This is a genomic window from Ruegeria sp. YKSD179, from assembly GCF_059612885.1.
This window is the reverse complement of the sequence record NZ_JBXWRL010000030.1, coordinates 1-54,940: the sequence shown is the minus strand read 5'-3', so window position 1 is coordinate 54,940 and position 54,940 is coordinate 1. Positions and strand designations below refer to the sequence as shown.

The 54,940-nt window shown below is 52.4% G+C and carries 56 protein-coding genes, 3 tRNA genes and 1 pseudogene (1 of these 60 cut by a window edge); 25 read left to right on the top strand and 35 right to left on the bottom strand.

All coding sequences use genetic code 11. The features are described from left to right. Positions 1-428, top strand: partial view of an RrF2 family transcriptional regulator gene (locus AC2FNE_RS14665; protein WP_496805672.1) — the 3' portion only. The gene continues 19 nt to the left of window position 1, outside the view; 428 of the gene's 447 nt are visible here — the last part of the coding sequence; its start codon lies off the left edge, out of view; it ends in the stop codon at positions 426-428. A 2-nt stretch (positions 429-430) separates the two neighbouring features. On the opposite strand, the gene AC2FNE_RS14660 is transcribed toward AC2FNE_RS14665, so the two are convergent. Together AC2FNE_RS14660 and AC2FNE_RS14655 are read right to left on the bottom strand one after the other, a co-directional pair. Further along, the gene (locus tag AC2FNE_RS14660) at positions 431-2,956 is read right to left on the bottom strand and encodes an ABC transporter permease (protein WP_496805671.1); all 2,526 of its coding nucleotides are present in this window, start codon (positions 2,954-2,956) and stop codon (positions 431-433) included. Next, positions 2,953-3,648, bottom strand: coding sequence for an ABC transporter ATP-binding protein (locus tag AC2FNE_RS14655; protein ID WP_170606110.1), 696 nt, complete (start codon positions 3,646-3,648; stop codon positions 2,953-2,955). The genes AC2FNE_RS14660 and AC2FNE_RS14655 overlap by 4 nt, the downstream gene beginning before the upstream one ends. 26 nt (positions 3,649-3,674) lie before the next feature. Here AC2FNE_RS14655 and AC2FNE_RS14650 point away from each other — a divergent pair, with 26 nt between their 5' ends. Together AC2FNE_RS14650 and AC2FNE_RS14645 are read left to right on the top strand one after the other, a co-directional pair. Next, positions 3,675-4,337: an arylesterase gene (locus tag AC2FNE_RS14650; protein WP_170606221.1), complete on the top strand. Its 663-nt coding sequence runs from the start codon at positions 3,675-3,677 to the stop codon at positions 4,335-4,337. A gap of 3 nt (positions 4,338-4,340) precedes the next feature. After that, positions 4,341-4,955 carry an SOS response-associated peptidase gene (locus AC2FNE_RS14645; RefSeq protein WP_496805670.1) on the top strand — a complete coding sequence of 205 codons (615 nt, stop codon included), beginning with the start codon at positions 4,341-4,343 and terminating at the stop codon, positions 4,953-4,955. Positions 4,956-4,960: 5 nt separating this feature from the next. Here the strand turns inward: AC2FNE_RS14645 and AC2FNE_RS14640 are convergent, their stop codons facing one another. The 4 genes from AC2FNE_RS14640 to ettA all read right to left on the bottom strand — a co-directional run bounded on the left by AC2FNE_RS14640 (position 4,961) and on the right by ettA (position 8,865). Continuing rightward, positions 4,961-5,518, bottom strand: a complete 558-nt coding sequence (locus AC2FNE_RS14640) for a L,D-transpeptidase (protein WP_170475158.1) — start codon at positions 5,516-5,518, stop codon at positions 4,961-4,963. Between the two features lie 177 nt (positions 5,519-5,695). Further along, positions 5,696-5,902, bottom strand: a complete 207-nt coding sequence (locus AC2FNE_RS14635; RefSeq protein WP_170475162.1) for a cold-shock protein — start codon at positions 5,900-5,902, stop codon at positions 5,696-5,698. An 814-nt stretch (positions 5,903-6,716) separates the two neighbouring features. Next, positions 6,717-7,007, bottom strand: a complete 291-nt coding sequence (locus AC2FNE_RS14630) for a glycosyltransferase family 25 protein (protein WP_496805669.1) — start codon at positions 7,005-7,007, stop codon at positions 6,717-6,719. Positions 7,008-7,197: 190 nt separating this feature from the next. Next, positions 7,198-8,865, bottom strand: coding sequence for an energy-dependent translational throttle protein EttA (gene ettA / locus AC2FNE_RS14625; protein ID WP_496805668.1), 1,668 nt, complete (start codon positions 8,863-8,865; stop codon positions 7,198-7,200). A gap of 337 nt (positions 8,866-9,202) precedes the next feature. Between ettA and AC2FNE_RS14620 the strand changes: the two genes are divergently transcribed. Both AC2FNE_RS14620 and dacB read left to right on the top strand, forming a co-directional pair. Beyond that, positions 9,203-9,820: a nicotinate-nucleotide adenylyltransferase gene (locus AC2FNE_RS14620; protein ID WP_170606223.1), complete on the top strand. Its 618-nt coding sequence runs from the start codon at positions 9,203-9,205 to the stop codon at positions 9,818-9,820. A gap of 66 nt (positions 9,821-9,886) precedes the next feature. Further along, entirely contained in the window at positions 9,887-11,365 is a 1,479-nt protein-coding gene (gene dacB, locus AC2FNE_RS14615; protein WP_170475173.1) for a D-alanyl-D-alanine carboxypeptidase/D-alanyl-D-alanine endopeptidase, read from the top strand. A gap of 35 nt (positions 11,366-11,400) precedes the next feature. Here the strand turns inward: dacB and AC2FNE_RS14610 are convergent, their stop codons facing one another. Continuing rightward, positions 11,401-11,823 (bottom strand): tellurite resistance TerB family protein, encoded by a 423-nt coding sequence (locus tag AC2FNE_RS14610; RefSeq protein ID WP_170475176.1) that lies wholly within the window; start codon positions 11,821-11,823, stop codon positions 11,401-11,403. 84 nt (positions 11,824-11,907) lie between these two features. Next, positions 11,908-13,659 carry an adenylate/guanylate cyclase domain-containing protein gene (locus AC2FNE_RS14605; RefSeq protein WP_496805667.1) on the bottom strand — a complete coding sequence of 584 codons (1,752 nt, stop codon included), beginning with the start codon at positions 13,657-13,659 and terminating at the stop codon, positions 11,908-11,910. A gap of 173 nt (positions 13,660-13,832) precedes the next feature. Between AC2FNE_RS14605 and AC2FNE_RS14600 the strand changes: the two genes are divergently transcribed. The 3 genes and pseudogenes from AC2FNE_RS14600 to AC2FNE_RS14590 all read left to right on the top strand — a co-directional run bounded on the left by AC2FNE_RS14600 (position 13,833) and on the right by AC2FNE_RS14590 (position 18,279). Beyond that, positions 13,833-15,407 carry a lysine--tRNA ligase gene (locus AC2FNE_RS14600; protein ID WP_170610869.1) on the top strand — a complete coding sequence of 525 codons (1,575 nt, stop codon included), beginning with the start codon at positions 13,833-13,835 and terminating at the stop codon, positions 15,405-15,407. 48 nt (positions 15,408-15,455) lie between these two features. After that, positions 15,456-15,857 (top strand): DUF4864 domain-containing protein, encoded by a 402-nt coding sequence (locus AC2FNE_RS14595; protein WP_170475185.1) that lies wholly within the window; start codon positions 15,456-15,458, stop codon positions 15,855-15,857. Positions 15,858-15,993: 136 nt separating this feature from the next. Next, a pseudogene (locus AC2FNE_RS14590) lies at positions 15,994-18,279 on the top strand (glycosyl hydrolase family 28-related protein). Between the two features lie 45 nt (positions 18,280-18,324). Here the strand turns inward: AC2FNE_RS14590 and AC2FNE_RS14585 are convergent. Then, positions 18,325-18,990 (bottom strand): hypothetical protein, encoded by a 666-nt coding sequence (locus AC2FNE_RS14585; protein WP_170606225.1) that lies wholly within the window; start codon positions 18,988-18,990, stop codon positions 18,325-18,327. 144 nt (positions 18,991-19,134) lie between these two features. Between AC2FNE_RS14585 and AC2FNE_RS14580 the strand changes: the two genes are divergently transcribed. Both AC2FNE_RS14580 and AC2FNE_RS14575 read left to right on the top strand, forming a co-directional pair. Beyond that, positions 19,135-19,452: an antibiotic biosynthesis monooxygenase family protein gene (locus AC2FNE_RS14580; protein WP_170475227.1), complete on the top strand. Its 318-nt coding sequence runs from the start codon at positions 19,135-19,137 to the stop codon at positions 19,450-19,452. A gap of 74 nt (positions 19,453-19,526) precedes the next feature. Continuing rightward, positions 19,527-19,934, top strand: a complete 408-nt coding sequence (locus AC2FNE_RS14575) for a universal stress protein (RefSeq protein ID WP_170606127.1) — start codon at positions 19,527-19,529, stop codon at positions 19,932-19,934. On the opposite strand, the gene AC2FNE_RS14570 is transcribed toward AC2FNE_RS14575, so the two are convergent. Continuing rightward, entirely contained in the window at positions 19,927-20,427 is a 501-nt protein-coding gene (locus AC2FNE_RS14570) for a HugZ family pyridoxamine 5'-phosphate oxidase (RefSeq protein WP_170606129.1), read from the bottom strand. The genes AC2FNE_RS14575 and AC2FNE_RS14570 overlap by 8 nt on opposite strands. Before the next feature lie 73 nt (positions 20,428-20,500). Here AC2FNE_RS14570 and AC2FNE_RS14565 point away from each other — a divergent pair, with 73 nt between their 5' ends. The 3 genes from AC2FNE_RS14565 (at position 20,501) to AC2FNE_RS14555 (ending at position 22,067) form a co-directional block, all read left to right on the top strand. Then, positions 20,501-21,163: an NADPH-dependent FMN reductase gene (locus AC2FNE_RS14565; RefSeq protein ID WP_254442605.1), complete on the top strand. Its 663-nt coding sequence runs from the start codon at positions 20,501-20,503 to the stop codon at positions 21,161-21,163. A 158-nt stretch (positions 21,164-21,321) separates the two neighbouring features. Then, on the top strand, positions 21,322-21,642 hold the full coding sequence (locus AC2FNE_RS14560) for an excalibur calcium-binding domain-containing protein (protein ID WP_496805666.1): 321 nt from the start codon (positions 21,322-21,324) through the stop codon (positions 21,640-21,642). 71 nt (positions 21,643-21,713) lie between these two features. Further along, on the top strand, positions 21,714-22,067 hold the full coding sequence (locus tag AC2FNE_RS14555; protein WP_170606132.1) for an MmcQ/YjbR family DNA-binding protein: 354 nt from the start codon (positions 21,714-21,716) through the stop codon (positions 22,065-22,067). A gap of 13 nt (positions 22,068-22,080) precedes the next feature. Here the strand turns inward: AC2FNE_RS14555 and AC2FNE_RS14550 are convergent, their stop codons facing one another. Together AC2FNE_RS14550 and AC2FNE_RS14545 are read right to left on the bottom strand one after the other, a co-directional pair. Continuing rightward, positions 22,081-22,872, bottom strand: a complete 792-nt coding sequence (locus AC2FNE_RS14550) for a formate/nitrite transporter family protein (protein WP_170606134.1) — start codon at positions 22,870-22,872, stop codon at positions 22,081-22,083. 60 nt (positions 22,873-22,932) lie between these two features. Beyond that, a complete protein-coding gene (locus AC2FNE_RS14545) occupies positions 22,933-23,640 on the bottom strand; it encodes an ORF6N domain-containing protein (RefSeq protein ID WP_170606136.1) in 708 nt (235 codons plus the stop codon). A gap of 225 nt (positions 23,641-23,865) precedes the next feature. On the opposite strand from AC2FNE_RS14545, the gene AC2FNE_RS14540 reads away from it, so the two are divergent. Beyond that, positions 23,866-24,156, top strand: a complete 291-nt coding sequence (locus AC2FNE_RS14540) for an antibiotic biosynthesis monooxygenase family protein (protein ID WP_170475239.1) — start codon at positions 23,866-23,868, stop codon at positions 24,154-24,156. A gap of 143 nt (positions 24,157-24,299) precedes the next feature. Here AC2FNE_RS14540 and AC2FNE_RS14535 read toward each other — a convergent pair whose 3' ends face one another. The 4 genes from AC2FNE_RS14535 to AC2FNE_RS14520 all read right to left on the bottom strand — a co-directional run bounded on the left by AC2FNE_RS14535 (position 24,300) and on the right by AC2FNE_RS14520 (position 28,449). After that, positions 24,300-24,728, bottom strand: coding sequence for a hypothetical protein (locus AC2FNE_RS14535; protein ID WP_496805665.1), 429 nt, complete (start codon positions 24,726-24,728; stop codon positions 24,300-24,302). A 332-nt stretch (positions 24,729-25,060) separates the two neighbouring features. Further along, on the bottom strand, positions 25,061-25,537 hold the full coding sequence (locus AC2FNE_RS14530; protein ID WP_496805664.1) for a Pycsar system effector family protein: 477 nt from the start codon (positions 25,535-25,537) through the stop codon (positions 25,061-25,063). Positions 25,538-25,710: 173 nt separating this feature from the next. Then, entirely contained in the window at positions 25,711-27,897 is a 2,187-nt protein-coding gene (gene uvrB / locus AC2FNE_RS14525; protein WP_170606141.1) for an excinuclease ABC subunit UvrB, read from the bottom strand. 231 nt (positions 27,898-28,128) lie between these two features. Continuing rightward, a complete protein-coding gene (locus tag AC2FNE_RS14520; protein ID WP_170606143.1) occupies positions 28,129-28,449 on the bottom strand; it encodes an SRPBCC family protein in 321 nt (106 codons plus the stop codon). A 176-nt stretch (positions 28,450-28,625) separates the two neighbouring features. Here AC2FNE_RS14520 and AC2FNE_RS14515 point away from each other — a divergent pair, with 176 nt between their 5' ends. From AC2FNE_RS14515 to AC2FNE_RS14505, 3 genes are all read left to right on the top strand, one after another. Continuing rightward, entirely contained in the window at positions 28,626-28,937 is a 312-nt protein-coding gene (locus AC2FNE_RS14515) for an ETC complex I subunit (RefSeq protein ID WP_170606145.1), read from the top strand. Further along, positions 28,938-29,414, top strand: coding sequence for a GNAT family N-acetyltransferase (locus AC2FNE_RS14510; protein WP_496805663.1), 477 nt, complete (start codon positions 28,938-28,940; stop codon positions 29,412-29,414). A gap of 21 nt (positions 29,415-29,435) precedes the next feature. Next, positions 29,436-29,512, top strand: a tRNA-Arg gene (locus AC2FNE_RS14505). 290 nt (positions 29,513-29,802) lie between these two features. Here the strand turns inward: AC2FNE_RS14505 and AC2FNE_RS14500 are convergent. Next, positions 29,803-31,455 (bottom strand): adenylate/guanylate cyclase domain-containing protein, encoded by a 1,653-nt coding sequence (locus AC2FNE_RS14500; RefSeq protein WP_496805662.1) that lies wholly within the window; start codon positions 31,453-31,455, stop codon positions 29,803-29,805. 329 nt (positions 31,456-31,784) lie between these two features. After that, the gene (gene gntH, locus AC2FNE_RS14495) at positions 31,785-33,089 is read right to left on the bottom strand and encodes a guanitoxin biosynthesis MBL fold metallo-hydrolase GntH (RefSeq protein ID WP_496805661.1); all 1,305 of its coding nucleotides are present in this window, start codon (positions 33,087-33,089) and stop codon (positions 31,785-31,787) included. 27 nt (positions 33,090-33,116) lie between these two features. Between gntH and AC2FNE_RS14490 the strand changes: the two genes are divergently transcribed. Beyond that, entirely contained in the window at positions 33,117-33,740 is a 624-nt protein-coding gene (locus AC2FNE_RS14490) for a TetR/AcrR family transcriptional regulator (RefSeq protein ID WP_496805660.1), read from the top strand. A 246-nt stretch (positions 33,741-33,986) separates the two neighbouring features. Here the strand turns inward: AC2FNE_RS14490 and AC2FNE_RS14485 are convergent, their stop codons facing one another. From AC2FNE_RS14485 to AC2FNE_RS14475, 3 genes are all read right to left on the bottom strand, one after another. After that, positions 33,987-34,628 (bottom strand): MSMEG_1061 family FMN-dependent PPOX-type flavoprotein, encoded by a 642-nt coding sequence (locus tag AC2FNE_RS14485; protein WP_496805659.1) that lies wholly within the window; start codon positions 34,626-34,628, stop codon positions 33,987-33,989. 764 nt (positions 34,629-35,392) lie between these two features. Beyond that, positions 35,393-36,295 (bottom strand): hypothetical protein, encoded by a 903-nt coding sequence (locus AC2FNE_RS14480; protein WP_496805658.1) that lies wholly within the window; start codon positions 36,293-36,295, stop codon positions 35,393-35,395. 278 nt (positions 36,296-36,573) lie between these two features. Continuing rightward, positions 36,574-36,649: transfer RNA gene (locus tag AC2FNE_RS14475), tRNA-Val, on the bottom strand. Between the two features lie 548 nt (positions 36,650-37,197). On the opposite strand from AC2FNE_RS14475, the gene AC2FNE_RS14470 reads away from it, so the two are divergent. Further along, a complete protein-coding gene (locus AC2FNE_RS14470) occupies positions 37,198-37,497 on the top strand; it encodes a hypothetical protein (RefSeq protein ID WP_496805657.1) in 300 nt (99 codons plus the stop codon). A 155-nt stretch (positions 37,498-37,652) separates the two neighbouring features. Here AC2FNE_RS14470 and AC2FNE_RS14465 read toward each other — a convergent pair whose 3' ends face one another. The 3 genes from AC2FNE_RS14465 to AC2FNE_RS14455 form a co-directional block, all read right to left on the bottom strand. Then, on the bottom strand, positions 37,653-38,231 hold the full coding sequence (locus AC2FNE_RS14465; protein ID WP_496805656.1) for a recombinase family protein: 579 nt from the start codon (positions 38,229-38,231) through the stop codon (positions 37,653-37,655). A 563-nt stretch (positions 38,232-38,794) separates the two neighbouring features. Beyond that, positions 38,795-38,870, bottom strand: a tRNA-Val gene (locus AC2FNE_RS14460). 83 nt (positions 38,871-38,953) lie between these two features. After that, positions 38,954-40,207, bottom strand: a complete 1,254-nt coding sequence (locus AC2FNE_RS14455) for an aminotransferase class V-fold PLP-dependent enzyme (RefSeq protein ID WP_170606179.1) — start codon at positions 40,205-40,207, stop codon at positions 38,954-38,956. 185 nt (positions 40,208-40,392) lie between these two features. Between AC2FNE_RS14455 and modA the strand changes: the two genes are divergently transcribed. From modA to modC, 3 genes are read left to right on the top strand one after another with little or no spacing between them, the layout of a single operon-like run. Continuing rightward, positions 40,393-41,166, top strand: a complete 774-nt coding sequence (gene modA / locus AC2FNE_RS14450; protein WP_496805655.1) for a molybdate ABC transporter substrate-binding protein — start codon at positions 40,393-40,395, stop codon at positions 41,164-41,166. A 2-nt stretch (positions 41,167-41,168) separates the two neighbouring features. Then, positions 41,169-41,861: a molybdate ABC transporter permease subunit gene (gene modB / locus AC2FNE_RS14445; RefSeq protein WP_496805654.1), complete on the top strand. Its 693-nt coding sequence runs from the start codon at positions 41,169-41,171 to the stop codon at positions 41,859-41,861. Next, entirely contained in the window at positions 41,858-42,955 is a 1,098-nt protein-coding gene (gene modC / locus AC2FNE_RS14440; protein ID WP_170606184.1) for a molybdenum ABC transporter ATP-binding protein, read from the top strand. Before modB ends, modC begins: the two co-directional genes overlap by 4 nt. Here the strand turns inward: modC and AC2FNE_RS14435 are convergent. Together AC2FNE_RS14435 and AC2FNE_RS14430 are read right to left on the bottom strand one after the other, a co-directional pair. Then, on the bottom strand, positions 42,952-43,863 hold the full coding sequence (locus tag AC2FNE_RS14435) for a Hint domain-containing protein (RefSeq protein WP_496774179.1): 912 nt from the start codon (positions 43,861-43,863) through the stop codon (positions 42,952-42,954). The two genes, modC and AC2FNE_RS14435, sit on opposite strands and share 4 nt — an antisense overlap. After that, positions 43,864-44,376, bottom strand: coding sequence for a toxin-activating lysine-acyltransferase (locus tag AC2FNE_RS14430; protein ID WP_496805653.1), 513 nt, complete (start codon positions 44,374-44,376; stop codon positions 43,864-43,866). It lies immediately after the preceding gene. A gap of 193 nt (positions 44,377-44,569) precedes the next feature. On the opposite strand from AC2FNE_RS14430, the gene AC2FNE_RS14425 reads away from it, so the two are divergent. Then, on the top strand, positions 44,570-44,980 hold the full coding sequence (locus AC2FNE_RS14425; RefSeq protein WP_170475268.1) for a hypothetical protein: 411 nt from the start codon (positions 44,570-44,572) through the stop codon (positions 44,978-44,980). Between the two features lie 3 nt (positions 44,981-44,983). Here AC2FNE_RS14425 and hemF read toward each other — a convergent pair whose 3' ends face one another. The 4 genes from hemF to clpS are packed head-to-tail and all read right to left on the bottom strand — an operon-like array spanning position 44,984 to position 48,070. Then, the gene (gene hemF / locus AC2FNE_RS14420) at positions 44,984-45,868 is read right to left on the bottom strand and encodes an oxygen-dependent coproporphyrinogen oxidase (protein ID WP_496805652.1); all 885 of its coding nucleotides are present in this window, start codon (positions 45,866-45,868) and stop codon (positions 44,984-44,986) included. A 5-nt stretch (positions 45,869-45,873) separates the two neighbouring features. Next, positions 45,874-46,674 (bottom strand): SDR family NAD(P)-dependent oxidoreductase, encoded by an 801-nt coding sequence (locus AC2FNE_RS14415; protein ID WP_496805651.1) that lies wholly within the window; start codon positions 46,672-46,674, stop codon positions 45,874-45,876. A gap of 37 nt (positions 46,675-46,711) precedes the next feature. Next, on the bottom strand, positions 46,712-47,677 hold the full coding sequence (locus tag AC2FNE_RS14410; protein ID WP_170606192.1) for a class I SAM-dependent methyltransferase: 966 nt from the start codon (positions 47,675-47,677) through the stop codon (positions 46,712-46,714). A 51-nt stretch (positions 47,678-47,728) separates the two neighbouring features. Next, complete coding sequence (clpS, locus tag AC2FNE_RS14405) at positions 47,729-48,070, bottom strand: ATP-dependent Clp protease adapter ClpS (protein WP_170606194.1); 342 nt, start codon at positions 48,068-48,070, stop codon at positions 47,729-47,731. 92 nt (positions 48,071-48,162) lie between these two features. On the opposite strand from clpS, the gene AC2FNE_RS14400 reads away from it, so the two are divergent. Together AC2FNE_RS14400 and AC2FNE_RS14395 are read left to right on the top strand one after the other, a co-directional pair. Next, entirely contained in the window at positions 48,163-48,864 is a 702-nt protein-coding gene (locus tag AC2FNE_RS14400; protein WP_170475278.1) for an HAD family hydrolase, read from the top strand. 278 nt (positions 48,865-49,142) lie between these two features. After that, complete coding sequence (locus tag AC2FNE_RS14395) at positions 49,143-50,513, top strand: D-alanyl-D-alanine carboxypeptidase family protein (protein WP_496805650.1); 1,371 nt, start codon at positions 49,143-49,145, stop codon at positions 50,511-50,513. A gap of 70 nt (positions 50,514-50,583) precedes the next feature. On the opposite strand, the gene AC2FNE_RS14390 is transcribed toward AC2FNE_RS14395, so the two are convergent. The 5 genes from AC2FNE_RS14390 to AC2FNE_RS14370 all read right to left on the bottom strand — a co-directional run. Then, positions 50,584-51,831: a hypothetical protein gene (locus AC2FNE_RS14390; protein WP_170606197.1), complete on the bottom strand. Its 1,248-nt coding sequence runs from the start codon at positions 51,829-51,831 to the stop codon at positions 50,584-50,586. 149 nt (positions 51,832-51,980) lie between these two features. Beyond that, positions 51,981-52,742, bottom strand: coding sequence for a LamB/YcsF family protein (locus AC2FNE_RS14385; protein WP_496805649.1), 762 nt, complete (start codon positions 52,740-52,742; stop codon positions 51,981-51,983). 12 nt (positions 52,743-52,754) lie between these two features. Beyond that, positions 52,755-53,753, bottom strand: coding sequence for a 5-oxoprolinase subunit C family protein (locus tag AC2FNE_RS14380; RefSeq protein WP_170606198.1), 999 nt, complete (start codon positions 53,751-53,753; stop codon positions 52,755-52,757). After that, on the bottom strand, positions 53,750-54,499 hold the full coding sequence (locus tag AC2FNE_RS14375) for a 5-oxoprolinase subunit B family protein (protein ID WP_496805648.1): 750 nt from the start codon (positions 54,497-54,499) through the stop codon (positions 53,750-53,752). Before AC2FNE_RS14375 ends, AC2FNE_RS14380 begins: the two co-directional genes overlap by 4 nt. Positions 54,500-54,751: 252 nt before the next feature. Next, positions 54,752-54,940 (bottom strand): hypothetical protein (locus tag AC2FNE_RS14370; RefSeq protein ID WP_496774174.1); only part of this gene is annotated, 189 nt, incomplete at its 5' end.

Here is a 54,940-nt window from a genome sequence, read left to right as displayed (position 1 = left end):
CCAATATCGCAGTGCGCTTGCTGATGTATTGCGCAGCCCATCAAGACAGGCTGGTCACGAAATCCGAGATTGCCGAAGTTTGCAACATCTCAGAAAACCACCTGGCGCAAGTCATCAATCAACTTAGCCAGTTAAAATACCTCAGCACGCAGCGAGGCCGAAATGGCGGAATGATGCTCGCGGTACCTGCTGATCAGATTCGCATAGGTTCGGTGTTTCGCGATGTCGAGGGCGCGTTGCCGATTGCAGAGTGCTTCGCCGATGCCAACAATACGTGTCCGCTGACAAAAGCCTGTAGATTGCGTGTGGCGCTGCAAGATGCGGCAGAGGTGTTTTATGCGTCGTTGGACGCGATCACACTGGACGCGCTGGTTTGTGACAATGATCCACTGCTAAAAATACTCCGGCCTGTCGCCTGCGCGCGCTGAGTTCAGTCGCTCGCCCGCAGCACGCGTGCCGGGCGTACGGAAAGAGGCCGCAATGCAAAGGCCAATCCCGCACCAAGCGTTACAAATATACCGGTGAAAATGATGGCAAGCGCTGATGGCCAGATGACCGCGAATTCGGTGTCAAAAATATACTTGGCTACTGCCCACCCACCTAATATGCCCGTGAATAGAGCAACCAACCCAGCTGCGGCACCCAGCAAGATCGACCGCAAAGCAAAGCTGGTAAGGATGCTTCTTCGGTCGGCACCCAGTGTCTTTAAAACTGCTGCCTCGTAACGACGAGCTGGTTCACCTGCGGCTGCGGCGCCTATCAAAACCAGAAAACCGGTCAGCAAAGAGATACCTGCACCGTATGAAGTAGCGGCTGCAAGACCAGCCAAAAGGCCGGATACCTGATCGATCGCATCCCGCACTCTAATCGCGGTGATGTTAGGATACTTGCCTGCCAAATCACGTAGAATTGAGGTCTCAGCCTGTTCTTCAGCATAGACTGTCGCGATGAAACTGTGCGGCGCACCTGCAAGTGCAGAAGGGTTCATCGACATAATGAAACCTATCCCGGCGTTCGAGAAGTCGACCTCACGAAACGATGTAAGTTCAGCGGTAATATCGCGGCCAAGGATGTTCACAGTCAATTCGTCGCCAAGGCGCAATCCCATCTCAAGCGCTTCTTCTGCGGCAAAGCTGACCTGCGGTGGCCCATTGTACCCATTAGGCCACCAAGTGCCCGACGTGATACGCGTGTTATCGGGCAAATCTTCGGAATAGGTTATTCCCCGGTCCCCCTCTAGAACCCAGTGACCTCCTGCGACCTCTTGCGCTGGCTTACCGTTGATTTGGGTTATGATACCGCGAAGCATGGGTGCGCTATCGATGCGGCTTACAGCAGGGTCTGATTCCAGACGTTCTGAAAAACCGGACATTTGATCTTTTTGGATGTCGACAAAAAAGTAAGAAGGCGCCACGTCCGGCAAATTGCCAGAAATGGCATTACGTAATGTGCCGTCAATCTGTCCTACCGCCGCCAAAACAGACAGGCCCAACCCGAGTGATAAAACGACTGACCCAGCCCCCTCTTTCTGCCCCGAGATCGCGGAAAGAGCCCATCGTAACGGAGCGTGACCGCGTGATCGACGGCCACCGACGCGTGCTAACCACCGAATTGCAAATGCTGCTATGGACAACAACAGCAAAGCTCCGGCAATTCCTCCTGCTGTCCAAAGCGTCAATCTGACAGAGTTGGTAAACCATGCTGCTGCGACAACCAGAATTGACAATGCAATGCCATTGGCCACCAGGTAAATGGGTCGTGGGATGGAGCGGGCTGTGCTTAGCGCATCCCGAAAAAGAGTCGCTGCGCGGACTTCTTCAGTTCGTGCCAATGGCCAAAGAGTGAAAAGAAACGCGGTTAATGCTCCGTAAAGCGCAGCCTCTAACAATGGGCCAGGATAGAGCGTGAAAACTGCTGGAACCGGTAAGCGATTTTCGATCAACGGCGCTAAAACCAAAGGTAGCATACTGCCCAAAACCAGACCCAATAGAATGCCGATTCCGGATAAAACCCCGATCTGGATCAGGTATGTTTGGAATATTGTTGCACGGTCAGCGCCAAGGGTGCGCAACGTCGCGATAGTTGCCGTTTTCCCTGCTAGATAGGCGCGCACCGCTGCTGAAACTCCGATACCCCCGACGGCCAATCCTGCCAGCCCGACTAACACCAAAAATGCACTGAGGCGGGCAACGAAGTCGGCAATACCAGGTGCACCATTGCGGGCGTCGGTCCAGCGCATTCCGGTTCCCTCAAACGCGTCGCCAGCTTGAACAGACAAAGCCGCAAGATCGCTGTCTTGCGGCAGATCCAATCGGTACTTAGTGGAAAACAGCGTTCCCGGTTCCAATAATCCCGAAGCCTGCAAGTCAGTCGTCCGCACCAACGTTCGAGGCCCCAAGGCAAATCCGTCGGCGGCTGCGTCGGGTTCATCAACAATGGCCGCCATCAAGATAAATTCCTGTGTTCCCAGAGCAAATAATTCCCCTGTGGACATGCCCAACCGATCGATAAGCGCCGGTGCCATTACTGCGCCTGGTAGGTCGTTATCACCCTCCAATGCCTCAAATAAAGGCATTGGAGGGTCTAACTGGACGGTGCCCAGTAGCGGATAGGCGGAATCTACGGCTTTAACTTGGGTCAGCCCCCGTTCCGTTTGGGGCTTGCGCGTAACAGCCATAGATCGGAAATCAACAACTTCGGAAACTGCCTGCGCCGTTTGATCCATCCACGCCCGTTCGTCTTTGGTCGCAAATCGATAAGTGAATTCCAATTGCGCCTCACCGCCTAGAAGCGTAGCGCCTTCCTGCGTTAGCCCTGATTGTATCGCCTGACGTACCGATCCGACTGCGGTAATTGCAGCGACCCCTAACGCCAAACACGCGAGGAATATCCGAAATCCTTGAAAACCTCCGCGCAGTTCGCGCCGGGACAGGCGCGCTGCCAAGGGCAAGCTCATTCCGCAGCCTCGCGTTTCATTTCCTCGGCAATTCGTCCATCGCGTAAGCGAACAACCCTGTCGCATTTCTGGGCGAGCGAATGGCTGTGTGTAACGAGAACCAAGGTCGCTCCGTGCCGATCGCGTAATCCGAACAACAATTCAATAATTGCAGATCCATTCCTTTCGTCCAAGTTCCCGGTCGGCTCATCGGCCAGCAATATCCGGGGCCGAGGAGCCGCGGCACGGGCCAGCGCAACACGTTGTTGCTCTCCGCCTGACATTTGCGCGGGATAGTGATCTCTCCGATGTGACAAGCCAACTGCTTGCAGTTCGGATTCAGCACGTGCGAAAGCGTCTTTGTGTCCGGCCAATTCCAGCGGAGTGGCAACATTTTCCAGTGCTGTCATCGTTGGTATCAAGTGAAAGTTTTGAAAGACCACGCCCATCGTGTCGCGGCGAAACCGCGCCAGAGCGTTTTCGTCCATGTTGGTCAGATCATTGTCCAGAGCCAGTATTGAACCACCCGTTGCTTGTTCCAGCCCGCCCATCAGCATCAAAAGGGACGATTTTCCCGAACCGGAAGGCCCAACCAAACCCAGAGTTTCCCCTTCGGTAACGATCAGGTTTATTTCATGCAGTATATCCACTCTGCCGGCATTGCCATCCAAGGATAATGAGGCATTTTGGAGCTCAAGAATTGGTTTTGTCATCGGTTGTTCCGAACAAAGGCGATAGGATGGGATATGGAGCGGTAGAAGTGATACGCAAGGCTTTGATGTCGGGACTTTTTGTCTGTTGCGGTTTTGCAGCCACAGCCGAACAGGTTGTTATTGCTGCGCTAGGAGATTCTTTAACACAAGGTTTTGGATTGCTCGAGCAGGATGGTTTTGTTCCTCAGTTACAGAGATGGTTGGTCGATCAAGGCGCAAATGTCCGGCTTATCAACGCAGGCGTTTCTGGTGACACAACGGCAGGCGGTGCGGCACGGGTTGGATGGACTTTGACGCCCGAGGTAGACGGCATGATCGTGGCGCTAGGAGGCAACGATCTGCTGCGGGGTATCGACCCCTCTGTCTCACGCGCAAATGTCGAGGCAATTTTGTCATCCGCTCAGGAAGCAGACGTCGAGGTTTTATTGATTGGCATGCAGGCACCCGGAAATTATGGCCCTGATTATAAACAGACTTTTGATGCTATTTTCCCGGATTTGGCGCAACAATATCAGGTGTTGTATGCAGACAGCTTTTTCGAAGGGTTACAGGCAGGCGGTGACTTACGCGCCGCAAACCAGTTCATGCAATCCGATGGCATTCACCCAAACTCAGAGGGTGTGGCTCGGATAGTTGAAGCTCTAGGCCCGATCGTTTTGGAACTCGTCGATGCAACAAAGCAGGATTGAGTAATGCCGGGGCGCCTTTTTCTGACAAGACCTGTTTCCGAGATCGCAGACGCATTGAGCACGCAGAATACGATGTCAACGCAACCGCCACGCCGGAATATACAGCCCGGTCAGGAAGTGATCGTCTTCAACGGGGACAACCTTGTTTTGATGCGATGGGGAATGATCCCGGTAGGTCGTGTAAACGCGCGTGGCCGCCCCGTAATGGAAACCATTATCAATGCTCGATCCGAAACAGTGTTTGATAAATCGGCATTTTCTGATGTCGGCCGCGCGGTTATTCCGGTGGACGGCTGGTACGAATGGACAGGAGAAAAGCGTCGCAAGACCGCTTGGCGTATTAGTTCAGTCGATGGCGCTCTACTTTTCTTTGCGGCAATTACAGACAGCTGGCAGGCTCCGGGTGGGCTTCGAGTGGATCAATGCGCTGCTGTGACTTGCGAACCCAATGAAGATCTGAAGCCAATCCACCATCGAATGGGCGTACTGCTGAAAACTGAAGAGGTGCAAGCTTGGCTGACAGGCACTGAAGATCAGGCAAAGTCTTTGGCGCGCCCGTGGCCAAACGGGCTGCTGCGTATTGAGCAGGCTAAAGATGTGGACTGGTCTGCTCCGTAACTGCGTCAGACCACAGTTACAACAGTTCCAATCGGTACGCGCGCATATAGGTCGATCACATGCTCATTGAGCATACGGATACACCCATTTGATGCCGCCCGCCCAATGGTCTGGGGTTGTGTCGTTCCGTGAATGCGGAAGTACGTATCGACCCCGTTCTGGAACAAGTACAAGGCGCGTGCGCCAAGCGGATTGTCGTTTCCGCCGGGTTGGACATAGTCGTTATCCTTGAACTTGGCATAAGTCACCGGTTCACGCTCGATCATCTCTTCGGTCGGACGCCAGGTTGGCCATTCTTTTTTGACATCGATCGTTGCTGTTCCGGTGAATTCCAAACCAGCCCTACCTACACCACAGCCATAACGGATTGCCTTGCGGGGTTCGGTGACGAAATACAAATAGAATGAGCGTGGCACGACCAGCAACTGACCGGGCTGAAACTCTTTCTTGATCCGAACGAATTGCGGGGTCGGATCATATTCAGTGGCTTTCTTGGCGTTGACCAGACTTGGCAACAAGCTGGCCGTAGCCGATGTGGCCAGAAAAGTACGACGGGTAAACATGGTGGGCCTCATTAATCTACCAAGAAATCATAACCGTAATTTCATCATGATAGACGATTTGGACAATCTTGAGGCAACGTCACCGAAATTTGATGTCACCCGAAGGTCACACAAAAAATGGACCTTCGTGCGAGTTTTGAAGATCAGGGCAAAGTTTTTCTTTGCCCTGTCAGAAGCTTATGCCAGCTCGATATTGTCAGCGCTTTCGCGTCCGTCACGACCCGAACTCAGCTCGTATGTGACTTTTTGGTTATCGGCCAGACCGGTCAGGCCCGAGCGTTCCACGGCCGAGATATGTACAAACACATCCTTGCCGCCCTCTTCAGGTGCGATGAAACCATAGCCTTTGGTGGCGTTGAACCATTTAACGGTGCCTGCGGGCATATCCGTTGTCTCCTGTTTTAATGCTGCCCACGGGTTGCGGCAGCCTGGCGTCGTCGGTCTGGATCGAATGACTGAACGCCGTAGAAGGAGACAGTGGGTCGAAATAGAAAAACGTTAGCCCTTTGCATATGGCACTGGGGTCTGGGTGTGGCAAGAGCAAATCAGAACACTCAATGAACGGATTGAGGGTTAAAAATTCTTCGTTTCTGCCGTGAACTCGGAGAAAAGTTTGCCTAAGGTTACAAAGTCAGAGTTCATTTTTCTCTACTTATCATATATTTCAAAAATCTGACCGAATACAGATTGAATTTGACAACTTTGTTTTTGAAAGCGCTAATTGCCTGCTTTCCGAAACAAAGTGTTAGTTCGTATTCTTCCTATAAAAGTTGACTAAGGGACGTAATGCATTCTTTAACGAGGAAAGAACGGGAGCCCGATCTGTCCAATGCAATGCATGCACATCCGTTCTGGAGGGCCGCTGCTCCGCAATCGATGGGACTGCCAGAATTGATTGAATATCAGGGTGGTCCTTCCTAAACCAATTGTACGCTCCGTCCACATGCATCGGGCCGCCAAGAGGATGACCAGCTTCTCTTTCAGCCATTGTTTCAAGATAAGGCACCAAGCCGTAGATTGCTTTTCTTGAAAGCCCAACAAAATGCGTTAGGCCTACTTCTTCGTTGGAGAAAGGGATTTAAATCTAGGGTTGGTCTTCCCAACAGTATCTCCACCATGAAGGTAGTCGAATTTTAATGAACTCAATTCATCCACAACCGCATTTGAATTGCTTAGAAAACTATCTGACCAATCAGCGTCATCTTCGAGAATAAGAATCGATCGATAATTCATTTTTTTTTGCATTCTTCAACAATTTGACGTGGCTCATGAAACATCCACGCGCTCCGACAGTGGGCCATTTGCCCTCCGATTCAGGCCTAACTGCCTCGAAAAGTATGACTTCTTTGTCTGAAAAACTCAGAGAGAGTTTGTTTAGTTGTTTCTCTATTTGTCTCTTTCTGTCCGTCCGGTATGGCAAATTTATTACGTAAATTCTTTCAAACAGCTCTAGAATTCTATCTCGGACAGCATCGTTACTATTCACCATGACAAACACCTTGAAATCCCGATGGAACGAAGAAGCCTTCGATAAACGTAAAATGTATTATGCTACGAATACAGAAGCAATTCTACTTGCTTTCTGATCACAGCTTCATTTCTTGGTGCACGGGTTGCCACAAAGAAAGATTTCTGGAAACTCCAAATTGAAAATTCAGCGCAACGAACGACCAGAATATCTAACGCGCAAATTTCTTATGCTTCAACCGCTTGGGCTCCAGCGCATCAGGCCCCAACCGCCGCTTCTTATCCTCTTCATAGTCCTCGAAGTTGCCCTCGAACCATTCCACGTGGGCATCTCCCTCAAAGGCCAGAATATGCGTACAAATCCGGTCGAGGAAGAAACGGTCGTGCGAGATGACAACGGCGCAACCAGCGAAATCGACCAGCGCGTCTTCCAGTGCGCGCAGGGTTTCAACGTCCAGATCGTTGGTCGGTTCGTCGAGAAGCAGGACGTTGCCGCCCTCTTTCAGCAGACGGGCCATGTGGACGCGATTGCGCTCACCGCCGGATAGCAGCGAAACTTTCTTCTGCTGGTCGCCGCCCTTGAAGTTGAAGGACGAGCAATAGGCGCGGGAATTGACCTGCGCATCGCCCAGTTGGATGATCTCGGCGCCGCCGGTGATTGCTTCCCACACGGTGTCGTTGTCTTTCAGGTCGTCGCGGGTCTGGTCGACATAGGATAGCTCGACCGTGTCGCCCAGTGTGATGGTGCCGCTGTCGGGCTGCTCCTGACCGGTCAGCATCTTGAAGAGCGTCGATTTACCAGCGCCGTTGGGGCCGATGACGCCGACTATGCCGCCGGGTGGCAGGGCGAAGTCGAGCCCTTCGATCAGTTGCTTGTCGCCCATATGTTTCGACAGGCCCTCGACCTCGATCACCTTACCGCCGAGGCGCTGGCCATTGGGGATGACGATCTGGGCGCGGGTCAGCTTTTCGCGCTCTGACTGTTCGGCCAGTTCGTTATAGGCGTTGATACGCGCCTTGGACTTTGCCTGACGGGCCTTTTGACCCTGACGCATCCATTCCAGTTCGCGCTGCAGGGTCTTTTGCTTGGACTTGTCCTCGCGGGCTTCCTGCTCCAGCCGTTTGGCCTTTTGCTCCAGCCAAGCAGAGTAGTTACCCTCGTACGGAATGCCGCGGCCCCGATCGAGTTCGAGAATCCATCCTGTGATATCATCCAGGAAGTAGCGGTCGTGGGTTACGATCAGGATGGTGCCCTTGTAGTCGATCAGGTGCTGTTGAAGCCATGCAATGGTCTCGGCATCCAAGTGGTTGGTTGGTTCGTCCAAGAGCAGCATGTCGGGCGCTTCGAGCAGCAGCTTACAGAGCGCCACGCGCCGTTTCTCACCCCCTGAAAGTTTGGCGATTTCAGCATCGTCTGGCGGGCAGCGCAGCGCCTCCATCGAAACGTCGATCTGGCTGTCGAGGTCCCACAGGTTCTCGGCGTCGATTGCATCCTGTAGGGTTGTCATCTCTTCCATCAGTTCGTCCGAATAGTTCTCGGCGATCTCCATGGCGATCTCGTTGAAACGATCGACCTTGGCCTTTTTTTCTGCCACACCCAGCATGACGTTTTCGCGGACGGTCAGCGATTCATCCAGTTGCGGTTCTTGCGGCAGGTAGCCAACTTTTGCACCCTCGGCGGCCCAAGCTTCACCGGTGAAATCCTTGTCGAGGCCTGCCATTATCTTCATCAATGTCGATTTACCCGCGCCGTTGACGCCGACGACACCGATTTTTACGCCGGGAAGAAAGCTTAGGTGAATGTTTTCAAAGCACTTTTTGCCACCGGGATAAGTCTTGGAAACACCCTGCATGTGGTAGACATATTGATAGGCGGCCATGTCGCGTCCTCTGGTTCGGGGAAATAGGTTGAAACGCTAGATATCCAAGCGTGAGGGGCGGGGCAACCAGATGATTTCGCGTTTCTTGCTTGTTGCAGTTGCTGAAGGGTTTGGCACATCCAATGGAAGTGCAAGCGGTTTGGAGCGTTAAAATGAAAAGCGGACCGCCACGCAATCCGATTGTTAAATGCGCACGGAAAAAATGGCCTTTGTGAACAGATTTGGAATGCGCATTTACTTTTTTTGAAATTGATCGACATACTCTGTTCTAAGCTGATGTCTCGGTGCAACCTGTTGATTGACAACGCCGCCAAGTTCTGAACAACAGCAGATGATGTTGCGAAGCGCCATTCCATATGCGCGACCGGGGCAGGTCGTTGGTTTGTTCGGTGGGTCCTTTGATCCGCCGCACTGCGGGCACGTCCATGTAACGCTGGAGGCAATGAAGGCTTTTGGATTGGATCGGGTTTGGTGGCTGGTGTCCCCCGGTAATCCGCTGAAAACACATGGGCCAGCGCCATTGGAACAAAGAATTAATGCGGCGCGATTGATCATGAATCATCCGCGTGTTGAGGTCTCAGATGTCGAGACATTGACGGGAACACGAGCCACGGCAGACACGCTGGCCTCGTTGCGTAGACTATACCCGGGAGTAAAGTTTGTTTGGCTTATGGGGGCTGACAATCTTGCACAGTTCCACGACTGGAAAAACTGGCGGCTGATCATGGATAGCGTCGCAGTGGGGGTGCTCGCTCGCCCGGGTGACAGGATTTCAGCGCGGATGTCTCGGGCGGCGAGAGTCTACAGCAAGTACCGGGTCGACGGACAGGCGCGGCATCTGCTGGGAAGGAGCGCAGCGCCGGCTTGGTGCTTTGTGAACGTTCCCATGATCGATGTCAGTTCGACCGAAATCCGTACGCGTGGCGATTGGGCAAGCGGAGTGTTGCCCGAATAGCCCCAATCGGAGCATAATCCGTTTCAATGGTTGTCTGACGGTAATCTCTGGGATTTTATTTGACCCATGGTTGATCGTTTTTCGCGTCGATTTTTTCTTGGCGGGGTTGGGGCATCCTTGATACCCGCAACAAGTTGGGCTGGTGCGCCCCTTGTGTCCTTGCGGCCGCAACTGCGCGGCAAGCAGTTCAACGGTGCGGAAAGGCTGGTACGGCAGGCGCAGCTCAAGGGCGAAGTAGTATTTGCAGTCGCCGACGTTGCAACAGGTGTTCAACTCGAAGAGCTTGGCGGCCAACAGGCTTTGCCGCCTGCCAGTGTAGCCAAGGCACTAACGGCTCTTTATGCACTAGATGTACTTGGGCCGGATTTTCGGTTTGAGACAAAGTTGATTGCAGATGGGCAGATAGAGAACGGCATCCTCAACGGTGATCTTATACTAGTCGGTGGGGGCGACCCCCTGCTAGATACCGATGCATTGGCTACTATGGCGGCCAACTTGCGCGAGGCGGGGATAACCGAGGTGCGTGGTGCATTCAAAGTTTTTGACGGTGCGCTACCATACGTTTTCAGTATAGACCCCGGACAACCGGACCACGTGGGTTACAGCCCGGCGATCAGCGGCATATCCCTTAATTTCAATCGCGTTCATTTCGAATGGAAACGTTCGGCAAACGGATATGGCGTTACCATGGACGCGCGAAGTGCACGGTACAACCCGGCCGTGGAAATGGCCACAATGCGGGTCGAAAACCGTAAATTGCCCATCTATTCATATACGCCCAGCCCACGGCAGGACCGCTGGACAGTTGCAAAGGGCGCGTTGGGCGATGGGGGTGCGCGTTGGTTGCCGGTTCGTAAGCCAGCGCTCTATGCAGGTGATGTTTTTAGGACCTTAGCGCGCGTAAATGGGATTGTATTAGGCCGCGTGCAGGTGACGCGTGAAGTAACGATCGGCGAAGAATTGGTGGTGCATCAAAGCGATCCTCTGGAAAGTATCCTTCGGGGCATGCTGAAATACTCGACCAATATAACGGCGGAAATGGTTGGACTTGCTGCGTCTGTCGCGCGTGGGGCCGAGCCTCAGAGTCTGGCCGAATCTGCGGCGGAGATGAATCGCTGGGCCGCGGAATCCTATGGTGTCTACAGGATAGCGATGGTAGATCATTCTGGTCTTGGCGATATGTCTCGTATGGCACCGGCAGATCTGGTTGCTGCTTTGGTGACCGCGCGTAAGACAGGGGTGTTGCGACCGTTGTTGAAACCGTTTGCTCTGACGGACAGTCAGGGCCGTGTCGTTAAAAACCACCCGATCAAGGTGGATGCGAAGACAGGAACACTAAATTTTGTCTCAGGCTTGGGCGGTTTCCTAACAACTGCCGAGGGATCCGAGCTTGCCTTTGCGATATTCACTGCAGACGTAAATCATCGAGCAACGATACCGCGCGAAAAACGCGAGCGCCCCGACGGAGCACGCAGCTGGAACCGGAGATCCCGCAAGTTGCAGCGCGCCCTGATCGAGAGATGGGGTGCGCTGTATGGCAGCTAACGTAGATGCCATTAAAGTGTGATGAGAAGTATTAATTAGACTGTGTGTCTTGCCCTTGCACCGCGTTCGATGGCCGCGGCGTGAAGCCTATCGATACTTAGCTCGTACCGGATTTCTTCTAATAACCTCAGCTCGGTTTCGGCCAGTGATCCGTCTGCAGCGGCTACGTCGCAAGCCAGCGCATATGCCGTTTCATTCAGCCTTTCGGGCAGGTTTTCCCGGATAAGGCCAAACATCGCATCCAAGCCGTCTTCTTGTTCAAATAAATCAAAGACGATCTGGCTCACGCGGCGCGTACGGTCGATATCGTAACCCGCAAAAACCGGCAACATGTTTACAGCGCCTTCGATTTTTACCAGTTCCGCAGTTCGGATTGTCTCGTCCGACGCTGAGATCGCAACCATAATCGCAACAAGGCAATCCTGCGGGGACATTGGGTGTGTAACTTGCTCGGTCATTGGATCATCCTGCTTGGGTGTAGCTGCGCGCGAACGATATGGGCGGGTGGAGGCGGGTTCAACACCTTGTTTAATGACTGAGGATCAATAAGGCACGCCCGCGTCTTTGAACTGAGCCTCGATCCGAGTGCGATCTGCGTCTTTTTCTATGAGTTTCAAGAAATTCCAGCCCGAAAGTCTGAAGTCCGGAAAGCCGGTCGTTAGCGTTTTGACAATAGCCTCCGCCTTCTCGAACTGCCCGGTGGCGTGGTAAGAGGCAGCTGCCCAGCAATATGCAGGTGGCCCCACTGGCCCGCCTCTTTCTACATTTCGCTCAAAAGCGGCAAGTGCAGCGTGGAACTGACCAGCCATGAATGCAGCATGACAGACAACATTCAGATAAGGTCCGTTCACGAAATTTGGGCTTAGTCTGAACGCGGTTTCTGCTGCTTTTTTCGACTCGTCATGATTGCCTCGCATGCCGTTGGTAACGGCATAGATCACGTGAGCGTCTGCATCGTTGGGAAGTAGACTGAGACCTTGCTTGGCTGAATCGATCGCCTCGTCAAAGCGCCTTTGGACCAATAGCGCGAGGTTGAGTGCAGTGTAGGACCAGCCAAAGGATTTATCGAGCGCGATCGCTTTGTAAGCCAATGCCTCGGCGCGGGCGCCGAGCGCATCAGGGTCGCCGTGGCCCCAAAGCGCACCAAAGCCAATTATCCAGGACAGTCCGGCGTACCCGCCGGAAAACTCAGGTGCCAATTCCACCGCCTTATTGAATAGCTCGCTTGCGGCGGCCATTTTCGCGGGAATCGGTGGAAAAGGCGTTGCCTTTGCTTGCACAAACAATTCGTACGCTTCGATATTGGTCGTGTGTACCGAACTCAGGTGCTCTGTCTCTGATTTTGTCAGATTTACAGAAAGTGCGGATACTACCTCGCCACAGACCATGTCCTGAAGCTCGAAAACCTCGGCGAGCAAGCCGTCATAGCGGTCCGCCCAGATATGTCCGCCCGATTTAGCATCGATTAACTGGACATTGATTCGCACGCGCTCACCAAGTTTTCGAACACTGCCTTCGACGACGTTGGCAACACCCAGACGGCGTCCGACCGTCGGAATGTCTACCGCTTGACCCTTGAAGGCAAAAGTCGAGTTCCTGGCGACCACGAAAAGGCCTGAAACCTTGGACAGATCGGTGATCAAATCCTCGGTCAGACCATCTGCAAAATGGTCCTGATCAGGATCGCTCGACATGTTGTCGAACGGCAAAACGGCGACAGATGGCAAGTCGGGCAGTTTTAGTTCAGGTTCTGATTGGACCGGTTCCGAGCCGTTATCCCAGTGCCATAAACGGGTGGGGTTGGTAATGTTCTTTAATTTCTGTTCACCTCCATCCAACCAATCTATATCCAGCTTACCTTGAACTTGTTGGTAGGCGGCGCCTGAAATTCCTACGCCGCCAGGCGCTACTAGGGGCTCAATTCTGGCAGCCACATTTACACCGTCTCCGAAGATATCATTTTCGTCCATCACGATGTCGCCGACATGAATTCCTATGCGTAACTCAATTTGGCTGTTCCCAGGAGCAACCGCGTTGTCAGATTTTAATAAAGACTGCAGTTCGATTGCAGCCTTTACGCTTGAGACGGCCGAGGTGAACTCGATAAGAAACCCGTCGCCCATCGTTTTGACCAGCCTGCCGTCATGCTGTTTTAGGAGTGGTTCGATAACCTCAGTCCTAAGACGGCGAATAGTGTCGATAGTACCAGTTTCATCTGCGGCCATCATTCGGGAATATCCGACAACGTCCGCAGCCATTATTGCAGCCAGTTTTCTTTGGTATCCAGTCGACATTCTGTAGACCCTATCGCTCGTGTAGCCGCCCACCTAATAAAAATTTCCGTTTTGGTAGAGTTTATACGGGAAATTCCCCCCAGTTCATTGACTCATGCTGCATCCGCACAATAGGAGGGGCCGGTCCGGTTGCTTGGTGTAACCGGCGTCGTTCCCCGATGGAGACCACTAAAATGTCTGAACTGCGTGAAACCGCGATGTCGTCCAAGGCCTGGCCTTTTGAAGAGGCGCGCAGGTTGCTAAAACGGTACGGGCAGGGCGCACCGGAAAAAGGTTATGTGCTTTTCGAAACTGGATATGGTCCATCTGGCCTGCCTCACATAGGTACGTTCGGTGAGGTGGCGCGGACCACTATGGTCAAACGCGCGTTTGAAGCCTTGTCGGACATTCCGACCAAACTGATCTGTTTCTCGGACGATTTGGACGGAATGCGCAAGGTGCCAACTAACGTGCCGAACCCCGAACAATTGAAGGATTACCTTCAATGCCCGCTGACGTCGGTTCCTGATCCATTTGGCGAATATCCGAGCTTTGGCGAGCACAACAATGCGATGTTACGTCGGTTTCTCGATACCTTTGGATTCGAATATGAATTCTATTCGGCTCGCGATTTCTATCGCTCGGGCCAATTTGACAAGGTCCTGAAAACTGCGGTCGAACGCTATGACGACATCATGGCCATTATGCTCAAAAGCTTGCGGGAAGAGCGGCAGCAGACTTACTCGATTTTCCTGCCGATTCATCCCGAAACCGGACGTGTGCTTTATGTCCCGATGAAAAAGGTCTGTGCAGAAACCTATACCGTTACATTCGATGATGAGGATGGCAAGGAATGGAACCTGCCTGTAACCGGAGGCAACGTCAAACTGCAGTGGAAACCCGATTTTGGTGCGCGATGGGCGGCTCTGGGCGTGGATTTTGAGATGTATGGCAAAGAGCATGCCACGAACGAAAAAATCTATGATGCGATTTGCCGGGCTCTTGGCGGACGAGCGCCGGAACATTTTTCATACGAACTTTTTCTGGATGAAAACGGGCAGAAGATTTCAAAGTCTTCCGGCAATGGTGTGTCTATTGACGAATGGCTTACATACGCGCCGACCGAAAGTTTGGCTTACTTTATGTATCAAAAGCCAAAGACGGCCAAACGCATGCATTTCGATGTTATTCCAAAGGCCTATGATGAGTACCATCAACAATTGCGCGCCTACCCGGGGCAGGACTTGAAGGCTCAGTTGAATAACCCGGTTTGGCATATCCATGGCGGTGATGTGCCAGAGTCGACACTGATCGTGCCGTTTGCGATGCTTTTGAACCTCGCTTCAGTTTCGGGTGCTGAAGACAAAGAAGCATTGTGGGGCTTTGTCCGTCGTTATGCGCCTGCGGCAACTGCCGAAACACATCCTGATCTGGATCTCGCGGCTGGATTTGCTGTTCGCTATTTCAACGATTTTGTCAAACCGACCCGAAAGCATCGCGCGCCCACTGATCAGGAACGTGAGGCGCTTCAGGCGTTGAAGTCGGCGTTGGAAGCGTATGACGGTCCGATCGAGGATGAAGCCCTGCAATCGGTGGTTTATTCTATCGGGCGCGATCGGTTCGATCCTATGCGTGGATGGTTCACGGCCCTTTACGAGGTGCTGTTGGGCGCTTCGCAGGGCCCTCGGTTTGGCGGGTTCATCGCACTTTACGGAGTGCCTGAAACCATTGCCTTGATCGACAGAGCGCTTGCCGGGGAGTTGGTCTGATTTGACCTCTTGAGGCGCGGGGCTACTCTTTGCGCAGGAGGTAGCCCCATGCGTCGATTATTTATTGCCTTGTTCATAAGTGCCGGTCTGGCCTCGGGTGCATTCGCGCAGAATGCCGAGATTGAGGCGAATATCACCGCACAAATCCAGGCGTTCAAGGCAGATGACTTTGACACCGCATTTACCTTTGCCAGCCCAAACATCCAGCGATTGTTTCGAAATTCCGATAATTTTGGAGCGATGGTTCGCAACGGCTATCCTATGGTTTGGCGTCCTGCAGATTTGCGTTTTCTCGAATTGCGAGAAGTATCCGGATCGCTGTGGCAGAAAGTAATGATCGTGGATGGCGACGGCCGCGTTCACATCCTCGATTACCAAATGATTGAGATGGAAAATGGCTGGAAAATAAACGGCGTTCAATTGCTTGGAGCGTCGGACCCAGCGGCATAAAGCAACACCTACGTACGGTGCGATGAGCGGCGGTTAATCCCCTTGAGTTACGCAGATTGTAGTGTTCGGGCTGGACCCGGACCCATCGATTATGCCCGCGGTGACATTCCGTGGAGAAACTGGGAAAGGGATTTTTATGAACAAGGCAGTCACCGAAGGCACCGAATTCATGCCACCCGCATTTGCAGATGGCTTGGGGGTTTGGTCAAGCGGCGACGGAACACCCGGTTCACCCACGTACGATGGATCGGGGAGCGGCGCTTTTGTACCCGCTGATGCAGACTTTGTAGGGTGTCTTGAGATATTCAAAACAGAGTCCACGCAGCGGTTGCGGTATATGGGCCAAACTCAGTTGCTGCCGGGGTGCTATTTGCAAATCAAGGCACGAGTGAAGGCAATTAGTGGTCCATTACCCACAGTCCGTGTTGCAGGATGGGCCGGTGGCGCAGGCGACGCACATGTGACCGGGCTGATCGAGCAGGGCGAGGTTATACAACTACACGAGTACGGCAGAGTATATGAAGTTTCGGCGATTGTCGGAAGCGGTAGACGGCAGGGCGTCGATATGCCTTGGGGGTCAGACGCGCTGTACGGCCATTTCGGGTTGGATATCAATGGAACGAACGGCGCTGTAATCCGAGTAGACGACATTGAGATCACTGATGTTTCCAACGTGTTCTTGCGGGACATGATCGGTTTGGTTGACGTTCGCGATTTCGGTGCAATTGGTGATGGCGTGACCGACGACTCTGCAGCCTTTGCAGCGGCTGATCAGGCAGCGGATGGTCGAAAAATATACGTTCCGCAAGGAACCTAGTTGCTGGAACAAAACACCACCTTGTCGGCTGACGTTGATTTTGATGGTACGGTGACAATGCCGGATGACAAGTTGTTGGTTCTGACAAAGAGTTATGACTTGCCGACCTACATATCCGCCTTCGGGGATGAAGAACTGGCATTTAAGAAAGCCTTCCAAGCCTTGCTTAATAATGCTGACCATGAATCCTTGGACCTAGGCGGAAGAAAGATCGCGGTTACCGAGCCGATTGACATGCAAGCAGCGGTACCGAACCGTACGACTTACGCGACCCGCCGCGTGGTGCGAAACGGACAATTTGATGTTAAAAGCAGTAGCGCTTGGGATACCGAGACTTTTACGTCGGTTGCAACTTACAACCCGACCGATCCGTACAAACTTTCAAACGTTGCAAACGTTGCGAATATCCCTGTCGGAGCTTTGGTCACCGGGAGCGGCGTGGGGCGCGAGATCTATGTTCGGTCAAAGAATGAAGGTGCTGGTGAAATTACTCTGAACGCCGCAATTTACGATTCGGTGGGAACTCAGACGTTTACCTTTACCGATTTCAAGTATCTGCTGGACTTCGGTGGTTTCAGTTCGTTGCAAAAATTCGGCATGGAAGGGATCGAGTTTCAGTGTAATAGCCGTTGCAGTGCAATCCGTCTTTCACCGGGTGGAAACACTTTTGTGCTTAAAGATTGCTTTGTCAGTCGCCCAAAGGATCGGGGGATCACTTCGATTGGCATCGGATGCCAGGGTATGCTGATCGATGGTTGTCAATTCCTGTCCAGCGAAGAAGACTTGGACGTAGCTGACCGTAGCTCGATTGCGGTGAACTCCAACGCCAACGACGTCAAACTGCGTCATAACCGGGCAAACCGTTTCCATCACTTTGCAGTATTAGGTGGGGATAACAATCTTGTGCTCGGCAACCACTTCTTTCAAGGCGACAGCGCATCAACCGGGGTGCGCAACGCAGGTTTGGTTCTGATTGGCGGCTACAATAGTTCATCAATTGCGGAAAATTATGTCGACAACTGTTTTATCCAGTGGACGAATGAGCGTGACGCATCGCCAAACTATAACTCAGGCTATTCATTCAGTGCGCTGAGTATCACGGATAACATATTCTACGCCAGCGATGTGGAGTCTTGGTTTAGTTTCATAGTTGTGCGTCCTTATGGCAGCGGGCAATATCTGAATGGTTTGGCCGTCACCGGAAACAAGTTTCGCACCAACGCTGGGTCAATTTCTCGGGTGGATCGGGTCGATACCACTTTTTCCGATTTGGACCCTGACAAGTATTCAGGCGTCAATTTCTCTAACAACACTTTTCATGCTGTTTCGACCCCCTGTGAAAACCCGCTTCGTTTACGGCACACCCAAAATTCCAGATCGTCTTCTTGGACGATAAGTTCTGGCGGTCAATTGCCATTCAGGGGCCGGGCCCGTGGATGTGATGCCATGGTAGCAATCGGGCCGCTACGAACACAGTTAGGTACCACGCGATACACCGCGCCTTACGTTGAACTTGAGCAAGGCTCCGATCAAAACGACATTAAGTTGCGCTGGCCAGAGTCTCTCAGCGGAGAAGTTTCGATAACAATACGGGCCGACACCTGACACTCGAACTGCGCGCCGTCCCGTTTCACTGGGGCGGCACGCTGTTTAGCGCGTATTCCACAAAGAGATTTTGAAACCTGTGCTATCTTGGTAAGAGTTCCGTTCGATCCCAATAATCCATTTGGTTTTTCCAGTTCTGGGGCGGTAGATTACCGAGGGTCTAGCGCTCCAAAAAATTGGTTGGTTTGAAGTGTACGATGTCTCAATCTGGAAAAGTGGATTGAAACGTCTTTTTGAGGACAAGCCTGCTGTGAAATCGAGCTTGTGGATCAAGGCCTCGTGCGTCCGAAATTCCAGAGCCGTATCAACGGCAACCCAACCATTACCAAATTTGGTTTTTATGTTTTTGCCATATGACAAAGTGGTCTTGTACAGCGCCCAGGATTGAAACTGGCGATGGTGAACACCAACCCCGATCTCACCTGCCAGACGTCCGGCGCTCCCGAAGTCGGCGATTGGAAATCGAGCAAAGATGAGGGCGTGGCCATACAGATATTGGTGTTCTTCGGCGTCCAAACCAATTGTCAGTTTAGGGAATGCACCCCACTCCGCGTAAAGCGAAGTCTTATAATGGAAAATGTTGTCTGCCTCTTTGAACCCGGTTACTGAGGCGGCTGAAAAAACTGAACCTTTTTCGCGTAGCCACGCACCGCCCCAAACCGGCGTGCCAAGCATGACTATCAGTAACGTCGTGAAGAAGGCCCCTCGCATTCGGTGAACATCCGAAGACATGGTTAACGATTAGTTAGCAATATGTTTGTTTTGGAAAATTTGGCTTAGAGGATGATAGCCGAAGGAAACGGATGGCGATTTCAAAAGCTGTGCTAGGCTTGGGTCAATCAAAGGAGGAGCCAGATGCCCAAGATTTCAAAAAACGCATCCAGTCAGACTGTGATCACCACTTTCGAAATGACGCCCGGAACTTGCCAGGACCTTTTAGAGGCGCTGACGGACGCGTATTCGGAATTTATTTCTAAACAGCAAGGATTCATCGCGGCTGGGCTGCATGTGAATGATGCCCAAACCAGGATCGCCAATTACTCACAATGGGAACGGCGCGAAGATTTTCTGGCAATGCTGCGAACGCCGGAAATGCGTGAACGAAACCGCCAAATAAATGAGCTTTGCAAAAGTTTTGAGCCTGTCATGTACGACGTCGCAGAAACATTCTGACCATCCTGATTTGAATCAATGTGTTACTGGCCATCTCGTGCCAGTTTGCTGATATAATCACGGAGGCGCGACCCATGTACCACAACATCCTTGTCCCAATTTCATTCGACACAGAACGTGACATTTCCGGGCCCATGAAACTGGCGCAAATACTGGCCACACCCAATGCGCAGGTAACACTGTTGCACGTAGTAGAACACATCCCCGACTACGCGATCTCATACATGCCGAATGAATATATTACCGAGGCGCGGAAGGCGATTCAAACTGAACTGGACGCACTTGCATCCAAATTACCCAACGCCCAAGGGGTGGTGATCGAGGGGCATTCAGGGCGAACAATTCTGGATTGGGCAGAAACCAATAAACCCGACCTTATTATTTTGGCTTCGCATCGACCAGGTATGCAGGATCTCCTTTTGGGCTCTACAGCGACGCACGTCGTGCGTCACGCAAAATGTGCGGTGCATGTAGTTAGATAATTTGGGAAGCTTGCAAATCATCAGAGGACAGGCGCCAGGCTTTTCCAAAGCCGCCATTCAGCATGCCGTCTTCCACCTGAAAGCGGACAAATCCGAAATCGGCGAAATCGACATACAGTCGTGCCTTAGGGCGTAAGGTCAGATAGTGCTTTCTGAGGCCGTCGTGTTCAGGCACATCTTTCGGGATCAGCGTGGCAATGCAATGCAGGGTCAACCGAGGATGAACTAAAGGATCACCTTTATCGCCTGGTGAGCCGATCAAAAGGGCGCAGGACGGATTGGCCCGCATTGCCTTTGTGTGATCTGATAATGTGGAGACAAGCGAAATAGGTCGTTTTTCTAAGTCTGTGGCAAGAGCGATCCGTGAGACCGACGGTAGCAACGTTCCGACCCGCAGCACCGCGAGAGAGGCATAACTAGCGGTTGCCAGTATGTCCCGTGCTATCCTGCGTGCCTCGTCATCGGGAGACAGAAAGGGGTCGGGATTTGTCATATGGACTCTTTCAAATAGCGTTGCATGAAGTATCCATCTAACCTGCGCACGGTGCTTGGTTTATATTATTAACATGGTGGGTGCAGCTTTGAATTTTCTTGTTTTCCTTGGATCTTCCCGGAAAAGTACCCCTCCGCGCCCCGCCAGGGTGGGTGAACGCGTGGCCAGAGCCTGTGTTTCGCGGCTTAGCCAGATCGATCATGATGTAACATTGATCGACCCTTTAGAGGTTCAGACGGATCACGTCTTCAAACCTCATTTCGCGTTCGCGGAAGGGCGGGCGCCTCAAAATCTCGAGTCGCTCTCGCAAAAGATTGATGCCGCCGATGGCTATGTAATGGTCAGTCCCGAGTACAACCATTCCATGTCCCCTGCGTTATCGGGCTTGCTCAACCATTTCGGCAGTTCACTATTCTCATACAAACCAAGCGTAATTGCCACCTATTCTGCGGGCCAGTGGGGTGGGGCGCGGGCGGCTGTGAATATGCGAACCTATCTCAGCGAATTGGGGTGCCTACCGGTTTCGGCAATGATCCACGTTCCCAAGGCGCACGAGATTTTTGAACCCGATGGAAGTTACAAGGTTGATGTTTCTGCAAAAGATTGGGACGGATATCTGGGCCGTGCTTTTGGCCAATTGGTTTGGTGGGCCGAAGCCTCGGCTCGGCAACGCGATCTGGGTAGTCACCCCGGAGCTTTCAAACGAGACCCATCTCAACGCAACGCGCCTGGGTAAATTCCTTACCTTGGCCTTCAGCGGGCCTCGGGGTTGCCACATCTTCGTTTCAACAAGAATCCATGACACTAGAAGACACACAAGACGAGCCAATGAATCCTCGTTCAGCCCGAAGGCATAGACGCGCCGAACAACAGCGCAGACGGGCTTTGTCGCCCATGAGAATCCTTTTGATGGTACTGGCGCTTCCGTTGACCACAGGGATAATTGCCGTCGGAACCTACATCCGGGTAAATAATGGGGATCGCGAAAACGCTCTGGTTCATCTTGTTGCATTGGTTGGGTGCGATGCCGTGCAGGCCATCGGTTTCAATACATTCAACGAAGGTGAGCCTGGCTATCACAAGCGCAACGATCCTGATGGCGACGGAATTGCTTGCGAATTCAACAAAGCGGAACCAGTGTTATCCACCGAGCCATCACGCACCGAGGCACCCAAACAACGCATGGTTGGCAACGCGAAATTTATTCGGCCTTAAAGACGGTCATCGTCGAGGCAGACAGGAACACTTGCTTGCCTCAAGGTTGTCGGACAGTCACAATCAGCCCTATGACCCGCGAAGAATTCAACGCTTTCTGTTCAGGCCTACAAGCCACTAACCATGTGGTGCAATGGGGAAATGCGGACGTATGGAAAGTTGGCGGTAAGGTATTCGCGATCTGCGGCTGGAATGATGGGAAGGACGCGTTCACTTTCAAAGCAACCGACCTGGCCTTTGAGGTGCTTAGAGACGAGCCCGGTATACGGCCCGCCCCTTATCTGGCGTCGCGGGGGATGAAATGGTTACAGGTTTATGAAACCTGCGGAATGAACGATAGCTTGCTGCGCGATCACATAGTGACGTCATACGATTTGGTTGTGGCCAAGCTGACCAAGAAGATGCGCGCGGAGTTACAGGTCTAGTATCAATAATTTTTCACTCTGATGAATTGCGTAGATAGGCAAAGCGATACGCCAGTGCGACACCGCCTGCACCGCCGACAATGTTACCGACGGTTACCCAAAATAAGTTGCCAAAAGCTGCTCGAAACCCGATTTCAGCACCGGACATAGCGCCCTGCGGTAGCAAGTACATATTGGCGACAGAGTGTTCGAGGCCTAACAAAACAAAGCAAGAAATCGGCCAGAGAATAGCCGTGACCTTACCGACCACTGACCTTGCCGCGAAACTTAGCCAGACGGCCAGACAGACGAGCGCGTTGCACAAAATTCCGCGTGTAAACGCCTGAGATGCAGTAAGATCAAGTTTACCGCTTGCAATCGCCGATGCTGTTGCTGCCATCGGACCATCCAGTAACCCGGTCAACGCGAATGCTTGCGCCAGCGCGATGGCGCCGATCAGGTTGCCCAAGTAGACTAGGCCCCAATTTCGCAGCAATGCCATTGTGGAAATCCTTCGATCCACCGCGGCAATGGTCATCAGGGCGTTGCCGGTGAACAGCTCGGCACCACCCACGACAACCAGAATTAAGCCCAACGAGAATACAACGCCGCCCAGAAACCGCGCAGGCCCAAACCCTGGATCTGCACCGGTCATGACTATGGTATAAGCCGCACCACCGAACCCGATGAATACTCCGGCGAGGATAGCCAACGTTAGAGTCTGGCCGATTGTCAGATGCGCCTTGGCGACCCCTGCCGTTTCGACCAGTTCGGCGATTTGGGCGGGTTTATAGGCATCTAAGCCAGTTGGATTAGAGTCTGTCATGTGAATATCATGAATGGAACTGGCGGGGCATGTATTGATCGGGATCAAGCCCGATCGGGTCTATCCTTTCATTGCGTGAAGCAACTCGATCAGTCTTTTTCTGTCGTCATCATCATTGTATTTCCCGGCAGCCAGACGCTCTGCAATGCGCAGTCTTAGGCGTTCCTGCTGTGTTTTGACTTCTTCTCCGGCGGTTTCGGCCAATGTCTTCATGATCGTTGCTACGGCTTGTTGGCGCTTGGTAGTGGGGTTGGCGATATAGTCGACAAGGCTTTGCTGACCGGAATCAAGGATGTTTTCGGCCAGGTCGCGCAGTTGTTCACCATTAGGCAGCAGCGGGGCCGGGGTATCCTCGGGCGGGAGAATTTCCTGCACGCTGCGCGAAGTCTCCGCCAGGGCATTGGCTCCGTCGACAAAGGCTTCGGTAATCATCCGTGTAATCTTGATCGCGCGTGGGTCTTTGAACAAAGCCGAAGCAATAGCTACGCCGTAATCGGAATAAACCCACGGGTTGACCCGCCGTCCACCGCGACCCTTGGGTTTTGAAATCACATTCCGTGATTGCAAATCGGCGACCTCGGCATCGGACAATTGAAAGCGGTAGCCTTCGAACAGGTCTTTGTTGCGTGAAACGGCTTGATTGAATGCCCTCACTGATTTCCCATAGAATTTCGCCAGATCCTCGGCCAACACCACGCGCGCACCGCGCACTCTGTGAATGGCTCTTTGGACTTCTTGTATGCTGGGCAGGTTCTTCGAGTTCGTCATGGCTGCCGTTTGGAATCACAATTTGTGATTTCAAACGTGAAGCAGCCTGCGCAGGGCTGCAACCATGAAGTGTGAAAAGCGCTGATGAGAAATCTCTTACGCTCGGTGGCGCCCAAGATCCGCTGGGTATCAGTTAGAGATTCAATGCCCTCGTGCTAGACTGAGCGTGGCAGAGCCATTCCGGCCACGCCATACGGCAATTTTGCCAGACGAGGGAGGAATACCATGTTTGCACGTATTACTCAGTTCAAGATGAAGCCCGGTACGCGTGAGGCGGCAACGGCCAAAATGAACGATTTGAAGTCTGAAATTATGGGCATGCCCGGCATGCATTGTTTTACAAACGTAATGAACGAAGACGGCTCGGGTTACGTTATTTCCGTTGTGGAAAGCGAAGAGACCTCGGACGCGAACGCACCCAAGGTAGCCCAACTTTGGGGCCAATTCGCCGAGTTTCTGGAAGGCCCGCCTTCACCAGTTGGGTACGATGTGATTGCGCATTGGGACAAAGGTTAAGTTATTGACCCGGGTAGGCTTCGCTTGCCCGGGTCTTTTGAACATTTCGCTGGGGCGGTCCACCACTGATCAAAGTTAGGGGCCACAACACAATTATCCCAAATTAAAACAGTAAGCTCTTTGTCGGTCTCATTTATCCAATGTTAGGACAAATGGGCCCAAGCACATTCGCGGAATATGCGAACTTGTGAAGCAGCTCCATCCAAAGGAAATTCAATTATCTGATTTTGCGTAAAGGCGTATGCACTCTGGTTGTATTCCAATCCGTCCAGTACATTGCCGAACCCTTTATCGGTCACGGTAAGGGCTGTGGCGTTTTCGGAAAGAACATGGCGCGAGGTCGCGATTTCGATGGGGGTTGGGCCTTCGAACCGCATCGCGAACCATGGCGCCTGCGCCCAATTTTCGGTCGTGCGGGTGATTGTAAGAGAGTAAAGAGGTTGAGCGGGATCGTAAGTCAAGAAAATCGTCGCTGAGTCCGTTTCATGCGAAAGGGTGCATATCTGACCAACGGTCGCCTCCCACGCAGAGGCTGGGGTGGCGAAGATCAAAAGAGAAAGAACGAAACGCATCTGATGTTACTTAGCCGCAGCAACGAAAGTGGCAAGGGCAGGCGGCGTCAGTCAACTTAGAATGGACCGTTGTTGTGCCCGGTGCCTGAGTGACGGTCCCGTCTGGTTTTCACGTGCGTTGCGCCAAATCCTTGGTCGGCTCTGCAAACCCAGTGAATGGTTCTTTTGACCTCATGAGTGCTGGTCAGGGAGTTCGGGATCGTCACAGAAACCGTTTGGGATCGCATTTTGTGATTTCAAAGGTGGAAGAGAGGGCGCTGGGCTGCAAGTTTAAAGTGTGGCGTGTTAGGAATGAGTTTTACTTCATTGCGTGAGCGTACTGGCCCGATCTGCTAATGCGCTACCGTTCCAATCTGAGAAAAAAGAAAAAAGCAAAATACCCAGAATGCAAAAGTAAATGAATGCCAAGTAACTTTTGCGGCTTTGTTAAGTTTGGTGAAGTTTTCTGAGATGCGAATGTCGTTTTCTTCTGCTTGAGAGATTACTACTTCCAAGAAATCATCATTGTCATCAACGTGCCCTTTCCACCCTTCCCATCGGTGCCCTCTAATATGGAAACGCCTCGGCATACAGGTACTTGCGGCGACAAAGCTTGCTACAATAAATCCACCACATGAAACGTATGAAAGAAACGGAGAAGGTGTTCTCGAAGCGAGCGTGGCGAGAATTGTCGCCATTGCAGCAAGAGTACCCGCTAACGCCATGGCGCGCTGATCTGCATTCGAGGCCAAGTTGTTAATGTCCTCAAGTTGCAATTCCGTTTGCCTAAGTGCCTCTGTGGCAATATTCAATTTATTGTTGTGTTCCAAAATAGAATTCTCACAGGTACGAAATGGCAAAAAAACCAGCCCCACCTCCAACACGTAGCCGTTCGGGAGCAATGAACAAAGGTACAAGCCGGCCGCAACCTACGCCGAAACCTAAGCCAACTCCACCCAAAAAGCCGAAGAAGTAATCTCCCTTCCACGTGTGAAGCGGAGGACTAACGCTTCCTCCGTTTCACATTCCCACCCCTCTGCCCCGGCCTGCCAGCCGTTGACCGTCCACGCGATTTCACGGCATCTTCCGAGGCTTTCTCGACCGCCCATTGGCGCGCCATGGGGTCGTCGGCGACGGCCAGATCGACTGCCTCCAGACGTTTGATTTCATCCCGGATGTTGGCGGCCTCTTCGAATTCCAGGTTCTCGGCGGCTTTGCGCATCTGCTCGCGCAACCCGTCCAGATGCGCCTCAAGGTTGGCGCCGTGCATCGGCTTGTCGATGGTGGCGGTGACGCGGTTCATGTCGACGTCGCCTTCGTAGAGACCAGCCAGAACGTCCTCGACATTCTTCTTCACCGTCTCAGGCGTGATGCCGTGTTCCTTGTTATAGGCGACTTGCTTAGCGCGGCGGCGGTTGGTTTCGTTCAACGCACGTTCCATGCTGCCGGTGATCTTGTCGGCATACATGATCACCCGGCCATCGGCGTTCCGAGCGGCCCGGCCGATGGTCTGGATTAGCGAGGTTTCGGATCGCAAAAAGCCCTCTTTATCCGCGTCCAGAATAGCGACGAGCCCGCATTCGGGGATGTCGAGTCCCTCGCGCAGCAGGTTGATGCCGACCAGCACGTCGAACGCCCCCAGCCGCAGGTCGCGCAGGATTTCGATGCGTTCCAGTGTATCGATGTCGGAATGCATGTAACGAACCCTGATGCCCTGCTCGTGCAGGTATTCGGTCAGGTCCTCGGCCATCCGTTTGGTCAGCGTGGTGACCAACGTGCGATAGCCATTGGCAGCTACTTTTCGCACCTCATCCAGCAGGTCGTCCACCTGCATCGACACGGGGCGGATTTCCACTTCGGGATCCAGCAGACCGGTGGGGCGGATCACCTGTTCGGTGAAAACGCCACCGGACTGGTCCAATTCCCACGCTGCAGGAGTGGCCGATACAAAGACCGATTGCGGGCGCATTGCGTCCCACTCTTCGAATTTCAGAGGCCGATTGTCCATGCATGATGGCAGGCGAAATCCATGTTCTGCCAGAGTGAACTTGCGCCGATAGTCACCCCGGTACATGCCGCCGATCTGAGGGACCGAGACGTGGGATTCGTCGGCGAATACGATTGCGTTGTCGGGTATGAATTCGAACAAGGTAGGGGGCGGTTCGCCCGGTGCGCGGCCGGTGAGATAGCGTGAGTAATTCTCGATCCCGTTACAAACGCCGGTGGCTTCGAGCATTTCCAAATCAAAGTTGGTGCGCTGTTCCAGACGTTGGGCTTCCAGCAGTTTGCCTTCACCAACTAGTTGGTCCAGCCTTATTCGCAGTTCTTTTTTGATCCCGATAATCGCCTGCTGCATTGTGGGTTTTGGTGTCACATAGTGTGAGTTCGCATAAACCCGAATGTGCTCCATCGTGTCGGTCTTTTCGCCTGTTAGTGGGTCGAATTCAGTGATCTGTTCCAGTTCTTCCCCAAAGAATGACAGTTTCCACGCGCGGTCTTCCAAGTGAGCAGGCCATATCTCAAGTGAATCCCCGCGCACCCGGAACGAGCCGCGCTGAAAGGCCTGATCATTACGGCGATATTGCTGGGCGACCAAATCGGCCATTACCTGCCGCTGGTCGTAATCTTTTCCCACCTTTAAATCCTGGGTCATGGCCCCATAAGTTTCGACCGATCCAATACCGTAAATACAACTGACCGACGCTACGATGATTACATCGTCTCTCTCAAGCAGTGCCCGAGTGGCGGAATGGCGCATCCGGTCGATCTGCTCATTGATCTGCGATTCCTTTTCAATGTAGGTGTCGCTACGCGGCACATAGGCTTCGGGCTGGTAGTAATCATAGTAGGACACAAAGTACTCGACCGAGTTTTCGGGGAAAAAGCCTTTGAACTCTCCATATAGTTGCGCCGCAAGCGTTTTGTTCGGGGCCAAAATGATGGCTGGGCGCTGTGTTTCCTCGATCACCTTTGCCATCGTGAATGTTTTACCTGTACCCGTCGCACCCAACAGTACCTGATCACGTTCCCCATTGGTGACGCCGCCAGCCAGCTCTTCTATCGCGCCTGGCTGATCCCCTGCAGGTGCAAATTCGGTGTGCATGACGAACTGTTTGCCGCCCTCAAGCTTTAAACGTGCACGAACCTCTTCGGCTGTCAGCTGGGTTTTGTCGGATTGGGCATATGGCATTGGCAGGCTCCGGGGTTAGCCCCTTACATTTGTTCTTATTTTGTCCAACTGCAAGACCTGATCCGGCTCTGAAACTGTACTTTCAATCATATGCATGCTGAAGGTCCGAAAGCTGGTCTGACCGGACCTTTACTGAAAGGGCATTCAAGTTGTCTTCCAGAGTTCGACCCATGTTTATTTTCAACACCGATTGCCTATTTCCCGTCCCGACTTCACGCTGTATTCCATGCTTCAGATCACCTTTGACTGTGTTGCCGAAATTGGCTCGATGGCCATCGAAGGATGTGCATCAGTCAAGGGCATTGCGGACATTTCGGAAAGTCTTTCGCGATAACCTATGTTAGGCTGCCAATCCGTTGCTCCGTGTACCAAAGAGGTTTCGGCCTCGAAATGGCAATGACGTTTTAATCCAACGCCGACTGGATCATTAGTCAAGGCATCCACGGACTTCACCTTTGGCGCGAATTCGTCGATATGCATGAACCGGCTCGAAGTGGCCCAGATCGCCTGGCGCCGGGCTCTGGTTTCCAAACTTCTTTCGAGGTGGATCATCTTAGTTTCTTCATCTTGGCGTGACGCGGTTCATAACAATCTCTAGTGACAGAATTTGACATTAGGTCGCCGGTTGGGTGCTGCTACTGCGAGATAAAGTTGCGACATTTGTCATCTTGTCCCTGCGAACTCGCTGACGCATAAACGTGCTCAGCCAGTGAGTATGGAGAGGCGGCATGCGCGCGCGAATTTTTCAACCTTCTCGGAACGCCATGACTTCGGGCATGGCAAAAACTCGGAAATGGGTGCTGGAATACGCACCTGCATCTTCGCGCGAGGTTGATCCGCTTATGGGTTGGACTTCTTCCTCGGATACGCAATCTCAGGTGCGTTTGAAATTCGACACCAAGGAAGAGGCGCTCGATTACGCAAAGGACAACGGAATTGACGCGACAGTTAGCGAACCTCATGGGCGTAAACCAAACCTTCGTCCCCGGGGATACGGCGAGAATTTCGCCACCGACCGCCGTAGCCCTTGGACCCATTAAGTGATCGAGATCCGGCCGGCTGATCCGGGTGCGGACGAGATGCGCCCTATCATTGAGGCGCATCTTGCACATAGCTGGGATGCAACGCCTCAGACCTCGAACCATACATTTGATGCTGTCGCGTTGAGTGCGCCTGGTATCCGATTCTTTGGGCTTTATGAAACAGGTAAAGCCCTTGGCTGCGGTGCGCTGAAATCCCTACCCGACGGAACCGCCGAAGTGAAATCCGTGCATATAATAGCAGACGCTCGCGGTCGTGGGTTGGCGCGAGTGATGATGAAATATCTGGCTGATCTTGCCGGATCGGAAGGGATATCTGCTTTGGTCCTTGAGACCGGAGCGGCGCATTTGCCTGAATACACTGCCGCTCGAAAGCTTTATGAAGCGTTAGGATATTCCTATTGCGGGCCGATATTTGGCTATAAAGAAGACCTCAACAGCGCCTTCATGCGCTTGGCCCTTGAACCTGGTTCATAAAAGCCGCAAGAAGGCCGCAGCGGTCCCGTAGCTCAACTGGATAGAGCAGCTGACTTCTAATCAGCAGGTTCGGGGTTCGAGTCCTCGCGGGATCGCCATTCACAACATACTGATACACAGGCATAACCTTCTGTTTTAATAGAAATATCAATCTTTGCTAGCTGATTACCCTGCTCAACTCACTGTCCGCAGTTGAACGGGTCTGATCGGAGGCGGTTATGCAATTCGTGATGCAAACGTTGATGAATGGCGGATGCGATGTTATTTGGGAAGGGGCTGGGAGAGCCGTCCAAAAACCGTCATTCGCCGCGCAGTCGGGTGTCTTTTGGTGCACTAATATTGGACCCCGGCCAGAGCGCCGGAGGTATAAACGGGCAGAACTCTCACGTCACGCGTCCAAGACGAGCAATGCATCCGAAATCCGGTCTGCGGCAGATTGATCGCGCAAGGGGAGCCGGGCCAGTGAGGTCGGATCGAAATCTGCTTCGATCTGCTTAAGATGCATTAGTCTTTGGCGTGCAGCTTCTGTGTCGCCAGAAACAGAAAGTGCCGCAGCTAGCAGCGCTAGATTCGCCGGCAAATTTGGCTCTGCGTGGTCGGCCTGCATTAACTGTTGGACTGCACGCGGATGATCTCCAGCTACCAGCGCGACATAGCCGGCGTCTCGATAGTAGAGATGCCGGTAGGGATAGGCAGGGTCGCACGCAAGCGCGATTTGCGACAACTTGGTTGCGTCATCAATTGAGCCTTCGGCCAGCTTAATTAAGGCCATAGTATTAATCGCGTGATAGTAGTCGGGGTTCAGCGTCAGAGCCTCTTCCAAATCAATGCGCGCGGCTTGCAAGTCGTGGTTCCCAAAAAGCGATAGCGTCCCGCGTACGGTCCGGATCAGGTGGTCATTTGGCCTAATTTTCGTTGCGGTATCGATCAGTCCTCGCGCTTTTACGACTTGCTGAAGGCCCATGTCTCGCCAGCCAAGGATTCGGGACATGCTGACTATATTCCAGCATAGCATTGTCATTGCCATCCAGTTGTCTGGATCAAGGCGCAGAACACTTTGCAGCAAGGATCGCGAAAGCTCCCAAGATTCCTTGGTAAATGTGAAGTTGCAGCCCATCGCAAAGTTGAGTAGTTCCTCAACGCTCATGTCTTCTGGAGATTTGTGCTTGAACTTTTCCGCCAGTAGGGCTGGAAGTCGAATTCGGATTGATCCGGCCACGCGCTGACACAAGCGATCCTGGATGTCGAAAGCGTCTGAGCCTCCTTCATCAATTCGATCGGTCCAAACACACGTGCCCGTGGCGCATTCCACGAGTTCAATCAGCACGCGCCAACGATCGCCCAAAACCCGAATGGAACCACCAAGTTTAAAGTCTGCGTCGCTTTTGACGGCAACGAGTTCCAATCCGGTTTGACGGCCGAATGCGTGGCTCAAGTCCGCGCGCAACGCAGACGCCATTTCAACCGCCGCAGCATTTCCTCCTTCTAGGTTGCTCAAGTGGAGCTTGGGTTTGCCATTCATGCCGACTGGTGTCCCGGTCAAAGCGGAGAGCGGTCCTGGCCAGCTCCAAACCTCAACTGGCATTTGAATGTTTTTCAGGTCTACTACACCGTTTGGGTGGAACTCTGCATCCACCCCACGGTGCATAAGGCGTTGAGCATCTGCAGAAATGGCGATGCCGCCGCTATCTGCGACCGTCTCAAGACGTGCCGCCACGTTTACCCCAGAGCCGAAGATGTCGCCGTCAATGTGGGTTATGTCGCCCACGTTTACCCCGATCCGAAGTGACAGATCCGAACCTTGCATGTCCGATTGGATTGCCAGGGCGCAGTTTACGGCGTCGGCGGCAGACGCAAACTCAGCCAACCAGCCATCGCCCATTCTTTTTACCACCTGTCCACGCCTGCCTGTGATTTGCTTCTCGACAATCTCGGACTGGATTTTCAGCACGGCGTTGAGCGTTTGAACCTCGTCGAGCTCCATTCGGCGGCTGAACCCAACTATGTCTGCCGCGAGCACTGCTGCAAGTCGTCGTTCCATGCATTGGACTATAACGGTTCAAAGCAAACTTGGCAGCCAACGTATACGGTATATGACCAAGTTGGGCTCAAATTGGTCATTCGCTGCGTCTCGGCGCATATAGCCCATCTGAAGGTCCGCTCCGGGCTCAAAGCAGTCTTTCGATGCACTAGGCATGAGCGACCGCTTTGCGGACAAAGCAATCGGCCGTAGTCAACGCTGAGATTCCCGCTGACTGCGCATTGCCGACATTGGGCGACTTTCCGTGAGGTCCGCTTTTGCAAGAAATGCCGGCTGTCAAAGGTGCCAACCTGTCCCGGGGGCAACTCCAGTTTTGCAGTTGGCGAAGACTATTCGTCACCCGGATATGGAAAACTCTTGCCCAAGGCTTCTTCCGCTTCTTTGTAAACCCCGCGAAGCGCGTCATCGACACCGTCCCATTTGCCGCCAATGATAAAGTCAGAATAGATCATGTCTTCTACAGGAACGCCCGAATTCTCGCTGAATCTTTCCCGGTCGGCGTCACCACCCGGAGGTTCCGCCTCTCCAGCGAGCGGTGGCGACCAAGTCGTCTCATTTACAACAGCCATGCGAACCCTGATTTCCTTTTCTGTGATGTTCCAAACCATAAAATCTTCGGCGAGACTTAGTGGCCCGTCATAGGTTGTCCGAATACGGTCGTTCACTTCGGCGGTTGTGTCGAAGTCCTTAAAGAAGTGGTAGGCGACTGCCATGCGCGGCTGAATTTCAGCCATGACTTTTCCGAAGGCTTCGGGGGCAGTATGGATTTGGGTGCCAACCAACAGGGCGCTTTCCGGGGTGAAACCCATTTTCGAAACCATTGTCGGAACCGCGACCATGCACTCATGAATAGCAAGATCGGCATCCCTCGCGTATTCGTTGAACCAATTGTTCGGGTATGTATCACCACCAAAGACAAACTTCAGCCCGTTCCATTCAAGGCTGAAGCTGACAGGTCCGTCCAGCGAATGAATGGCGGGCCAGGAACGTATGGTAACCCCATTTTCCTCGTAAACAACGGCATTCTCACCCCGATAATCAAACTCGTTGATCTGAAGATCGTAGCCCCTGAAATCGACGAGGCCGACTCGACCAGCAAGATCCCAGCGGTACGCACCTTTCAAGCTCTCAATGGCGGCTGCCGTCCCGAGATCTTTGCTAGGCCCGCTTGGTCCCCAGACACGCAGCGGTTTCTGCCGCCCCATCAACGCACCACCGATCCAGAGTTCTGACAAAGCACCAAAGTGGTCGGCATGAAGATGCGAGATGAACACCTTGTCGATGAAGTCGTAGGGGATTTGTAAAGATGAGATACGCTCAGCAGACCCTGCCCCTGCATCGAATATGAATTTGTCGCCGTTGCCCAACTCGACAAGAAAACATGCCGCCGCTTGTGCCGCGCGTGTCGTTGGCATTCCAGTTCCGCATGCAATAACCCGCATTTCGTTGGCTTCAAGCTTTTCGGTATTTGGGTAGTAAGTCTCACGTACAGCGAACGGTTCTGTCGGCGAAATCTCTTGCGCAGCGGCAGGAAGAGATTGTCCGATGGCGAGCACACTTATCGCCATTGTTGCAATCGCTTGGGCGATATCTGGCCAGCAGAGCCGTTTTAGCACACAATTAGATGGTAACATCCGTTATTCCTCCGTGGGGCAGTGACATTGAAAAAAACACTACATCAAACTGTACCAGCTGGTCTAGTTAGAAGCTCGGAAACTCTGGGCCGGAGCGGCGGGCATCCAACAGGGCGGGTTTCAAAGCGTCAGTGGCTCGACACCGCGCTAGAAGTTTTAGTGTCGGAAGGGGTTGATGCAGTTCGCATCAACGACCTTGCAAGAAAGTTGAAGGTCTCGAAAAGTGGGTTCTACTGGCATTTTCGCGACCGCGCCGAATTGCTCGACACGATGAAACAATATTGGGTTAATGAGTTCAATCAGCAGATTATTTCGGAAGTGCTGTCTCAAACGGGATCGATCAAAGAGCGATTGGAGTTCGTTGTTCGGGTTATCCGAAAAAGGGGTAGCGGAAAACTGGATCTGGCCTTTACAGCTTGGGCGCAGACAGATCCAGACGTCCAGACTCTAATTGACGGAGTGCGGGACATGCGCATTGCCTTCATAAGTGAAGTGCTTGCGGACAGTGGATTCGACGAGCAAGAAATCCAATCCCGTGCTCGGGTATTCGTCGTCTACTTCTCTTGGTCGGAGGTGATTTTCCCAACAGCTTCGGATGGACTCGAAGGTGAGGATCTGAATCGGATCTTGGATGTGATTTGCGGCTCTTAGATCCGTAGCATACGCATCGTGATATCCCAATTTGGAAAGCAGCGTGCCTGCAAGCCGACGTCCGGCAAATTGGCTTGGATGTCCTTTAGGTCGTTAAACTACCCGTTCATGCAGTCCGCAGCATCGGTCAAAATGGCTCGAAGCAGCCGTTCGCTGCGCATTGCGTGAACGGCTGCTACGCGAACAAAGCTGCCGTTCTCAATTGATCCCGACAAATAACTTCAATTGCAACGTGGAGTGCGGCCGCTAGTAGAGATTTAGTTCACTATCTTCTCGGCACCCATCGTCGATTTCTTTGACGGTCTCCGGCATCCCACCATGAACTTTCAGCATCTCGGCAAGGGTGGGTACATCCGACGTGTCTGGCCAGGCATCTGGTTGCCATACCTTGCCTCTGATGAATGCCTTTGGACAATGACATAGCACCCTTTCGACCTGGACCAGCAGGATAAGATCCGATGGCCGTCCGTTGACCGCAAGTTGTTGGCCCAATTTGGCGTCCCGGACAACCGCACCCCTGCCGCTGACACGCAACGTGTCCCGGTGTCCGGGAATTATGAACAGAACGCCGACATTGGGATTTCCAAGGACATTCTCGAATGTGTCCATCCGATTGTTCCCGGGGCGATCGGGGATAGCGATGAGTTTCCGGTCAATGACATTTACAAACCCCGGCGGGTCGCCGCGAGGAGTCATATCCATAACTCCGTCGTGACGCGAAGTAGACAGGATCGCCAATGAGGAAGCCGCGATGAAGCGTCCGGAAAGTTCATCAATATGGTCGATCACTTTGTTATCGACCCAATGATCGAAAGGCTTTTCCTGTCCTCGTAACTCAAGCCGTGATTGCAAATGATCGTCAACACTGCATCCGAAAACACTATCCATAGGGCCAAACTCCGTTCACCTACGGCAACGATACCATATGGTGCTTTGTCCGAAAGGGGCCGCAGGAACGTATGTCTGCTCTGGGCTCGATGCGGTCATCTGAGCGATTTTGTCAGATGACCGCTTTGTCTCGGATTGCGGACATTACAGCGTTGGTTCGCGTTGCATTACCTAATTAAGCAGATTACGCCACAATTGCACTAAACGTGGACGAAACGTTGATGTATTCAATGAAGTTTCGCAAAAATAATCAAAAATAAAGAGGTTATGAAACTCGCATAGCTGACTTCTAATCAGCAGGTTGAGAGTTCGAGTCCTTCCGGGATCGCCATTTGAATTGAAAACGGCAGTTCCTCACACTGGGCAAGGAGACTACCGCCGAATTTTTCGATACAATTAACAAAGTTTCCGCTATGGTTATCAGGTGAAAAACCCACCGTCTCACAAATGATTGAGAGTGTCAGGTGGTGTTAGGGGCTGGATAAGGGGGTCTTGACCAGCCCCTTTCTTGTTTCGGTAACCTTCCGGAACAAGCTGTCCATAAAACGCGATGTATCCGAACCAATGCGATAAGGCATTGGGTGTACACGGAAAATCCAAAGAAATTGTCAGACGCATTTCAATAACGCTGTCAGGTTGTCAATCGAGACCAATGCAATTGGTGGAATCTGGGGATTCTTGTTGAAGGCTGCGAGTTCCAAACTATGAACCACCCGAAGCGATGTGAATAACGCCCTGCGCTTTTGGTCGTTATCAGTTGCTATTCAGAGATTACCAGTGGCGCCGCGCTCTTCACGGATGCCAAACTCGGCTAGAGCTTGTTGCGTGTCTCGCTGCGTCATCTTGAACTCGTTGATGTATCGGGTTTTGTAGCGTAGTCGACCTTTTGCTTCCTCTAGGTTTTCGCCATGCCCAATGACGTACATCATGGCGTGAAAGGGGACGTAGTTTAGCTGCATTAAATCGTTACGGTTGGAGAGGCCAATTAACCTGTGGCTTAATTCAGGTAAAACCGGCACATCCAATTTTGTCTGGCCGAATTGGCACCTCCACGCCACGCAGGACCCGCAAGTGGAATCGAAAGACTTCAGCTTTGAAAGCCTGGGTGGGAAATTAGCAAATCCACGACCGGTCAACTTGCGAAACACGTTGTCCAGCCGCCGCGGTACAAGCGCAAAACCAAACGGTCCTTCCTGTTTTCGAATTGCGTCCTTGTCCGCGCGGTGCAAAGGAGCAGTCTCTCCGGTAGTGGTATTGTACATAAAACCCTTGTCGATCAGGTATCCCGACGGGTCGCGGGTTTCGACCATGTAATCTACAAGCTTTGGATGTGTCAGATCATCAGCATCTAGACAGAATAAATATGCATCACCACTTAGAATTTGGGAGCAGAACTCAGTGATGGAGCGCCGTTTCTCACCCTTGTCAATTCCTGGAGCTGGCTTTGTAAACCGCAGAAAAATTACCTGATCGTCAAAATCAATGCCATCTGGTTGTGTCTGACCGCAAACAACGGCCATCCAGTTTGGGTTGGTTTGTCTGCGCAAGGTTTCAATTGTTTGCCCCAGGTTTTCACAAACTTGGGACCAGTCACGCGCCCTGTGACGTGCAATAAGTGGGATCGAAAAAACCACAGTTGGATTGACGGCGACCGGGTCACAAGTCATGGTCTTTCGCCACGTTTCGATGCTCTCTCTATTAATTTTCGGTTGTTGTGCAGCGAAGGACATTATGCAGTATTTTCTTTCTCATCACTCTGGAGGTGTCTTGCTCGATATTTTGACATATGGGTTGATTATGGCGCTGGTACTTGGAAAGAGCGTTTTAAGCTATCGAATTATTTTTCCAGCAAGTTCGCAGCACCCAAAGAGAACGCGAAAGGGAAATGACGGCGTCTACTTGCGATCGCTAAAATTTCAGGATCAAACGCTTGCACTAGGTAAAATGGTGGGTGATGAGAGACTCGAACTCCCGACATCTTCGGTGTAAACGAAGCGCTCTACCAACTGAGCTAATCACCCGTGATGTTACACATGTTTCCTCAACGCAGCTACTTCGGTTTCTGCAGGTGAACCATCATGGTTCGAGTACGACACTTACTGTAACGGAATCAGAGGTCAAGTCGTTACATGTACGGGTGATAAAGATCACAAGCCGGGATGAAGTAAAACTTCTACTAAAATAATCGGGTTAGGGCAGAGTGCCGATTCTGCTTTGCTGGCTTGTAGGCGATAATGAAAGGCCAGTTGATTTTCACTTTTAGAGAAAGACCAAACCAAGGTCGATCCGTAGAGCTTGCGGAGTGATATTAGAGCAGCGCTGAAGGTATTTCGTGCTCCCTGTCAGGTGGTTATGTGGCTTCGGCTTTGATTTCCGGCGTTAGCGGTGGTCCTCTCCAAAGGTAAGGAAAAATGATGAAAGAGAACAATCTATTTTAGTGGACAGGCTATCTAATGGGGGGGGTGAATTCGGAAACATTTGCAAATGTGGCATTTTTTTGGCAAAATTGTGGCGCAGAGGTCAAATTACGGGCCTTTGCTGTAGTTGTTTACTAGTGGAGATAGAAAGAATGGGAAAAGCTAAGATTACATTGCTGAGCGCATTTGCTTTTGCGATTATTGGAACTGCAAGTTACGCTGTTGACGAGCCTCCGACTTGCGTGAGCGACTGTGAACCGCCGTCAAGCGAAGGCGGCAACCCCGGCAACGCTAAGCCTGTGGGCAACAGTCCTTGGGACGGCATTACTGGCAACAGCGCCAACAATGGTGGGGGACCCCCTGCTTCTACGATGGATGGTCAAAGACCGGATACTCCATATGACCAGCCTGGTGGTAATGGCACCGGTCCTAGCGGCGCAAACGACAGATGATTGCTTCAAGCACCTATTTGCGGCGATTTTAGAATTGAAACCATATACAACTGATGTCGTTGGCCTGTGTTGAAAGACACGGGCCAATACTTTTTTTTAGCAACGTTTCTCGTGCGGTTTTATTCTGGTGTACTAGCTCGAGATTATCCACTATTTCAGCGGTTGCATTCCACTCCTGCTGGCTGGTGAGCTTCGTTAACGATCCGATAGACTGATCTCTGAGAAATACTCAAGCGCTGGGCGATCTCGTGCTTCTTGTAGCCCTGCTCCAGTAGCTGAAGAACCTCTGTGGTCATCATACGTGCCGTTGGTTTCCTGCCTTTGTATTTACCCTCAGCTTTAGCTTTGGCAATTCCTTCTCGTTGCCGCTCCAACATCATCTCTCGCTCGAACTGAGCGATGGACCCAAGGACATTCAGCATGAGCTTCCCTGTAGCTGTGGATGTATCAAGGGCCATATCGAGTACTCTCAGTGCGATGCCTCTCTCTGTGAGCTCGTCAACAATCTCTCCGAGATGTCTGACTGAACGAGCAAGGCGGTCAAGCTTGGTGACGATGAGAACATCTCCCTCTCTGCAGAAGCTAAGAGCTTCACTGAGCGCCTCTCTACGAGCAACAGAGGAGACTTGTTCGAAGTAGATTTTCTCACATCCAACTTCTGTGAGTGTCTCCTGTTGAACTTCAAGCCCTGCTTGTTGTTCCATCGTAGAAGTTCTTGCGTATCCAATAATCATGCTGGTGGTTCCTTTAGGTTCTAAGAAGTTGAGGCAATTCCCTGCCAAAAGCCGAAACCGACTTCATTGCCACCAGTTCCGCCACCCTAAGCACAAGGACACACGACCTTGGTCTATTGGCAGCATTATTGTCTGCAAACGAAGGGGTGGGGGGTTTTAGAAACCGACTTCAAAAAGGAGGGGATTATTGTTCTTATTATTGCATCTGAGAAACGGTTCCTTGGTTGAACAGAGGAAGCTTCTGCTGAAGAGATACCCTCACCCGCGCATAGAATAACTCTCAGACAGGGAACGTTACACCCACGGGTTCGTGCTGAAGCTTGATCCCAGGGTAGACTATTTATGAAAGGCTACTCTCTAATGATTAAGAAGATGCTTGTTGGTCTTGCATTTGCATTTCCAGCACACACCGCAATGGCCGACTACGTAGCCTTTGCCTCTGAGGAACAATCCTCTGGGTAGTCCAACACGCTTCTTTAGATTCGATACCCGTACACTCATCGTCGAATAGTCTCCAAGTTCTCGTTACAAGACCCTGAGCAAACCATTGAAAAGGTTGGGAATGGTGGGTGATGAGAGACTCGAACTCCCGACATCTTCGGTGTAAACGAAGCGCTCTACCAACTGAGCTAATCACCCGTGATGGGGGATTTAGCTAACGCGGCACGCAGACGCAAGAGGGTTAGCAGAAATTCTTTCGCCAATAGTGCAGGTGTCTGCGCTCAGGCGCGCAAGTCTTTTAAGGCGGCAAGTAGTTGCGCGACTTCGTGTTCAGTATTGTAGTGACAAAGCGAGATACGGATACAGTCATTTAATCCCAGTGGGTCAAGTACATTTCCGCTATAATGATCAGCTTTACGGGTGTGGGTACGAATTCCCTGAGTGTTCAACTTTGTAACGACATCTGCGGATGGCATGTCTTGAACAACTACGGACACCAACCCTTCGCGAGCCGGGTTGTCCGTCCCGGCCAAAATTTTGATGTGATCCATATCTCGCAATCCAGGAAGGTTACCTATGCCGTTGATCATTGCCCCAGTCAGATGAGTTTCGTAAGCGCGGATAGCCTGCCCGGCAGCCACAATCCTGTCTCGACGGTCCGATGCGTCTGATACCTGTGAACCAACCCATTCAAAGTATTCGACAACATCTGACATTGTTGCGTAGGCCCCAGTGTCGCGTGTACCGAATTCCCATCCCTCGGCCGGTGCGTCTATCAGTTGATCATGGGGTAAAGCAGTCAACCGATCCGATATCCAGGCCACACCGTATCCGTGGCGCGAAAAAACCTTATAAGGCGAAATTGCATAGCCATCGACATTGTAGCTGTCCAGATCCATCTGGCCATGCGCTGCATGTTGAATTCCATCCACGATGATGAAGCATTCAGGGGCAACCTCGCGTATTGCATGCGCAATGGCCGCCACGTCCATGCCCATCCCCGTGACTGGCGAGGCATGCAGGACCGTCGCAACAACCACATCCGGTGTCATCAACATTCTATAGTCTTTTGCAGTGACAAGCCCGGTTGCGTCATCGTGGGGCACGTTGACATAGTTCAACCCGGCTATCTCGGCCCAACGACGCGCAGCGCTGCGACTGGCGGGGTGTTCTATGGAACTTCCGATGACTTTGCAGCCCGGCTGAGCATTGACACATGCGGTACGGATCATTCTGAACAGCAGTTCGGTTCCGCTTTCGCCCACAAAAAACTGGCCACCAGAGGCGTTCATGAAAACTGACAAATCGGCTTTGGCTTTGTTAATGATGTTGACCAATGCATGGCTGGCCACGTTGTCTCGCCCTTGATTATCGGGGATTGCAGCAAATTTTGCGGAGGTTTCGACCACTGACTTCAGCGTCAGCGCTCCTCCTGCGTTTTCAAAGAAGATGCGCGGCCCTTGAAACGGGCAAGCGTCGACATGAGCGAATCTGGCCCGGATCGCATCGATCAATTCGGGTTTCTGTTGCAACATGAGATGTTTCCTATCTTTCCTAGCTGCAGGTCAGCCTGAATTTGGTGAAGGATCAATCCAATTCGCGACAGAAAACGGTCAATATCACACTTGCACCTGAATTGGTTGTAAAGAAAGGGGTCTTGCCTGTCATGCATAGCCTCCGATATGCCCACATTGACTGCAACCAATTGAGTCAGAGGCACATGATGACCCGGGTTTTCCGTTGCCTTATTGCGGTACTTGCATTTTTTGTAGCGTCGGCAGCCCCTATCCGGGCTGGCGCCGAGGGAGTTCTGGTGTTTGCAGCGGCTAGCCTGAAGACTGCACTGGACGCCATTGTCGCGCGATATCAGGAAGAATTCAGCCAGGACGTCACTGTTTCGTATGCGGCGTCCTCTGTTTTAGCACGGCAAATTCAACTGGGCGCCCCTGCCGAGTTGTATATCTCAGCCAACCAAGACTGGATGGATGTGTTGGAACATGAAGGGTTGTTGGATTCAGCTTCGCGAATTGACTTGCTGGCCAATAATCTTGTTTTGATTGGTCTAAAAGGCGGCGATCCAATAGAAATAGAACCCACGCTGGACCTGCAATCACAATTGGACGGAGGGTATCTGGCCATGGCGCTTGTAGATGCGGTTCCGGCGGGAATTTACGGCAAAAGTGCGTTGCAGAGTCTGGGTATTTGGGACACCGTAGAGGGGCAGATTGCTCAGGCTGACAACGTGCGTGCGGCTTTGGCGTTGGTGGCAACAGGAGCATCGCCATTGGGGATCGTATACAATTCCGACGCAACGGCAGAAAATAGGGTAGATGTGCTTGGAACTTTCCCCCAGGATACGCACTCTCCGATCATATATCCGGCGGCTCTGATGCAAGCGGCGAGCGCAGACGCGCAGAATTTTTTTGAGTATCTGCAATCCGAAGCATCACAAGCGGAATTCCAGAGACAGGGCTTTACCCTGTCGGGGCAGTAATCATGGGATGGCTCGGACCTGCGGAGCTTGAAGCATTGCGCCTTTCTTTGCGTGTCTCTTTCTGGGCTACGGTGGTGTCCTTACCGTTAGGTATATTTGTGGCTTATGCTTTGGCGCGCTGGCGTTTTCCCGGGCGCCAGATTGTGAACGGGCTCGTGCATCTACCGTTGATCCTACCACCTGTCGTGACCGGTTATCTTTTGCTTTTGACTTTCGGAGTGCAAGGCCCCATTGGTCGTTTATTGGCTGAGGTCGGAATTGTCGTTGCCTTCCGCTGGACTGGCGCAGCATTAGCTGCTGGGATCATGGCCTTTCCGCTTATGGTCCGTGCGATCCGTCTTTCGATCGAGGCGGTGGATCCACGGCTTGAACAAGCGGGTTCCACCCTTGGCGCATCTAGGTTTTTTGTCTTTTTAACAGTCACTTTACCGATGATCCTGCCCGGAGTTATTGCCGGAGCAATTTTGGCATTTGCCAAGGCGATGGGGGAATTTGGGGCCACAATTACATTCGTTTCCAACATCCCGGGGCAAACTCAAACATTGCCATCGGCGGTTTACGCTTTTTTACAAGTGCCGGGGGGCGAGGCCGCAGCCACTAGGCTGGTCATTATCTCGATCGCTGTTGCCATGACTGCATTGTTGCTGTCGGAATATGTCGGTCGCCGTGCCGCGCAACGGGTGGCAGGATCATGAGCCTTTCTGTTCGCCTCCAACACCAATTGCCTGGCATAGCTTTGGACCTGAACTTTAACGCGCCTTCAGGTGTAACCGTTTTGTTCGGGCGGTCGGGATCGGGCAAAACAACGGTTGTTAATGCAGTGGCCGGGCTATTGCGACCCCGGGCTGGGCAGGTCACAATTGATAATCGAATTCTTTTCGACGCGGAAAGAGACATCTGGTTGCCGCCGCACCGTCGTCGTCTGGGATACATCTTTCAGGAAGGGCGGCTGTTCCCTCATCTGAATGTACGTCAAAATCTATTATATGGCCGCTGGTTTGCACCTCGGGGTGCACGTCGTGAAAACCCCGACCGCGTGATTGAGATGCTGGGGATTGGGCATCTTCTGGACCGCCGCCCAGCGAAGTTGTCTGGTGGCGAGAAACAGCGCGTTGCCATCGGTCGTGCGCTGCTTGCAGCGCCGCGTCTGATCCTTGCGGATGAACCTTTGGCGGCGCTGGATGACGCACGAAAGGCCGAAATACTTCCCTATTTCGAACGGTTACGAGATGAGGTATCGGTGCCCATCCTTTACGTAACCCATTCAGCCGCCGAAGTCGCGCGGCTGGCAACGTTTGTGGTAGCTTTGCAAGAAGGCAAAGTTGTTCGCCAAGGACCCGCGTCCGAGGTTCTTTCTGACCCGTCTATCGCACCCGCTGGTATCCGCGCGGTAGGTGCGGTGCTGCAGGTCCGTGTGGCCCGTCACCATGACGACGGATTGTCCGAATTAGATGCCGGCGGGGCACGTCTGTTCTTGCCCCGCATTCCTCATCAGATCGGAGAGGAGTTGCGCATACGCATCCCGGCGCAAGAAGTCATACTGTCTGATCGAAAACCCGAAGGACTATCGGCGCTGAACATTCTGGATGGTCAAGTCGAAGCGGTGCGATCCGGCGAAGGACCCGGTGCGATTGTATCCCTCAAGACTCAGGCCGGAGTAGTGCTGGCGCGCGTAACCCGTCGATCCGTTGATGTGTTGGGGTTGCAGCCCGGCAGCCATTGCTATGCCGTAATAAAAACCGTTGCCTTGGCCCCACAGGACGTTGGCGGACCAGCAGGATCAATTTAGGCCAGAGCCAACGCTTCGTGCTCTCGTAAAATCAATCGTGCGGCATGACCAAAGCCCATTTGGTTTTGCGTCGGGCGGTCAGAAAAAATGTCTGCCAATTCCTGCAAAGCGTCAGACGACAGGGTGTGTAAGGTTTCTTCGCCAAGAAACAGACTTTCGGCCTTGGCCCCTTCTGCCGTCAAAATTTCATGATGATCCATTAGAATATGCAGGTAGGTGACGGGTTCATCAGACATGTCAATTACAATGCCCGGCCATGCGCATAGATGTTTGGCGGCGACAAGTACCTCGGGCGCGCCGAACAAGATCTCGATTTTTGGGCCGCCGATCAGTATTCGGTGCTGCTGTGAAACTAGCAGATCCCTTCTGGGCAGACCGCCACCAAGACTGCCTGCAGAGATTCGAACGGGCCGCATTGCTGGGTTGCGCCTCAATCGCTCAGGGGGCAGCAAACTACTTTCTATCCAGCGGATTGGCTGAAGCCCTCGATCCGCTGTCATAACCCTGTCGCCGACAGACAGGCTCTCTATTGCAGCGATGCCATGTTCTGTTTCGATCAAAGTTCCTGCGGTGAAACAGACCCCTTCAATAGTAACGGTAATGATTTCTGGTGCCGAAGTGAAAGGAGTTGTGCCAATTACCGAGACGGTTGTTGCTGTAACTTGGACTGCGAAAGTATCGATTAGAACCTCGCCGCCATCCAGATTGTCAAAGATTGTGGGATCAACAGTATAGGTCCACTCCCCAGTATCCGGATCGACAGAAGCCGTGCCGAAAGTTGCTGGCGTTGAAATCTCCCAATCTTCATCGATGATAGTCAGCGGGCTAACTGCGTCCAAATCTCCCGTCGCCACATTTGGTGGGTCGTCCGTCACAAATCCAGTGGTGTCACCCGTTACTGAAACCATCTATGTGCCTTCCTTGCTGAGGACTTGGGCGAATTCTTTCTTGCGGTAAAATTTCATATGAACTTCACCTGCGCTATCACGAGTCCATTCCACGATTCTATTGCGGGTCATGTCGCTATCCATTCTGTTGGTGCGAACTCTTGGATGAGGAATTTCCTTTTTTAACCTTTCGACGATTTGATTGGTTTGGCCAAATGGAGCCACCAAGTCGATGATCCAAAAAGATGAGCCACAAGTGAAGTCGGCCTCTTTCAATGCTTCTTCTTTGACGGCATAGCGATATTCGGCTTCAGGATTGAGACCCGCAAACGTCACAAAACCACGCGGAAAACCATTTTGCCGGAAGATGTGATATTGCCCCAGACGAAATGGCGTTTCAAACGCGTAGAGCACTTGGCCAAGTTTGCGCCCACTATGTATTTTGGTGAGGGAGGCCAGATAGAATAGGGCACCTAGATCTGCGTATTTTTCCGGAGGTAGATCAAACCAGTCTTTTGGAAACGGTTTTTTCAAATGGCACCTAAATTAGTGGAAATATCGAACTAGTGCCCGATATCATTATCAAACAAAGGTTCTTTCCACGGGGTTTTGTCGTGCGGTTCATCAGCCTAAGCGGGTGTTTCCCCATGGGATGGAATGTCGTAGGTTTGGCGGGTTAATTGGCGAAAGCACTTAAATCCGATAATTGGCAACGGGATGTTTAGCGATGCGATCTGGCATGATTTTGACTTTGGTTGCTTTTGCGGCAACTTCCGCCTGGGGTCAAGGCGTTGGTTTTGGCTATAAACTCAGACCGCAATTCAGAACCCAGATCACACCGCTAAAGGATGGAACTTTTCAGGTGAAACCTGTCGGCGGGTCCTCCGCTGCCGTTACTTATTGGTGTGGGATCGGTGATTACGCAGTTCGTACGTTGGGCGTTTCAAACTCGCAACGGATTTATGTTTCGAAAGCCTATGAAAAAGGTGCTCGCACAGTCAATTTTTCATTCACACCTCCGCCGGGTGCGGATACCAAATCGGGATATTCCCTGACGGTCAATAGAGTCGGCGAGAATCTGTCCGCCGCTTCGGCGCAAAACTATTGTTTCGACAATTTCATAGACATGGGTTTCTAGGCGTCAGACCCATTTGGCAAGCGGTGGCAAGCTCATCAGAACGGCGTCTGGATCATGCCCGGTTTCCAGTCCGAATTTGGTGCCACGATCATAAACCAAGTTGTATTCAGCATAGAGGCCGCGGTGCACCAGCTGCGCATTTTTGTCGTTTTCAGAAAATGGCTGGGATCGGCGTTTTTCAACCAGCGGCAGATAGGCAGGTAAAAAAGCCCGGCCAATATCTTGGGTCAGTGTAAAATCGTCTTGCCAGTCGCCCGTGCAATAATCGTCCATGAAAATACCGCCGACGCCACGCGCGCGTTTTCGGTGAGGGATATAAAAATACTCATCCGCCCAGTCCCGCAAGCGTGGATAAAGTCCGGCTCCATGCGGGTCTAGGTGTGATTTCTGCGTGGCGTGAAAATGCGTGGTATCATCTTCATATTCGATGCATGGGTTCAGGTCCGACCCACCGCCGAACCACCATGCATGCGGTGTCCAAAACATACGTGTGTTCATGTGGACGGCTGGCACATGCGGGTTTTGCATGTGCGCGACCAAACTGATCCCTGACGCCCAGAATCGGGGATCTTCAGTCATTCCGGGAATACCTTTGCGCGCAGCCATGGCCTGCTGAGCACGCTCGCCAAGTGTGCCGAAAACGGTAGAGACGTTAACGCCGACCTTTTCGAATACTCGACCTCCGCGCATCACCGACATCAGCCCACCTCCGGCGTCAGATCCATCATCCGATTGTCGTTTGGTTTCTCTGATTTCGAAGCAACCGGGTTCAGCATCTGAAAACGGACCCGAATTGTGGCTATCCTCGAGGCTTTCAAACGCAGCGACGATTTCGTCGCGCAAGTGCCGGAACCATGTAGAGGCAGTAGATTTCTCGCGTTCGAACATTGGCTTTAATGAGCAGGGGCGGCGACCGGATCTAACAGGGTGCGGCCGCCGTCGATGGTTAGAATTTGCCCGGTCATGAAACCCGCGGCATCCGAAGCCAGGAATTGCGCGGTTTCAACCAGTTCAGTCGGTGCCGCGATACGAGCCAGAGGCGTATGTTTTTCGATGTCCTCCCGGAAGTCACGGTTTTCCTTAAGGGTAGACTGCAATGAGGCGCTCATTACCGATCCCAGGGCGATTGAATTTACGCGAATGCGGTTCGGCGCCAGCGCAACCGCCAACGACCGGGTCATTTGATCCAGCGCAGCAGTTGAAACTGAGTAGGCCATCAGGTCCGGATGGGTTCGGCGGGCCGCAATCGAAGACAGGTTAATTATAGACCCTGCGGGGCTCTCCTCGTTGCCATCTGCTTGTTTGATTATGCGCTTTGCGATCAGCTGGCTAAGGCGTAGCGCGGGCATTAAGTTTTGGTTCAGCAATGTTCGAACAGAATCGTCATCGGCATCAAGTGGATCCGAGGGGATTACCTGTCGTGAGCCATTGACCAGAATGTCTACCTGGTCAAATGCGTCGAGCGTTGCCGAAAGCAGGTTGGCAACGGTCAGGCGTTCACGCAAATCGCCAGCGAAATAACGGATATTGCTGTCGTCGGCATGTTCGCCCAGTTCGTTAACCAAGCGTTTTTCGTCCATATCCGCAAAAACGACGTTCGCACCTGCATCTGCGAAATGACGGCCGATGGCCAGACCAATGCCATTGGCACCGCCGGTGACGATCGCGGTTTTGCCAGCTATGGAAAAGGACATGCGCTTCCTCCTGAGTTGCGGCGCAGGTTAGCCGGGATCACCGGCGGGGGCGAGAGGCCCTGATAACTTTGAACCGATTGTCACCGGTGACTTCTTCGACGCGGGCAAAAGACTCGCTCAACGTCGCTTCGTATGGCAGATGGCGGTTTGCCACCATCCAAAGTTCGCCCGAACGCGCCAGATTGTGCGCGGCAGACCGGATAAATCCCTGACCCAATCCGGGATCAGCGTCGCGGGATGTGTGAAATGGAGGGTTCATTACAACGGCGTCCAGCGGCTCGGCAGCGGTCCATTTCAGTGCATCTGCCCAATGGAATTTTGCGCGAGGGTCTTTAACATTGGTTCGCGCGCAACACAGCGCTGCATGATCGGCTTCTACAAGGTGCAGGGTGACAAGGTTTTTATCTCTCAAGAGATGGGAAGAGAGGTACCCCCAACCCGCTCCTAAGTCGGCTACTTTGGCGCCAAGGCGCGGGGGAAGTGCCTTACTCAGCAACTCCGAAGCCGGATCGATACCGTCGGCGGAAAACACTCCCGGTACGGTATTGAACCCATCGACGGTTTGCATTTCCGGTGCGGCCCAATCGGCAAATGCCTGCTCGTCAGAATGAAACCAGAAAATTTTCCCATGGGCCTTTGATATTGGGCCTTCGACCGAAACTTTCTTTCGGATGTCTTTCAGAAGGCTGTCAATGCCATCGGTTTTGGCGCCGTCCACTACGACCAAGTGGCTGGCCCGACGACAAGCCTGACATATCATGGCTCGAGCCAACTCCTTCGAACGAGGCAAAAAGACTACAGCATCATGACACGTTGAATCAGCCTCGGCGATCGCTGCAAAGCCAATCGAAGCGAAGTGGTCGTGAAACGGCTTGAATGGTTGAACCACTTGCGATCCCAAAAATTCTTTGGGTAAATCATTGGCTGGGGTTGCGCCAATGAAGGACACTGGTTGCGACAAAGTCAGGCCGTTTTCAATGGCAAGGCTCAGGCGAGGTGACATATATGGATCCTACAAGCGTAGTGAACAAGGGTGATCAGGCTCGGTTCCGTCTCACTCTTCTCTCTCCATTGTGCATTGCAGGGGGTGCTGGTGCCGACGCGCAAAATCCATCACCTGTCCAACTTTGGTCTCGGCGATCTCATGACTAAATACGCCCACGACGGCAACGCCCTTCTTGTGAACGGTCAGCATGATTTCAAAAGCCTGCGCATGTGTCATGCCAAAGAACCGTTCAAGGACGTGAACAACGAACTCCATCGGGGTGTAGTCGTCGTTTAGCAACAACACTTTGTACAGTGGTGGGCGCTTGGTCTTTGGGCGCGTTTGCACCAGGACTGATGTATCGTCGTCCTCGTCCGATTTGTCAGACATGATCCACGGGGTTTCAATCATTTCTTGTGAGAATCCGATTCAGGCTTCGGTTTATTTCACGGCTTATATAACGTCAGTACCGTCAGAGGAAAGAGGAGCCGGGCGGATTCGAGATGGATGAGAGATTGACCACCATCGGTTTTGATGCGGACGACACGCTGTGGCACAACGAACGTTTCTTTCAACTGACACAATCACATTTTGCAGATTTGCTGGTCGATTATGCTGAACGTGATCACCTGATGGATCGACTGTTGGCTGCGGAAAAGCGTAATATTCGGCACTATGGCTACGGGATCAAAGGTTTCACCTTGTCGATGATTGAAACCGCAATCGAGGTGACTCGGGACAAAGTACCCGCTTCGGTTATCCGGCAGCTTATCGAAGCCGGACAAGATATGCTGGCACATCCGATAGAGCTTTTGCCGTATGCCCGCGAAGCGGTCGAGGCGGTAACCGGGACCTACAAGGTGGTATTAATCACCAAGGGTGATCTTATAGATCAGGAAAGAAAACTGGCGCAATCGGGCCTGGGTGACCTTTTTGACGCCGTGGAAATCGTATCGGAAAAGACGCCGGATATTTATCGTGCTGTTTTCACGGAACATGGCGATGGGCCGCATTCCGCAATGATGGTAGGCAACTCGATGCGATCCGACGTGGTGGCCCCCATTCTTGCAGGGTGCTGGGGCGTGCATGTACCTCATGGTTTGGTTTGGGAGGTTGAACAGGCTGATACACCTGAGGACAATCCCCGTTATCGAGCGCTGACCGACCTAGGGGAGTTGGACGGCTTAGTCCAAGCGATACGATGATGTTGCTAATTGGTCCCAGTCAGAAAATTTTTGCCATGGATGAAACACAGTTTCAGTAGAAATCCTCGGTTTAGTAGATTGTTCCTCTCGGGACACAACATATAGGACTGATGCGACCTATCTGGGATCACCTCTCTCAGAGCTTTCGGTTTATTTCAGTACGACACTGTGCTAGCCTTGATCCAATTAATAATTAGACACGCTGACCGGGAAAACTCGGCGGCTCGAGGCAGACAGAGGCAAAGATCGTGCAGGTTCGGCGGACAGCTCCGGCCCGGATGGGCTTACTTATAATTTTAGTGTTATGGGTGTTTTCTTTTGCGCCATTGCAAGCTGTGGCGGCGCCATACGCAGCCATGGTAATTGATGCACGTACAGGAGAGGTGCTGCATTCCCGCAACGCGGACACCAGGTTGCACCCGGCATCTTTAACCAAAATGATGACGCTCTACATCGCTTTCGAGGCGGTAAGAAACGGCGAAATAACTCTTGATACGCCGGTACGCATCACAAAGAAGGCGGCCTCCGAACCGCCTTCGAAATTGGGGTTGCGGGCGGGGCAAACCATCGCATTCCGCTATCTGATCCGAGCGGCTGCTGTTAAATCGGCCAATGACGCGGCTACTGCCATCGGAATAACTCTGAGCGGGTCCGAGGCAGCGTTTGCCCGCAGGATGACACGAACCGCCAAAGCGATGGGGATGAGCCGTACTACGTTCAAGAATGCGCATGGCCTGACTGAAGCGGGGCATTTGTCGACCGCGCGGGACATGACCACATTGGGGCGTCACCTGCTGTACGATTACCCGCAGTATTACAATCTCTTCTCACGTCAATCCACTCACGCCGGAATCAAAACGGTTCCGAATACCAACCGTCGCTTGCTTGCAGCCTACAAGGGAGCTGATGGGATCAAGACCGGTTACACTCGCGCTGCAGGGTTCAATCTTGTTGCTTCGGCCAAACGTAAGGATGAACGGATCATCGCGACCGTCTTTGGTGGAAAATCCGGTGCTTCACGAAATGCGCGTGTGGCAGAGTTGTTGGATATGGGTTTTCGTCGTGCTCCTTCGCGGGCGCCAATCCGCAAGCCATCACGTCCTAAATATGCCGGTAATGTCGGTTTGGGAGAATTTGCCAAAGTTGCTGGCCTAACTGGGGCACCAGTATCCAGCTTGCGTCCATTGCTGCGGCCACGTCCGAACGCTGCGATGCAGGTTGCAGGAACCGTGGCGGAAACGGCTGCCAAGAACGGCGCCCGCATTCAGGATGGAATCGCTGCTGCAATAGCTGCCGCAGACATCAAATCAAATGACGATAATAGTTCAGAAGATGTGGTGCTGGCTTCTATAGAAACCGCGCCTCAGCCAGAACCAGAACCAGAAGTCGTGACGCGATTGTCGACCTCTGGGGGACATTTGTGGGGCGTAAACGTGGGCCGTTATACGACCCGCTATGAGGCCGAGAAAGTTCTTCTAAAAACTGCGCTTTCCGAGATGACGACGCTGGAAGGAACCCTGCGCAAGGTAAACCAGAGCGCAAGCGGATTTGACGCTACGTTTCAAGGTATGACCCGCGAACAAGCCGATCTGGCCTGCCGCAGGTTACAGGCCCGCAATGTCACATGTTTCATGATAGGGCCGTCATAAGGCCTGGTAAACTACCACTCAAGGACACTGGCTGTGAGCGTGAGTTCACAGCCATTTTTGATTTAGGCTATCAGTCGAATACATGTCCGTGTTGGTATTGCTCGTCCTGACCTGCGGCAGCGGTCAAGGCCGCGACGTTGTCCTTGGTGAAGAAACCATCATAGTGATGACAGCGCTCGATATACTCGGTAATCAGCAGAGTGTTTTTCGAGTGTTTAGAGAATATTTGTTTCAGGTTGGGATCATCTTTGCACTCACCCACTACGTGCGCCAAAAACGGAACGCCCTTGTCCTTGAGCGTATTGACTACAAAGTCGACGTTCTTCTCACCCGCGCCATGATCTCCGTCCTGAATTTCGACAGCCATGTGATGTAGGCGGCGACCGAAGTTGCGAACGAAATCCTCGGTCGGCATCGGCAGTTTGGCAAATGAGTTCACAAAAGATGGAGTATTGTTCGCAGTGAACACTTTGGCAGGAGACTTTTTGTCATCATCGACATTTGGGTTTCGGTTTACGTTTGTAGACGAATTCATGTCGAAAATATTGTAAGCACCCCAAAAATAGTAGGGCACCATCGTCAGGAATTCGAGGATTGCGTCCTCTCGCTCGCCAGCCAAAACACGGGTGGCCAAATGATCGATTCCCAGCATCAGAGGTGAGATTTTGCTTTCCTCGCCAAAGCCCGCAGCCTCTTCTAACCGCGCCGTTTCCGACGCGCTCAGCAACACGCGGTCGCCCAGACCAAGACCGTCCGGGTCGTTGAAATCCAACGTCGAATAGCCGACGCGATTGCAGGTGAAATCAGATGGCGTCGTGAACCGGAAACCGCTTTGAGTGTAAAACGGGTTTTCCGTGTCGCCGTGATATTCGAAACGAATGTTTTGCTCTTCCAATGTGCTGGTAAGAGCTTCCAGATCGACGGCACCGAACACTTCGCCGACATAACGTGTTTGTGGTGTACCACGCGCCAATGGATACATTTGGTTAATTCGCGGGATGAAATCTTCGAATTTATCGCTGAGTGGCGCCATCACGATCAGTGCCGGATAGTCCGGGTGTGAATGCATGACCGCGAATTTGTGTGTTTTGCCCAGATAGCTGGCTGTGTGCCTGTACGGAGTCATCACGTAAAGTTCGACTAATGTGTCGAACAATGACGCTGGTTCGACTTGAATGATAATCGCCCTCATCGGTCCGACTTGATCAGCAACGCCGGAACTATTCCGTCGCTCATAGATTTTTGGAAGATATTCAGCAAAGAAGTCAGAGTTTTTCTTGTCGCCTCTGGGCTGATAGGACATCAGATCGAAAGACATTTTCAAGTCTCCTTGCTCAGCGCTGGTCGGATCAGGATCGGATCGCCTGGATTTCTAGTAATCTGAACATGCTCATTCACACATGCTAGGGGTGGAAATTTCCCTGCGCAACAGCAGGCACTTAAATCCTAAAGATTGAACCCGGTTTTCTATTTGGTGAATTTCGTTACCTCGACGCCACCCTGAATCAAACTTTCTCGCACCGAACGGGCAATCTGAACTGCAGTGGGTCCGTCTCCGTGTAGACAAATGGTGTCGATCGACGTCTCCAATCGCTTCCCACTTTCCGTGATTATTGCACCTTCGTTCACCATTTTCAGTATTCGTGGGCCAGCAATGCCCGGTTCGTGAATAATAGCGCCGGGTAAACTACGATCGACCAAAGTACCGTCGTCGTTGTATGCGCGATCAGCAAAGATTTCGCCTACCCATTTGCAACCCAGCTCACGTACGGCCTTTTCCTGTTTTGTGACAGCAAGAACCATGATGATGATGTCAGGATCAACATCCAAAGCGCCCTGATAACAGGCACGCGCCATGTCTACGTCGACCGAGCACATGTTCGCCAACGCCCCATGCAACTTGAGGTGTCGAACATTTGCCCCCACGGCCTGGGCCATTCCCTGCGCCGCGCCCAACTGATAGCGCACAAGGTTGCGCAAGGTTGGAAGCGGTATCTTCATGTTTCGGCGGCCAAATCCCTGAAGATCGGGAAACCCCGGATGGGCTCCTATTCCAACACCTTGTTCTTTGGCCACCGCCATGGTTTTAGCCATAACGTCGGGGTCACCCGCGTGTAATCCGCAAGCAATGTTGGCTGATGTTACAATCTTCAATAGGTTTTCGTCATCCCCCATGTTCCATGGGCCAAAGCTTTCACCCATATCGGCATTCAGATCAACTTGGGGCATTGTCAAACCTCCTTATTCATTGGCAGAGACCATTCCGCTGATCAATTGGTAGGACAGCAGGTCGGGGATGTCATACGGATCACGTATCAGCGGTTCGACGCGCGATGGTAGCTTTGACAATTCGGTCAGGTACGTACCTTGCAGTATCAAAGCTTCGTCCAGTGAAACAAATTCAAATTGCACTTTTGCTCCTGTCGGAGTCTGAGCCGCGCGCGGCAGATCACAGGGTATGACAGTCGCGATACGCGGATACCCTCCGGTCGTCTGACATTCAGGAAGCAGTATGAAGGGATTTCCTGAGCCGGTCATTTGGATATCGCCGGGCGTTATTACCTCGGACAAAATGTTTAGTTGCCCTTTGGCGGAAAAGCCTTCTCCCTCACTGTCTAGTTGCATCCCCATCCGGTTGGCGCGTGCGCCACGTTCAAATTCTGTCCGCGCGAACCGATCCAAGATTGTTTTGTCGAACAAAGGGGTTTGAAAGCTGGGCACAACCCGCAGCGTGCCCCCCGTGAATCTGTTTGCCGTGTGCAGCTTAACAGCAGCGTCGCCCGTAACCGGGTTGCAACGCAATTTATCCCCGACCTTGACCGCCTCACCGATATCCGCAGTCAAATGGGCTGACCGGGAACCCAGAAAGCGATCAGTTGTGAAGCCGCCGCCAACATGCAGATAACCATAGTTGCCTTGCTGAACAGCACCGATTGTCAGCTGCTGTCCTTTGAGTAACGGGTGTGACGCGTTCCATACAACGGGGTTGTCGTCTATGCTCGCGAACATTGGGGCCCCGGTCAAAGCAATCCAGATGTTTTGAGTTGCCTCAAACACACCACCCATACCGGCCATTTCCAAAGAGGCGCAACCCGGGTTTTGACCAAGCAGGGCAGCGCCTTCGTGCAGTGCGAGCTGGTCCGCCGCGCCTGAACGTGACAATCCTTGGTCCAGAAATCCGGGACGACCAAGATCCTGTATGGTGCAAGCGGGACCGACGCTGTGAACGAGCAGGCTCATGCGTCGATATCCTCACAAATCGCGCCGCCGGAACCGTCTGAATTCTTGCTTTGAATTTCTATAAGTTGCTCTTTGGTGATAGGTTCGAACAACATTTCGTCACCGGGGTTCAATGCAAAGCTCTTCTCAGCCTCTGGGCGAAAGCAGCGAAACGCAGTTTGACCTACGTGACGCCAACCGGTTGGCTTTGGTCCTGAAAACAAGACCAGTTGCGAGATGGCCAGAACCAGTGCTCCTTCGGGAACCATCGGGGTTAGGTCTTTTAACCGTGGAATATCAAACTCCGGCCCCAGCGGGCCTAGATACGGTTGACCCGGCGCAAATCCTATTGTGAGCACCCGCACCCGGGTTCGGCTAAGACGTGCGATTGCCTCTTCGGGCGTAAAACCTGCAACTTTAGCGGTTTCGTCCAATTGAGGAGCAAGGTCGGTGCCATAAACAGTCGGTACACGCCAGAGCTTTCGACCAGAAGGAAGCGGGGCATTATGCCAGTAGCGCGCGTCCAAAACCTGCCGCAGCAAGTTAGAAATATCAGCGTGCGTCACCTTGGCCGTATCAATCCGGATATACGTTGAAGCCAAGGAGGTCGAGGTTTCTTCGACGCCATTCCAGTTCAGGTTTTCTATCTCGCTTCTCAGCGCTAGTGCAGCGCGGTTTGCGTCTTCTGACATCTTATCTGCGAAAGTTACAAGAATACCGTCGATGCCAACGGTGCGAACCTGTGGAACAAGCGGCTTCTGTGTCATTCGTCCTCGGAGTTTTTGCGGAGAGTTGTCTCGCGGTTTGAGATGAACTCATCTTGGGCTCAGACGCAAGCTGTTGGGTTTAATTGCGGTGACGGATTTTGAATTCGTACTTTCTCAAAATGAGTCTTGAGAAGGCCAATTTCGAAGGAGTCTTGTATGCGGCCCTTGTTGTTACCCAACATGTAGTGACCGCATTTCGCCTGAGATTTTGCCCATGAGTGCCCTACACATTTTTTACAAGGAAACTGAATGCTATCTTGGTACTTTTTCATTTTCTAAAACTTTGAAATTAAATGATAAATTACAAAAAGGCAAAAAAAATGCTCTGCATGTCTTTTTCTTCTTGCGGAAGTATTGAGTTGGGCTTAGAAGGCGCTTCACCGGGTCTTTATGGGTTTGGTGACGGGCTGGAGAGTTGGCTGGACGCATCGGAGAGACGGT

What these genes read in the sequence shown, in the direction of transcription:
- AC2FNE_RS14555 (WP_170606132.1), top strand. Translation starts at nt 21,714, where the DNA reads ATGACCCGCGAAGAATTCAACGCTTTCTGTTCAGGCCTACAAGCCACT.
- AC2FNE_RS14570 (WP_170606129.1), bottom strand. Translation starts at nt 20,427, where the DNA reads ATGACAAATCCCGACCCCTTTCTGTCTCCCGATGACGAGGCACGCAGG.
- modC (WP_170606184.1), top strand. Translation starts at nt 41,858, where the DNA reads ATGAGCCTTTCTGTTCGCCTCCAACACCAATTGCCTGGCATAGCTTTG.
- AC2FNE_RS14550 (WP_170606134.1), bottom strand. Translation starts at nt 22,872, where the DNA reads ATGACAGACTCTAATCCAACTGGCTTAGATGCCTATAAACCCGCCCAA.
- AC2FNE_RS14465 (WP_496805656.1), bottom strand. Translation starts at nt 38,231, where the DNA reads ATGATTATTGGATACGCAAGAACTTCTACGATGGAACAACAAGCAGGG.
- AC2FNE_RS14425 (WP_170475268.1), top strand. Translation starts at nt 44,570, where the DNA reads ATGCGATCTGGCATGATTTTGACTTTGGTTGCTTTTGCGGCAACTTCC.
- AC2FNE_RS14435 (WP_496774179.1), bottom strand. Translation starts at nt 43,863, where the DNA reads ATGGTTTCAGTAACGGGTGACACCACTGGATTTGTGACGGACGACCCA.
- AC2FNE_RS14535 (WP_496805665.1), bottom strand. Translation starts at nt 24,728, where the DNA reads ATGCGTTTCGTTCTTTCTCTTTTGATCTTCGCCACCCCAGCCTCTGCG.
- AC2FNE_RS14480 (WP_496805658.1), bottom strand. Translation starts at nt 36,295, where the DNA reads ATGACTTGTGACCCGGTCGCCGTCAATCCAACTGTGGTTTTTTCGATC.
- AC2FNE_RS14575 (WP_170606127.1), top strand. Translation starts at nt 19,527, where the DNA reads ATGTACCACAACATCCTTGTCCCAATTTCATTCGACACAGAACGTGAC.
- AC2FNE_RS14410 (WP_170606192.1), bottom strand. Translation starts at nt 47,677, where the DNA reads ATGTCACCTCGCCTGAGCCTTGCCATTGAAAACGGCCTGACTTTGTCG.
- AC2FNE_RS14605 (WP_496805667.1), bottom strand. Translation starts at nt 13,659, where the DNA reads ATGTCGACTGGATACCAAAGAAAACTGGCTGCAATAATGGCTGCGGAC.
- AC2FNE_RS14655 (WP_170606110.1), bottom strand. Translation starts at nt 3,648, where the DNA reads ATGACAAAACCAATTCTTGAGCTCCAAAATGCCTCATTATCCTTGGAT.
- AC2FNE_RS14385 (WP_496805649.1), bottom strand. Translation starts at nt 52,742, where the DNA reads ATGCCCCAAGTTGATCTGAATGCCGATATGGGTGAAAGCTTTGGCCCA.
- AC2FNE_RS14595 (WP_170475185.1), top strand. Translation starts at nt 15,456, where the DNA reads ATGCGTCGATTATTTATTGCCTTGTTCATAAGTGCCGGTCTGGCCTCG.
- AC2FNE_RS14610 (WP_170475176.1), bottom strand. Translation starts at nt 11,823, where the DNA reads ATGACCGAGCAAGTTACACACCCAATGTCCCCGCAGGATTGCCTTGTT.
- AC2FNE_RS14390 (WP_170606197.1), bottom strand. Translation starts at nt 51,831, where the DNA reads ATGTCTTTCGATCTGATGTCCTATCAGCCCAGAGGCGACAAGAAAAAC.
- uvrB (WP_170606141.1), bottom strand. Translation starts at nt 27,897, where the DNA reads ATGCCATATGCCCAATCCGACAAAACCCAGCTGACAGCCGAAGAGGTT.
- hemF (WP_496805652.1), bottom strand. Translation starts at nt 45,868, where the DNA reads ATGTTCGAACGCGAGAAATCTACTGCCTCTACATGGTTCCGGCACTTG.
- AC2FNE_RS14630 (WP_496805669.1), bottom strand. Translation starts at nt 7,007, where the DNA reads ATGGTGAATAGTAACGATGCTGTCCGAGATAGAATTCTAGAGCTGTTT.
- AC2FNE_RS14520 (WP_170606143.1), bottom strand. Translation starts at nt 28,449, where the DNA reads ATGATCCACCTCGAAAGAAGTTTGGAAACCAGAGCCCGGCGCCAGGCG.
- AC2FNE_RS14565 (WP_254442605.1), top strand. Translation starts at nt 20,501, where the DNA reads ATGGTGGGTGCAGCTTTGAATTTTCTTGTTTTCCTTGGATCTTCCCGG.
- AC2FNE_RS14585 (WP_170606225.1), bottom strand. Translation starts at nt 18,990, where the DNA reads ATGCGAGGGGCCTTCTTCACGACGTTACTGATAGTCATGCTTGGCACG.
- ettA (WP_496805668.1), bottom strand. Translation starts at nt 8,865, where the DNA reads ATGGCCGCCTATCAATATGTCTACCACATGCAGGGTGTTTCCAAGACT.
- AC2FNE_RS14645 (WP_496805670.1), top strand. Translation starts at nt 4,341, where the DNA reads ATGCCGGGGCGCCTTTTTCTGACAAGACCTGTTTCCGAGATCGCAGAC.
- AC2FNE_RS14600 (WP_170610869.1), top strand. Translation starts at nt 13,833, where the DNA reads ATGTCTGAACTGCGTGAAACCGCGATGTCGTCCAAGGCCTGGCCTTTT.
- clpS (WP_170606194.1), bottom strand. Translation starts at nt 48,070, where the DNA reads ATGATTGAAACCCCGTGGATCATGTCTGACAAATCGGACGAGGACGAC.
- AC2FNE_RS14660 (WP_496805671.1), bottom strand. Translation starts at nt 2,956, where the DNA reads ATGAGCTTGCCCTTGGCAGCGCGCCTGTCCCGGCGCGAACTGCGCGGA.
- modB (WP_496805654.1), top strand. Translation starts at nt 41,169, where the DNA reads ATGGGATGGCTCGGACCTGCGGAGCTTGAAGCATTGCGCCTTTCTTTG.
- AC2FNE_RS14545 (WP_170606136.1), bottom strand. Translation starts at nt 23,640, where the DNA reads ATGACGAACTCGAAGAACCTGCCCAGCATACAAGAAGTCCAAAGAGCC.
- AC2FNE_RS14485 (WP_496805659.1), bottom strand. Translation starts at nt 34,628, where the DNA reads ATGGATAGTGTTTTCGGATGCAGTGTTGACGATCATTTGCAATCACGG.
- AC2FNE_RS14635 (WP_170475162.1), bottom strand. Translation starts at nt 5,902, where the DNA reads ATGCCCGCAGGCACCGTTAAATGGTTCAACGCCACCAAAGGCTATGGT.
- AC2FNE_RS14650 (WP_170606221.1), top strand. Translation starts at nt 3,675, where the DNA reads ATGGGATATGGAGCGGTAGAAGTGATACGCAAGGCTTTGATGTCGGGA.
- AC2FNE_RS14540 (WP_170475239.1), top strand. Translation starts at nt 23,866, where the DNA reads ATGTTTGCACGTATTACTCAGTTCAAGATGAAGCCCGGTACGCGTGAG.
- dacB (WP_170475173.1), top strand. Translation starts at nt 9,887, where the DNA reads ATGGTTGATCGTTTTTCGCGTCGATTTTTTCTTGGCGGGGTTGGGGCA.
- gntH (WP_496805661.1), bottom strand. Translation starts at nt 33,089, where the DNA reads ATGTTACCATCTAATTGTGTGCTAAAACGGCTCTGCTGGCCAGATATC.
- AC2FNE_RS14560 (WP_496805666.1), top strand. Translation starts at nt 21,322, where the DNA reads ATGAGAATCCTTTTGATGGTACTGGCGCTTCCGTTGACCACAGGGATA.
- AC2FNE_RS14470 (WP_496805657.1), top strand. Translation starts at nt 37,198, where the DNA reads ATGGGAAAAGCTAAGATTACATTGCTGAGCGCATTTGCTTTTGCGATT.
- AC2FNE_RS14515 (WP_170606145.1), top strand. Translation starts at nt 28,626, where the DNA reads ATGCGCGCGCGAATTTTTCAACCTTCTCGGAACGCCATGACTTCGGGC.
- AC2FNE_RS14500 (WP_496805662.1), bottom strand. Translation starts at nt 31,455, where the DNA reads ATGGAACGACGACTTGCAGCAGTGCTCGCGGCAGACATAGTTGGGTTC.
- AC2FNE_RS14580 (WP_170475227.1), top strand. Translation starts at nt 19,135, where the DNA reads ATGCCCAAGATTTCAAAAAACGCATCCAGTCAGACTGTGATCACCACT.
- AC2FNE_RS14640 (WP_170475158.1), bottom strand. Translation starts at nt 5,518, where the DNA reads ATGTTTACCCGTCGTACTTTTCTGGCCACATCGGCTACGGCCAGCTTG.
- AC2FNE_RS14395 (WP_496805650.1), top strand. Translation starts at nt 49,143, where the DNA reads ATGGGCTTACTTATAATTTTAGTGTTATGGGTGTTTTCTTTTGCGCCA.
- AC2FNE_RS14400 (WP_170475278.1), top strand. Translation starts at nt 48,163, where the DNA reads ATGGATGAGAGATTGACCACCATCGGTTTTGATGCGGACGACACGCTG.
- AC2FNE_RS14455 (WP_170606179.1), bottom strand. Translation starts at nt 40,207, where the DNA reads ATGTTGCAACAGAAACCCGAATTGATCGATGCGATCCGGGCCAGATTC.
- AC2FNE_RS14415 (WP_496805651.1), bottom strand. Translation starts at nt 46,674, where the DNA reads ATGTCCTTTTCCATAGCTGGCAAAACCGCGATCGTCACCGGCGGTGCC.
- modA (WP_496805655.1), top strand. Translation starts at nt 40,393, where the DNA reads ATGATGACCCGGGTTTTCCGTTGCCTTATTGCGGTACTTGCATTTTTT.
- AC2FNE_RS14375 (WP_496805648.1), bottom strand. Translation starts at nt 54,499, where the DNA reads ATGACACAGAAGCCGCTTGTTCCACAGGTTCGCACCGTTGGCATCGAC.
- AC2FNE_RS14380 (WP_170606198.1), bottom strand. Translation starts at nt 53,753, where the DNA reads ATGAGCCTGCTCGTTCACAGCGTCGGTCCCGCTTGCACCATACAGGAT.